Origin of the sequence: Pseudomonas sp. Fl5BN2, assembly GCF_009908205.1 — a bacterium.
Taxonomy (GTDB): domain Bacteria; phylum Pseudomonadota; class Gammaproteobacteria; order Pseudomonadales; family Pseudomonadaceae; genus Aquipseudomonas.
The window spans coordinates 1-54491 of sequence record NZ_JAAARL010000024.1 but is presented as its reverse complement, the minus strand read 5'-3'; the positions used below and the strand labels follow the sequence as shown (position 1 = coordinate 54491).

The following is a 54491-nucleotide window of genomic DNA, read 5'->3' as shown; positions in this document are numbered from 1 at the left end:
ACTTCACCCAGGGGAACACTGACATCAGTGGTGCCATTGACCGGATAACAGGTATCGGCCTTTACCGAGCCGGTGAAGTTGACCACCCCGCCACCGCCGGCAGTAGGTACAGCCATGGCCAGTTGAGAGAAAGCAACTACGGAGGACAAGCCCAATGCGACTGAAAGCCTTTTCATATTAGATACTCAATGTATTTTCAAGATAAACAAAAGCCTCGAAAGCGAAGCTTTATTACGCAGCCACCAGACAATGCGTCTTTCCAGATCCAAGGGGGGAACTTGAACCTTCACCCAACAACGGCAAAAGCCTTGAGCAAACACCCCAAGTTTTTAAACAGTATTCAACCTACAGAAACATCACAGCGATCCTGCTACAACTGATCAACCATCAAGCCTGAAAATCAAAAACCTAGACGCCAAACTAGAATAAAACAGAAAAACCAAAAAACACTTGAGAATATTCTGAATACCAAAAAACATCCTACACAGACCGAAAAAACCATCTAAGGATGGTCTGAAGTAGTCATGTATTTCTGGCTGACTTCAGCCCCACCGATTTTGATCCCGGCGAATCGATCAAAGACGATCAGGTCACCCGCTCATTTCTTTGTTTTTTGCCGCCGCGAGCACCTCGCGGCAACTATTCCCCACATTACAGGCGCACCTTTCCTGTACTCGTCAGTAAATGTCTACGCACCATCCACAGGTTCGACAGCGCGAACGGTGTCACCAATTGCGCCGTGTTCTTCGCCAGACCACGGAAACGCGTCTTCACATAACCGAACTGGCGCTTGATCACTCGGAATGGGTGTTCGACCTTGACCCGAACCTGCGCCTTGGCCTTCTCGATCTTGCGTTTGGCTTTGTACAAAGCGCTGCGCTTGCCCAGCTTCTTGTAAGTACTGCGGCGTGCCGTGATCTGCCAGATCACCTCGCGCCCATAATGCTCGGTACGTTTCTCAACACCGGTATAACCGGCATCGGCGCAGACCACGTTCTCCGCGCCGTGCAGCTGTTTGTCGACCTGAGTGACATCCGCCACGTTGGCCGCCGTGCCCATCACGCTGTGGGCCTTCATGCCGAAGTAATACTGGTTGACCTTCTTGGTCTGATGCATGTCCGGGTCGCGCCTACCGTCCTTGTTCTTGGTCGAGCTTGGCGCATTGATCAGCGTGGCATCCACGATAGTGCCTTGGCGCAGCGACAGACCTCGGTCGCCCAGATAGCCATTGATCACGGCCAGGATTCCGGCGGCTAGTTCGTGCTTCTCCAGCAACCGGCGGAAGTTGAAGATGGTGGTTTCATCGGAGATGCGCTCCAGGCTCAACCCAGCAAATTGTCGCAGGATAGTGGTCTCGTACAGCGCCTCCTCCATCGCTGTAGCCGAACCAGTTTTGCATCAGGTGGACACGCAGCATCGCCATCAGCGGATAGGCCGGACGACCACCATTCCCCTTCGGGTAATGCGGCTCGATCAGGGTAATCAAGCCCTTCCACGGCACCACCTGGTCCATCTCGATCAGGAACAACTCTTTGCGGGTCTGCTTGCGCTTGCCGGCGTACTCGGCATCGGCGAAGGTCATTTGCTTCATCGGAAAACTCGGCGGGTGGAGTCCCGGCATTTTGCCAAAATCAGGAAGTCTTCTTCAGGATTTCCCTAAGGATGCTCCGATCAACTTGCCGCAAGGTGGCAACAAGTCGAAAATACTCCGACGCACATCGCTATTTGCAGAAAACCGCTTTGTGCATAGCCGCCTGACGGGCTTTTCCGTCCGGTTCTCCGTGTTAACCGCACAACTCGCCCATACCCATCAGTTGTGTTCGAGCCAGCCAAAGGTTCGGCAGAGCAAATAGAATGCTCAGTTGAGCATCGGCATAGTCGGATCCGCTTTGTCACGCCAGCTGAGCGTCATGGAAAGCTGGATGATCAAATCCTGGCGCGATGACATGAGCTGTACGAACCTGCTCGAGAGAAGAGCCCGGAACGCTGGCCAGGCCAGACGCGAAACTGGCAGCCAATAGGAATGGTGCTGCTGAACCCGGACCGGGAACAGCAGATCGAGAAGAAAGCCGTATAGTAGAACGGTTGACGCGACCTTGAAAAACGTCGATTTATCAACGACGCATGCAAATCGAAGAAGGCTTCCTTGGGGTAGATTTGTGGGGTATGCCCGGGCATCGTTTTCACCGAAATCAGATTTTTTCGCCGTTTTTTTGTATTCGCCATTCAGAAACAACGAGCCCGCATCCTCATGATGAGGCGCGGGCTCTTGACTGGCCAAGTCTGTAATCAGAAACGCATGCCTTGGAACGGATTCCAGCTTTGTTCACCTTTCACTTCTTTCAGGTAGTACGAGTAGTTGGTCATGAGCGCATAAGTCATGGAGACAGCGATGTTCAGACCTGCGTTCAACGGTTTGGGAAAGTCCATGCCAATGATCGCAAAAATCACACTCAACACGACATTGATCGCAATGTATGATACCCAGTATGGCAAGGTTTTTCTTCCAGAGGCCCAGAACGAACAGGTAAATCGGGCCGAAGAAAAATGCAATCACGTTGGCGTTAATGCGCATTTTATTCTTGAAGCCAGGCAGCGTCTTAATTGCCGCTTTGTATCGTGGATCGCTCGGCGAACCATAAGTATCAAAGAAGTAAAAGCGCTCCTGCCACTTGGCGCTGTATTTACCGGTGCTTTGCACTTGTTCATTTGCGTTCACTCTTGCGACTCCTGATATTCCATAATGTAGTTCCTATTCTTCCGTTACTTCCTGTGCTTCTGTTTTTTCTTATTTTTAAACAAGCTGATTATACTGATTTGTTGAGGAGGGGGGGGGGGATTAAAGTTGATTTTCTGAAACGTTTGATCTGCCCGCTTTATTGCGGATCCCACGGCGCTTGGATACCCAGCCCACGATCATTTGGACATTCGTTCCACGTCCACTTGGAGCGCAGCGACGCAGGTTCACATCGTTAGTCTGAAGCACCCGCCATCGTCAATTTCGTCGAGCGCCTGCGCACCGATTCACCCTTGAGTTCGATGCGGTAAGTGTTGTGCACCAGCCGATCAAGGATCGCATCGCCCAAGGTCGGGTCGCCGATCAGCGCATGCCATTTAGCCACGGGCATCTGGCTGGTCACCAGCGTCGAGCGCTGTCCGTAGCGGTCGTCCAGAAGTTCAAGCATGTCTCGTCGTTGCGCAGTGGTAAACGGTGCCCAGCCCCAGGCGTCCTCGCGGTCGACCATCAGACCCAGACGTTCATCGACGCTGAGATCGTTGATATCGGGCATCGTGTGCTGCTCGCCAAGGGTCTTGATCATGCCCAAGATGCCGGCTGCCCGTTCATGTTTTCCCAGCAGACGACGGAAATTTCGGCACAACGCACGCCCATCAATCGACTCACGATTCGGGCCGCTGCCCCGATCCCGAGAGTCATGGCGGATCACTGCGCAATCAATTGTGTTTAAAATGCCGCCCCGAATATTGCCGGTCCCGCTGATGACGCCTTTAGCCCTCGCCACCCTCAACCAACATTTACTCGACGCCCTGGACGCCGCGCCCACTGAAACCCGGCGTCTGTTCCATGGCCGCGGTCGTTGCTGGCCGGGGCTGGAGCAACTGACCGCGGACTGGCTGCAGGGCGTGCTGCTGGTATCGCTGTTCAAGGAGCCCGAACCCGAGCAGCTCGCGGCCCTCAAGCAATTGCTGCTGGAGCTGGGAGACACCGCGCAGTGGACCGCCAGCGGCGCCAGCTGCCTGATGCTGCAGCACCGCTACCTGCCCGACAGTCACGGCGAGTGGCTGCTGGGAACGCCGGTGGAGTCTTGCACCATCACCGAGGAGGGCCTGCTCTACCAGGTAGACCTGGGCAGCAAGCAGAACAACGGGTTGTTTCTCGACATGCGCTATGGGCGCAACTGGGTGCGGGACAATGCCCAGGGCAAGAACGTGCTGAACCTGTTTGCCTACACCTGCGGTTTCTCGGTAGCGGCGCTTGCCGGCGGCGCCGAGCGGGTGGTCAACCTCGACATGTCCCGGGCGGCCTTGAGCCGTGGCCGCGACAACCACCGGCTCAACGGCCACGACACCGGTCGGGTGAGTTTCCTCGGTCACGACCTGTTCAAGTCCTGGAGCAAGGTCAAGCAAGGCGGTCCCTACGACTTGGTGATCATCGATCCGCCGTCGTTCCAGAAAGGCAGCTTTGTGCTGAGCAAGGACTATGCGCGGGTGCTGCGGCGCCTGCCGGAGTTGCTGACGCCCAATGGTTGCGTCCTGGCCTGTATGAACGATCCGGCGTTTGCGCTGGAGTTTCTGGTGGAAGGAGTGGCCGAGGTGGCGCCGGGTTTGCGCTTTGAGCAGCGGCTGGAGAATCCGCCGGAGTTTCCTGATGCAGATGTGCAGTGTGGCTTGAAGGCTTTGGTGTTTCGGCAGGGGGAGTAGATTGCTCGAGGGTGCATATCCGTTGCTGCAGCCATGACCACAGCAACGTATATGCACCCGGAACAAAACCATCAGGGGCCATCACCTCAGCAACGAATATCCCCCCTCCAAAAAAACACCGCCGCCAAGACCCTCTCCCCTACACCCCCATCCGATACTCAATAAACCCCGACTTCTGCGCCACCCAATCATAGAGTTTCTGCGCCCGCTCATTAGTCTCATGAGTATGCCAATACAACCGCCCACACCCCTGTTGCCGAGCAAACCCCTGCACCCACTCGATCAACAACTTACCCGCCCCACTGCCCCGGATCGCCGGGGCGACGTACAAATCCTCGAGGTAACAGAAGTCGCTGGAAGCCCAGGTCGAACGGTGCAATACCGCATTGACGAAGCCGATCAACTGATCGCCCTGCACCGCCACCGCCGAATACACCGGCTCCTGCGGATCGAAAAAGCGCTGGAAGGTCGAGAGACTGACCTGCTCATCCAGACTCACTTGATAGAAGTCCTGGTAAGCCAGCCACAGCTGCAACCACTGCTCATGGTCGCTGGGTTGAATCCTGCGGACCGTTACCGGTTGTTGACGATCATTCATTGCGCGCTCCTCCTGAAAGCCCGGGACAAGTGCTGTCCCCCTAGGCATTGAAGAGCGCCAGCTTAGGGCCTTAGCGGACTGCCTTATCAGTCCAATCCTATAAATATGGGCAGACCACTTACACTGCGCAAAGTCAGCGATTGCTTGCTTCACCCCAGGCAGCCTGAGCCTAAACACAAGGCCTGTGATCGATCACACAGCGGGTGCCGCCCCCCTGCCCATCCTTGACCGAGCGCGGCGTACAGCTCAGCCGCTGAAGCTGCAACCCGCCGGGCTCCATCACCATCAGGCAAGCGCTAGCCAAACCAATTGCGCTGTTTACCTTGGTCGGTGGCGTCAGGCCGCTTGGGCATCAAGCCGCCATTGGCCAGCCCATCCAGCAAGGCGTTGGTGACTTTTTTATAAATCTTGCCTTTGAACACAACGACAGCGGTTTTGCTCAATAGCCTGTAAGACCAGCTCAATTCCGAGTGGGCGATGCTGTAGCTGAAAATCCTGTTCATCCGCGCTTTCATTGCACTTTCAATGCTGGACATGCGGAACATGTCATAGGGCCAATCACCCAGCGCTTCGGTCCGCCCATCGGTCAAACCGCCACTGAGGTCCTTCGGCAAAAGACTGTCTACCAATGGAATGATCGGCAACTCCAGACCTCGGGCACCCTTGCGTACCCACTTCGTGCCAGCCACCTTCTGCGTCTCGTCCAAGGGGTCGAACATGCTATTGGCAACCGGCAGGGTAAAGACATCCGAGAGAAATTTCTGCGCATTGCGCCGGCCCAGCAAGTAGTCATGCTGGCGAAAATCCTGAGTCAAGAAACCCGAGAAACCTCCCAGGGCACCGCAGGCCAGAGAAGGCTTGGTCGGATCGAGATCACCACGGGACGGTGCAATCAGAAAACGGCTGAAGACATTCTCGTCTGCGGCCAGGGCCAGGTCCTCGGGCTTGAAGCGTGCCTGGTACTTCCATGCCTGCAGCAAGTCCCCGATCACCGAGGTCAACACCGGAGACTGTCCGGCAATCTTGTCACTGCCTTGCTCTTCAGTGTCCGGAAACGGATCAATCATCAGCAACGCCCTGCGTGCTAGCACCCCATCACGGGTGTTACGTCCGATCAGCCCCGCCAGTTCCTGATGCGCCAGATCAACCGGCTCATTGTTCATGGTGCCGCCGTCAACAATGAAGCTGTTGAACAGCGGCTCAGGCATGCGCTTGGTGTTGGGCTGAAGTCGCACCGCCCTGATCGGATCAGTATGGGTGGCTGGCAGGATGACAAAACGATAGTTGTAATCCGACGAAGGCCGGGTCATGGGCCGTGGGGCAAGGCCCACCGGGAAGGCTCCGCTGGACACCGCGGTCAGCCCCAGGAGACTCCACTGCGCAGCCGATTGAGGGCTCCAGTCCAGGGCCAGGTCATCCGCACGAAGGGTCTGCGCACCGGCCCCGAGGCTGTAGCTGACGGTGAAGCTGCGGTAGTCACGGTGCATGGACATGCCCAGCCCCGTACCCGGCTGGGAGCTGAATGGCAGGAAATAAGGCACCCCGCGCAAGTTGGCCAGAGCAAAGATGAACCGGGTCGGATTGCTCAGGTATTGCCGATGCACCACGCCATCGCCCTTGAACGCCAGGCAATCGTTGGTGATTTCCATCAGCGAAGTACTGTCCAGCAAAGACTGCAACACGCTGTCGGGCGCGTCCAGATCACGGGTGGTGAGCAATTTGTCCATGGAGATGTCTTGCACCCAGGCCCTGAAGAACGGATTTTCCCGACCGCTGTTGTAAGCCTGGGTGCGTTGCGCCAGATTCTGCTGCGAATGGCACTGGGTACCCAGTTCGGCGCTGCCCACATGCTTGAAGTCATAGCGCCCTGCCACCGCCATGATCGCCGCACTCATGCTGCCGGCCGAAGCGGCAGCCACTACCTTGATGATCACTTTGTGCTGGGGGATGTGCTGCTCCTCGGCCGTGCCTCGGGCCTTGAGCTTGGCCGCCTCCCAGGCGTCCAGGGCCTCGAACAGGTAATCCAGCACACCGGCTTCGTAGGCTCCGGCGGAAATTGCCCCGGCCATGACCAGGCCGATCTCGAAGGTATCGCCATCCGGCAGTTCGGTTTCCTCAACGTACTTCCCCTCCAACGTGGCCATGAGACCCTCCCTGAGTGGTGTCGCCCCTTGCGCTGCCAGGATGGCTCGCGTCACAGGGCCAGGCGACCGGCCTGGACTGCACGATGCCGGCCCTAGGGGCCGGCCTGGCGATGACCTGGCTGAGTGAATCCGCACGTGTGAATCAACCTGGCCAGCCCCTGGATCAGGGTAGCCAGCCGGCGTGCGTTTGCTCGATTTTTTGTTCGTGGCGAGCGCGCCGAGGTCATGCCCCCTGTGCTTAACTTGGACAAATTCGCTTGCATCGGAAGCTCGCCATGAAGCACTCCCTGGATCCCTTGCCCGGCAGCGGATTGCTGCATACCGCCGCCGGCATGCACAAGAACCCACTCGGGCTGATTGCCTTGTTCATCGTCATGGTCTACGCCATTGGCGGGATCGTGCTGTGGACAGCCAAGGACCCGTTCTACAACAACCCAAGCCACCCGGTGGTGCTGTTCCTGGCGCTGTTTCCGGTTGCGGTATTGCTGGTGTTCTTCGTCCTGGTCGCCAAATACCACACTCACCTCTATGGCCCCGGCGACTACAGCAACCAGGAGCACTTCGTCCTGACTGGCGCGCCCAAGGAATGGAAAGGCTCAACCACCGGTATCGCGGTCAACGGCAAGCCCGTGGCCCTGGACGATATGCCGCTGCTGGACCGCTTGAACGCCAGCTACGCGCAGATGCTCGAATGCGGCTTTGTCTTGCTGCACCAGAGCGAAGTCCTGCATCCCAGGACGGCGCCAGGCAACGGTCTGTATAAAGTCCGGGTGTGGATCGAGGCACTGGACAGCACCAGCCCTCTGGAGGAAATCGAATCAGTGACCTACCGCCTGTGGAACGACTTTCCACAGACGGTGATCGCCACCTCGAATCAACCGTCCTCCTTTGACCTGTGGCTGAAGATCTATGGCGAATTCCCGATCATGGCGCTGATCAAGAAGCGCAACGGCGACACCTTCGAGCTGACCCGCCACCTCGACTTGCCGGGGCGGCCAACGGATTGAAAGGCGCGCCCAACCCTTGATCGCTCACACCTGCGGCTGGTGATGGGTAACGCAGTGAATGCCTCCACCACCGGCGGCGATGGCGTCGATGTCCAACTGGATCACCTTGCGCTCGGGATACAGCTCACTGAGCAAGGCCAGGGCCTTGGCATCAGCGCTTGAATCGCCGAACTGCGGGGAAATCACCGCGCCATTGATCACGAAGTAGTTGATGTAGCCGGCAGCAAAATCGTCGTTGCCGCGGCTGAAACGGCTCTTGCGCGGGTTCAGCGGCGGCGACACCGTATGCACCTGCAATTTGCGGCCGTCGGCATCGGTGGCATTGCGCAATATCTCCAGGTGCTTGAGGGTCACCGCGTGGTCATAGGAGTCCGGGTCGTTGTCGAGGTTGGCCAACACCACCCCGGGCTTGACGAAGCGTGCATAGAAGTCGACGTGGGCATCGGTGATGTCCTTGCCCTTGATCCCCGGCAACCAGATGATCTTGCGCAGGCCCAGGCGGGCCTTGAGCTCCTCTTCGACCTCGGCCTTGCTCCAGTCGGGGTTGCGGTTGCGGTTGATCCAGGAGCTTTCGGTCATGATCCCGGTGCCGTGGCCATCCACCTCGATGCCGCCCCCCTCGCCCACCAGTTCGCTGCGCTGATACACCGCATCGGCGGCATCGGCGACTTGCCGCGCCAGCTGTGCGTCCTTGGCGTGACGCTGCTTGTTGCCCCAGCCGTTGAAGTTGAAATCCACCGCGCCCAGGCCACCTTGCTCATTGATGACGAAGTTGGCGCCGATGTCGCGCATCCAGATGTCGTCCAGCTCGGTGATCACGTAGGTGATATTGCGGCGGCCACAGAGCTCTTGCGCGAGGTCGTGCTCGTGTTCGCGGCAGAACACTATCAACGGTTCATAGGTGGCAATGGCTCGGGCAATGCGGCCAAGGGCCTCTTGCACATCGCCGGTGAAATCTTCCCAGATGGCTTCCTGGGCGCCAAAGGACATGTAGGCCTGGCGGTGGCGATCGCCTTCATCGGGCATGTACCAGCCCTCCTGTTCCTCGGCTTGGGCCTGGCGGGCGTTGAAACCCAGGCCCAGGGACGCCATGGCGCCGAAACCGGCCACCAGTGAGGCCTGCTTGATAAATTCACGTCGGGTCGACATCGATCGTTCTCTCATGGGGGCTGTACAGACGGTAGTACAGATTGATCACGCTCAACCCGCCAGCAGCATACGGTGGCTGAAGGGTTGGTGCGCACGGCTATTTGACCGGCGCGGTCTTGAATTTGGTCCAGGTGCGCATGCGTGCACGCATGTCGGCCTGGGGGATGTCCTTGCCGGGAATCAGCCGCTCGTAGGTCGCCGCGTCCAGGTAGATATCCGGGTTGTTGCGCATCTGCGGGTCGACACTCGGCCGCGCCTTGGCGTTGGCCGTGGGGTAACCGGTGAAGTTGCTGATGGCCGCCATGTTCTCCGGGCGCAGGACGAAATTGATGAAGGCATAGGCGTATTCCGGGTGCCGGGCATCCTTGGGGATCGCCATGTTGTCCATCCACACCGTGGTGCCCTCGCGAGGGATGCGGTATTGGAAATCGACCTTTTTCCCCGCGGCATCGGCGGCCCGCTGAGCCTGGGTCATGTCACCGCTGTAGCCCAGGGACAGGCACAGGTTGCCATTCACCAGGTCGGTCACCGGCTGCGACTGGAACTTGCGAATGTAGGGCCGCAGCTTGAGCAGCAATTCACTGGCCGCCGCCAGGTCCTCGGGCTTGGCGCTGCGCGGTTCGCGCCCGAGGTAGTTGAGCACCACCGCCAATACCTCGTCGGGGGAGTCGATGATCGAAATACCGCAGTCGGCGAACTTGGCCGCCAGCTCCGGCTTGAACAGCAGGTCCAGGCTATTGACCGGGGCGTTGGGCAGGCGCTGGGCGATCTGCTCGGCGTTGTAGGTCAGGCCGATGGTGCCCCAGGTGTAAGGCACGGTGGCCTTGCTGGCGTAGGGATAGTGGCTGCGCAGCTGTTGCAGGCCAGGCTCGATATCCGCCAGGGCGGCGATCTTCGTCGGGTCCAGGGCTTGCAGGCTGCCGGCGCGCATCAACCGCTCGGCCACGGTGTCACCAGGGAAGATCAGGTCATAACCACTGCCGCCGGTCATCAGCTTGGCTTCCAGCACCTCACTGCCGTCCATGACGTCGTAGATCACCTTGATCCCGGTTTGCGCGGTGAACCTGGCCAGGGTGTCCTCGGCGAAATAGTCCGCCCAGTTGTACAGGCGCAGGGTCTGCTCTTCGGCCTGGGCCGACGGCAGTGCGCCGCCGAGCAGCAGACCAAGGGAGGCGAGCAACAGCTTGTGGGTGGTGTGCATGTCAAACCCCTTGAGTGGTCCAGCGTGGGTCCAGGTGACGACCGTCCAGGCTCAGCAACGCGCCGTACATGTCCGGGCGCCGGTCGCGGTAGATGCCCCAGGTCAGGCGCTCTTCACGCATGCTCGGCAGATCCAGGGCCTGCAACAGCACGCCTGGGGTCTCGCGGTCGGCCTCGGCCAGCAAGCGGCCCTTGTGGTTGCAGATGAAGGACGAACCGTAAAAGCTCATCTGCAATGCCGGGTCGGTGGTTGCCACTTCGCGGCCGATACGGTTGGCGGCCACCACCGGCAGCAGGTTGGCCGCGGCGTGGCCGCGCATGGTCATCTGCCAGTGATCGCGGGAATCCAGGTCGGCAGCACCGGGCTCGGAACCGATGGCGGTGGGGAACAACAGCACCTCGGCGCCCTGCAGCGCCAGGCAACGGGCGGTCTCGGGAAACCACTGGTCCCAGCAGATACCGATGCCGAGGCGGCCAAAGGCCGTGTCCCAGACACGGAAACCGGTGTCGCCTGGGCTGAAATACTCCTTCTCCTGGTAGCCAATTGCATTGGGAATATGGGTCTTGCGGTACACCCCCAGCAGGCGGCCATCGGCGTCGGCCACGCTCAAAGAGTTGAAGTAGGCATTGCCGGCGCGCTCGTACCAGCTCAGCGGCAATACCACTCCCAGTTCCCCGGCCAGGGCGGCAAAGCGCTTGAGTACCCGGCTGTGGGCGTACTCCTCGGCCAGCGCCAAGTGTTTGTGGTGCTGCTCGATGCAGAAATACGGCGTGGCGAACAGCTCCTGCAAGAGGATCACCTGGGCACCCTGGGCCGCAGCCTCGCGCACCAGTTGCTCGGCTTGATCAAGGTTGTGTTCAAGGTTCCAGGTGCAAGGCATCTGGGTGGTGGCGACCGTCAGCATGCTCATGGTTCAGCCCCTCACCGGCCAGGCCGGCTGCTGCTGGGTGATGCAATGCACCCCGCCACCGCCATGCGCCAGGTGATTGATCTGCACCGGCACCACTTCGCGCCCCGGGAAGGCCTGGGCCAACACTTCGGCCGCTTGCTGGTCGGCGGCAATGCCATAGGCCGGCATGATGATCGCGCCATTGGCGATGTAGAAGTTGGTGTAGGAGGCGCAGAACACCTCGGCCTCGGTGTCCACCGCCTCGCTGGCCTCGAACAGTTCGAGCATCTCGAAACTGCGGCCCTGGGCATCCCGCGCCAGCTCCAGGGCGCGGCGATTTTCGCGCACCACTTCGGCATACACCGAGCTCTGGTCGCGGGTCGCGTCCACCAGCAGCACGCCAGGACGGGCGAAGGCGCAGACGCCATCCACATGGCCGTCGGTCATGTCGCCGGTGACGTAGTCCGGGTCGCCGGGCAGCCAGATGGTCTTTTTCACCCCCAGCAGGCGGCTGAAGATCTCTTCGATCTCGGCCTTGCCCAGGCCCGGGTTGCGGTTGGGATTGAGCAGCACCGACTCGGTGGTGATCAGGGTGCCCTCGCCGTCCACATGGATCGCTCCGCCCTCGTTGGCCAAGGAGGTGCCGAAGCATTCCAGGCCGAGCTGGTTGAGCAGGCGCCGGGCCAGGCTTTCATCCTGCTCATGGGCCGACTTGCCGCCCCAGGCATTGAAGCGCCAACTGACACCCGCCAGCCCTTGCTGCGGGTGGCAGACAAAACTCGGGCCGGAGTCGCGACACCAACTGTCGTTGACCGGCTGCACAACCAACTCGATGTTGGCTCCGCACAGGGCCCGGGCACCTTCCAGGGCAACAGGGTCGACCACCATTTTCACCGGTTCGAAGCGCGCAATGGCATTGGCGACCCGGGCGAAATCCTCTTGCACCTGGGCCAGGGTCACGCCCCAACCGGACTCCCACAGCGCCTGGTTGTGCGGCCAGACCATCCAGGTCGCCGCATGCACCGCCCATTCCGCAGGCATGTGCCAGCCGTTGTTTTGCTTGTCATTGCACAGCATGGAAATCGCACCTCTCAGTTAAGGTTTTGTTATCAGCCAACAAACACCAATGAAGAACAGTGCCCATGCTATGGCTTTGAAAAAGACTCAACAAACGATAGATTTAGCGCAATTCTGATTAGCCGAGCTTATCAATCATGTTAAAACACTGGCCTCCCCTGAACGCCCTGCGAGGCTTTGAAGCGGCCGCGCGCCTGGGCAGTTTCCACAAGGCGGCCGAAGAACTGCACCTGACCCAATCGGCCATCAGCCAGCAGATCCGCAGCCTGGAAACCTTCCTCGAACAGCCGCTGTTCTACCGCAGCGGCCGCAGCGTCAGCCTGACCGATGCCGGGCATGACCTGCGCAGCACCACCCAGTCGTTGCTGCAGCAACTGGCGGTGGGCATCCGTCGCCTGGAGCAGTACCGCAAGCCCAACCAACTGGTGGTCAACACCACCCCGGCGTTCGCCCGGCACTGGTTGCTACCGCGGCTGGGGGAGTTCCACCGCCTGCACCCGGAAGTCGACCTGTGGCTGTTCACCTCCTTCGACCCGCCGGACATGAGCACCCAGACCATCGACCTGACCCTGCGCGACGACCTCAGCGCCCAGGCCGAATGCAGTTACCTGGAGCTCTACAGCGACCGCCTGTACCCGGCCTGCCACCCCTCGCTGCTGGGCCAGCCCCGGGAGCTGCGGACCACCTTGCATGGCGAGCGGGAAATGGACTGGAGCCACTGGGTGGTGGAAGGCGGCGCGGACATCGGCCAGCACAGCAATGGCCTGAATTTCTCCGACCCCGGGCTGCTGCTGGACGCCGCCTGCGCTGGCCATGGGATAGCCCTGGTGAGCCAGTTGCTGGCGCAACAAGCCCGAACTCAAGGTTTGCTGGAACCCTTGTGCGAACAGCAGGTGCGCGGCCCGACCTGGGCCTGGCTGATTCACCGCGACAGCGAAAACAGCCCACTGACCCGCAGTTTCAGCCAGTGGTTGCAGCGGGTACTGCACGACTCGCAAGCGCATTGAGACACGCCCCCGGCCTGCGGCCTGCCCAGTGCAAAACCGCTTTCCATTCCTGGCGGTAACCCCGGCCACGGCGGCGCCTTAAGCTGGCGCCGGTGCAATTCGCACCGCCTTCAAGGAGCCCCGCCTGTGCTACCGGTCCACGACATCAACTGGCCCCTGTGGCTGTCCACCATGCTGCCCATGGCCCTCAGCGCCGGGCCCGGCAACCTGATGGTGGCCAGCTCCGGCGCCCAGAGCGGCGTGCGTCGTTCTCTGCGCTTTATCCTCGGGCTCGACCTGACCTATTTCCTGCTGGCCTTGCTGGTGGGGCTGGGGCTGTATCACAGCCTGGCGAACCAGCCGCAACTGCTGTGGGGGCTGCGAGTCGCCGGCAGCCTGTACATTTTCTGGCTGGGCCTGCGCCTGTTGCTGCGGCCCCTGCGCAAGCCTGGCGAGCGGGCCGTGACCCTGCAGTTTCGTGACGGCGTGGTGCTGCAACTGGGCAATGTGCAGGGCCTGGTCATGTTGCTGGTGATGTTCTCCACCTTCAGCCCGGGGACGGACGTGGGCAGCACCGCAGTGCTGACGCTCAGCGCCGCACTGATCGCGGTGAATCTGTTCGGTCATCTGCTCTGGGCCTGCCTGGGCTCAAGCCTGCAGGTCCTGCTGCGGGCCCGCCCCAGGCTGCTGGTGGCGCAGAATGCCCTGTTCGGGCTGATGCTGATGGCGGTGGCAATCTGGATCTTCCTGCGCAACGGCACTGCCTAGCCGCTGACGCCCTACCCTCACGCTTGGTGCAGCGCCTGGCGCTGCAGCAAGTCACAGAGAAATTCCACCACCCGATCGACCCGCTCCTGGCCCTGGGTCGCCAGGTTGCGCAGCAGCCAGATGTCGGCACGGTGCGCCGGGGTCTCTGGCAACACTCGGCACAGCCCCAGGGGCTCAGCGATATAGGCCGGCAACGCGGCAATCCCCAGGTCCGCCTGCACCGCCTTGAGTTGCGCCTCCAGGTTGCTGGTACGCATCCACAACGGCTGGCCAGCGCTGAGCCGATCCAGCCAGCGCGCCAGGGGCAGATGGGCCAGGGCCTCGTTCCAGCCGATCAGCGCATGCTCGCGCAACTGCGCAGGCTCGCTGGGGCAGCCATGGATGGCGGCATACCCTGGGGAACAGAACAGTGCCTGGGTCAGCTCGCCGACCCGGCGCAGGGTGAAGTTGCCGGCCTCGGGCCGGTGCAGGCGTAGCAGCAGGTCACTGTGGCTCTGGGTGAGCTTGACCGAACGCGCGCTATTGACGAAATCGAAGCTGATCTGCGGGTGCCGCGAACGAAACTGCGCCAGGGCCGGAATGATCAAGTGGCTGCCCATCAGCTCCGGGCAGTCGATGCGCACCACCCCCGCCATGCGTGCGCCGGGCTGGGACATTTGGCGCGCCATCAGGGTGAAGCGCTCCTCGGCTTCCAGGGCCATGGGCAGCAAGGCGTGGCCCGCCTCGGTGAGGAAATACCCCTGGGTGGTCTTCAAGAACAGCAAGGTGTTCAAGGCCTCTTCCAGCACCAGGATCTTGCGCGAGACCGTCGACGCGGAAACCTTCAGCGCCTGTCCTGCATCGGTGATGTTGTTGGCGTTGGCAACCGCAATGAAAAACCGCAGATCATCCCAGTTCACGTTTACCTGCCCTATCCCTGAAAACCCAAGCCTGGAATCTTATGCGAAATACGTACTGCGGCGGTCAGGGTTTTCTCTTGTAAAGTGAGCGCACTGAACCCAGCCAGGACAAGGAACGCCTCATGCTGCACCTGCACACCGATCGCTTGCACATGCAACCGTTGACCAGCAACGACTGGCAGCTGTTTCTAACGCTGCACAACGAACCCGAAGCCCTGCGCTACGTCTGCGACCCGTTGTCCCGGGCGCAGATCGAGGAGCGCTTCGCCTCGCGCCTGCCGCACTGGCACACCGGCGCCGAACACTGGCTGTGCCTGGTCATCCGTGCTCGGCACAGTGGCGAAGAACTGGGTTTCACCGGCCTGCGGATGATCGCGCCGCACGCCGCGCAAGCCGAGGTCGGCTACCTGTTGCGCTCCCGGCACCAGGGCAAGGGCGTCGCCACTGAGTCGCTCAAGGCATTGATCGAGCATGCACGGGAAGGCCTCGGCCTGAAGTCACTCCAGGCCACCGTGACCGACGGCAACCACGGGTCCCAACATGTGCTGGAGAAGTGCGGTTTTGTCCTGGAGCGCCGCGTTGAGCAGGCTTTCCGGCTCAACGGCGAGGACTTCGACGACCTGATTTTCCACCGCGACCTGACGGTTTGAAGCCTTGACCGTGGAGACCTCCAGCCGCCCTTCCCTTGTTGGTTTTTCTTGACAGCGGAAAATCCCAACGACTATTGTCTGACAACCTGATTACCTGAGTTTCCCCATGCTTGAGCTCCAACGTCCCGACTCTCTCGTGGTGCGCGTGGTCAATGCCATCCGCACCGAGATCGACTCTGGCCGCCTGGCTCCCGAGTCACGCCTGCCCACTGAACAGCAGCTCGCCGAGCAGTTGAATGTCAGCCGCTCGGTGATTCGCGAAGCCATTGCCCAGCTCAAGGCCGACGGCGTGCTGATCGCCCGCCGTGGCCTGGGATCGTACATTTCCAAGACCCCGGCCGGCACCGTCTTCCGCTTTCCGCAAACCCAAGGGCGTCTGGCGGACCTGGCGCAGATGTTCGAAATGCGCCTGTGGATCGAGACCCAGGCCGCGTCGATCGCCGCCCAGCGCCGCGACGCTGCTGACCTGCAGCGCATGCAACGAGCCCTGCAGGAAATGCACGACAAACGCAGCGACCTGGAAACCGCCGCCCTGGCCGATGTGGAGTTCCACCGGGCCATCGCCGAAGCCAGCAAGAATGACTATTTCGTGGCTTTCCATGATTTCCTCGGCAGCCAGCTGGCCAGTGCCCGCAAGACCGCCTGGGAAAACTCGGCGCTGCCCCAGGTAGGCGGCTCAGCGGATGCCATCCAGGAACACCAGGCGCTGTACCAGGCCATCGCCGATGGCAACCGGCAAGCGGCCGCAGCCTGCGCCGATGCCCACTTGCGCGCATCGGCCAAGCGCCTGGGCCTGGAACTGCCGACGACCGATTAACCACTGCTAGAAAATTCAAGCCCCACGCTGCACATTTGAGAGCCGGCGCAAGCCTGCAGAGTTTTGTCGGATTAGTTAGTCTGACAACCTGATAACCAGACCTTAAACATGTGATCCAAGGTACCCAGAACAATGATCTATGACTTTTGCATCATCGGCGGCGGCATCGTCGGACTGGCCACCGCGATGGAGATCCTCAAGCGCCAGCCCGGCGCGTCGCTGGTCATCCTGGAAAAGGAAACAGTGCTGGCCAAACACCAGACCGGGCACAACAGCGGGGTGATCCATGCCGGGATCTACTACGCGCCAGGCAGCCTCAAGGCCGACTTGTGCAAGCGCGGCGCCGAGGCCACCAAGCAGTTCTGCAGTGAGCACGGGATCAAGTTCGAGGTCTGCGGCAAGGTCCTGGTGGCCTCCAACGCCCTGGAAATCCAACGCATGGAAGCCCTGTACCAGCGTTCGCAACAGAACGGCCTGAAGGTCGAGCGCCTGGACGCCGAGCAACTGCGCCAGCGCGAACCGAACATCGTCGGCCTTGGCGGGCTGTTCCTCGACGCCACCGGCATCGTCGACTACCGCGAAGTCTGCGACACCATGGCTCGGGTGATCCGCCGCGACGGTGGCGAAATCTGCCTCAGCCAGACCGTGACCGCGATCCAGGAAAGCGCCGACAGCGTCACCGTCAGCACCCACGGCGGTAGCTGGCGGGCGAAGAAGCTGGTGGCCTGCGCCGGCCTGCAATCGGACCGCCTGGCGACCCTGGCCGGGATCAGCATCGACCACCAGATCATCCCCTTCCGTGGCGAGTACTTCCGTCTGCCAGCGTCGAAGAACGACATCGTCAATCACCTGATCTACCCGATTCCCGACCCCGAGCTGCCCTTTCTCGGGGTGCACCTGACCCGCATGATCGACGGCAGCGTCACCGTCGGCCCGAACGCGGTGCTGGGCCTGGGCCGCGAGAACTACCAGAAGTTCTCGATCAACTGGCGCGACGTGGCGCAGTACGCCAGCTTCCCCGGGTTCTGGAAAACCATCTGGCAGAACCTCGGCTCCGGCACCACCGAGATGAAGAACTCGCTGTTCAAGTCCGGCTACCTGGAGCAGTGCCGCAAGTACTGCCCGTCCCTGGAAGTCGACGACCTGCTGCCCTACGAAGCGGGGATCCGCGCCCAGGCGGTGATGCGCGACGGTAGCCTGGTGCACGACTTCCTGTTCGCCGAAACCCCACGCATGTTGCACGTTTGCAACGCGCCCTCACCCGCCGCCACCTCGGCCATTCCAATTGGTTCGATGATTGCCGACCGGATCTTCCAGGCGGATTGAAACACCCCGCGCCATGCCGCTCTTGCCCTGTGCCCAAGCACAGCCAGCAGGGCTGCGTGCCGCCGCAACACCCCCGGCAACGCCTTTTTTCGGCGCGCTGGACATGGCTCGCGTCAACTCGACAATAAATACAATGATCCAAGAGGATGTACAGAATGACCGCAGTTGAAACCGGCAGTACTGCAGCGGAAACCCCACAACAAACCAAGAAGCGCCTGCGCAAGGTCGCGGCGGCGACCATCTTCGGCTCGATGCTGGAGTGGTACGACTTCTACCTCTACGCCACCATGGCGGCCATCGTCTTCTCGAAGATCTTCTTCGATAACAGCGACCCGAAAACCGCCACCCTGATGGCCTTCTCCACCTTCGCCATCGGTTTTATCGCGCGCCCCTTCGGCGGCATCCTGTTCGGTTACCTGGGGGACAAGTTCGGCCGCAAGCAGGTCCTGGTGCTGACCTTCTGCCTGATGGGCGTGTGCACCGCGCTGATCGGCCTGATTCCCAGCTACGCCTCGATCGGCATCTGGGCGCCGATCCTGCTGGTGGTGATCCGCATCATCCAGGGCCTGGGGGCCGGCGCGGAACTGTCCGGCGCCGCAGTCACCTCGTACGAACACGCCAGCGAAGGCAAGCGCGGTAGCCAGGGTGCCTGGCCGGCACTGGGGTTGAACCTGGGCCTGCTGCTGTCGTCGCTGACCATCTACCTGCTGACCATCAACGGCAACGAGTTCCTGCTGGCCGGCGGCTGGCGCATTCCGTTCGTGTGCAGCATCGTCCTGGTGGCCGTCGGCCTGTGGGTGCGCAACAGCATTCCGGAAACCCCGGAGTTCAATGAGCTGAAAAAAGACGCGCCGAAAGCCCAGGTCTCACCGCTCAAGGCACTGCTGAAGAATGACCTCAAGGGCCTCGGCGTAGTGTTCTTCGTGGCCATCGGCTACAACGCCTTGAGCTACATCTTCAAGACCTTCTCCCTGGCGTACCTGACCCAGTACAAGGGCGTCGACGTGCATGTGACATCGCTGTCAGTGACCATCGCCAGTCTGATCGCCATCGTTGCCGTGCCGTTCTTCGGCTGGCTCTGCGACAAATGGAGCAGCAAGACCGTGCTGGTGCTGGGCGGCGTGTTCTCGCTGCTGTTCGCCTACCCGTTCCTGGCCCTGCTCAACACCGGCGAAAGCTTGATGATCTACATCGCCATCGGCGTCGGCACCGGCATCCTGGCGCCAATGATGTTCGCCCCTCAGGGTTCGTTCCTCAGCCGCCAGTTCCCCACCGCGACCCGCTCCTCGGGCTTCGGCACCGGGCGCGAGATCGGCACCGCCATCGCCGGCGGCCTGGCGCCGCTGGGCGCCCTGTCCCTGGTGACCGCCTCGGCCACCCACTCCACCGATGGCGTGGTGATCATCCTCGCCGTCGCCGCGGTGCTGGTGGTGGTGTTTGCCCTGTGCGACCAGGGTCTCAAGCACTCGGCGTTCAAGAACTGAGGTTGGCTGCTTCCTTCCCAGGCCGCTGCAGCGGCCTGGGGAGACTCTGCTAAGGTGGCCGCTGAACTCGTATTACGGGCCACCCCATGCCATCCAACAACCCATTCGGCGTCGATGCCGACGGCTTGATCACCCTTCCCGCCGAACCACCCTTGCAGCCCGAATACCGCGCCCTGCTCGACGAGCTGCGTGCCGCCCTCACCGCTCCCGCCAGCCCACCGCTGCACAGCCTCTACCTGTACGGCAGCGTCGCCCGTGGCACGGCCACACTCGGGGCCTCCGACCTCGACCTGTGCCTGGTCCTGCAAGATCCCGCCGATACCGCCCAGCTCCTGCATTTGGAAAATCTGCGCCAGACGCTGCAAGCGCGGCACCCTTTAGTGTCGAAGATCGATTTCGATATCGGCCACCTTGAACAGGTGCTGGCAACCCAGAATCTCGACAGCTGGGGCTACTGGCTCAAGCACCATTGCCGCTGCCTGTGGGGCGAAGACCTGCGCCTGCGCTTTGCGCCCTTCAGGCCCAGCCGGAGGATTGCCCTGGCAGTGAACGGCGATTTTTTCGCGGTGCTGAACGACTATGCCGCCGACATCGAGCGCGAACGGCAGCCCGCGCAAATCCTCCGTCTGCAACGGCAGGCCTCGCGCAAACTCATTCGCGCCAGCAACCTGCTGCGCGCAGAACATGAGCCGAGCTGGCCCCACAGCCTGGATGAGCATGTGCGGCTGTTGCTGCAGCGCAACCCCGAAATGACAGGTCCCATCGACGAGCTGCGCCAGACCGCTGAAGCGACGACTCCCGCCGATGCCGGTTTCAGCGACCGCTTGCGGCAAATGGCGCAATGGATGAACCAGGAACTGACCCCGCCGTCACCCAGGAATTGACCCATGCAATTGCACCGTCCCCGGCAACTGCGGCACCAGGGTTTGGCTCCAGATCAGCCCCGCGAGGCGCTGCCCCATGATCTGCAGGCCGCCCTGGAACTGGTGTCGCTGCCGGACAACGATTTCTGCTGGTGCCGCTGGGCCGACCAGGCCCAGACACTGCTCTGGTAAGGCCGCCGGATCAGACCTGCAGCACCTCGATTCCCAACTGTCGATAACCTTCGATATCTGCACCCGGCACCTCCTGCTCGGTCACCAGCCGGTGCAGGCGGTTGCACGGCACCACGACAAAGGGCTCCATGGCCCCCAGCTTGTCGGCAGTGGTCACGGCGATGACCTCGCTGGCGCTGTCGAACATCGCCTGCTTGATCGGCACCTCGTCGAAATGCAGGGAGCTGATGCCGATCTCCGGGTGGATCGCGCAGACCCCGGTGAACAGCAGGTCGGCCTTGATGCCCTGAATCATCCGCAGCGCTTCATGGCCGCTGGCGGACAGGGTTGCCGGGTTGAGTTGGCCACCGGCGAGTATCACCTTGACCTTGGGGTATTCGGCCAGGGCTACGGCAATCATCGGCGAGGCGGTGACCGCGGTCAGGCTGATGCCCGCCGGCAGGGACTGGGCGATATGCAGGGTGGTGGAGCCGGAATCGAACAACACCGTCTGACCATCCCGCACCCACTGCACGGCGAACTGCGCCAGGCGCACTTTCGCCTCGCTGGTTTCACCGACCCGGGTGAAGTAGTCCTTGCCGCTGTCCTTGGGCCGCGGCAGCGCGCCGCCATGGACCCGCTGCACCAGGCCAGCGGCGTCCAGCTCCGCCAGGTCGCGGCGGATGGTGTCTTCGGAGACCGCGAAATGCCGGCTCAGCTCGGTGGCCATGACCTTGCCGTCGCGTTCCAGCAGCAGCAGGATTTTCTGTCGGCGCAGGGATGGCAGCTCAGCTGCCGAGTGCAGGTCTTGCATGTTATTGCCCGCTTTTGCGTGTTTTCGCGAGATTAGCCAAGCCGCCAAGCAAAAACAACCGCTCCTGGCTAGGCGATCAGATGGGGCGCTGGCGAGCTGTACAGCGCCGCCTCACCCAAGCGTTCACGGACTAACGCCTGGGCCTGGCGGGTCATCTGGTCCAGGTGCCGGTCACGCTTTTTCTCTGCTTCGAGCATCGCCTTGCGACCATGTTGGGCCAGCAGGTAGGTATGGATTTGCCGCACTTCCACCGAGGCGTAGATCGGTGCCACATCCAGCACCGCCAACAGGCCATCGCTGCCATGGTCGCGGGTGTTCATCAGCACTTGCGGGCCACGCGCGCCCAGCAGCTGGAAACCCAGCGCTTCGAAGCAGCCGACCTTGGCCACGCTGCACGCCAGCTCGGCATGGGGATAACGCGCCAGCACCGCGTCCAGCATCTGCCGGGCAAGCCCCTGCCGGCGCTGGTTCTGCAGCACCGCCATATAGGCCACGGCGCACGCCTGGGGGTCGTCCTTGAGTGGCAGGTACAGCACAAAACCCAGCACCTGCTCCGGGTCCTGACTGTCGCTGGCGACCACCAGCTCCACCGGAATCCCCCGGGAACCGTCCATGGCCTGCAGGTACAGGTGCACCTCAAAACCAACGCCGTACTGGTACAGGTTGTACAGCGGGTTGCTCGGGGCAATGGCCACCGCGCTGACGTCGGTGATGTAATCCACCACCATCTGCTGGATCTGGCTCTGGATGGCTTCGGGCGGCGGGGCTTGGAACAGGGTGATGCTGGACATCGAGGCGGTGACTCCGAGAATTGAGGCGTGCCCGAAGGCTGCGGGCGCCGCCATGATAACCCGTCACGGGAGGCGCAGGCGCATGACAAGCGCGCCGAGCTGAACGCGGGCACTGTCGAAAAACGGGGGATGCATCTTCAGGGAAGCGCTGGCAAGGCCAGCCAGTAGCGACCGCAGCAAAGCTGCCGCCGCTACCCAAGCGAGGGGCGGATGCGCGAGGGCATCCGCGGCTGCCCCACCCGACGAACGCGGGTGGGGCCGAGGCTTACAGCGCCATGTCGGCCGCTGGATTGCTCTCTGACTTGGCCTTGCTGGCGGCCGGAGCCTGAGGCGCGTTGCCATTGACCGCCGGAGGCGTGGTCAGTTGCAGCACTTCGGCGGTGTACGCCCACTCTTTGGCTACGCGCTCAGGGCTGCCATTGAGCTGGGTGCCGTAGCTCGGCACGATTTGGTGCAGTTTTGCCTGCCAGGCCGGGGTTGCTACCTGGTCCTTGAAGACCTTCTCCAGCACGCTGAGCATGATCGGTGCAGCCGTCGAGGCACCTGGGGAGGCGCCCAGCAGGCCGGCGATGCTGCCGTCCTGGGAAGCGACGATCTCGGTGCCCAGTTTCAGCACGCCGCCCTTCTCTTCGTCACGCTTGATGATCTGCACGCGCTGACCGGCCTGCCACAGGCGCCAGTCTTCTTGCTTGGCGTTGGGGAAGTATTCCTTCAGGGCGTTGAAGCGGTCGTCATCCGACAGCATCAGTTGGCCAGCCAGGTATTCCACCAGCGGGTACTGCTCGATGCCGACTTTGGTCATCGGCCAGATGTTGTGGGTGGTGGTGCTGGTCAGCAGGTCCAGGTACGAACCTTCCTTGAGGAACTTGGTGGAGAAGGTGGCGAATGGGCCAAACAGGATGACCCGCTTGCCGTCCAGCACACGGGTGTCCAGGTGCGGTACGGACATCGGTGGCGCGCCTACCGAAGCCTTGCCATAGGCCTTGGCCAGGTGCTGCTCGGCAACGCTGGCGTTGTCGGTGACCAGGAACGAACCACCCACCGGGAAGCCGGCGTATTCGTTGGCTTCAGGAATGCCCGACTTCTGCAGCAGGTGCAGGGCACCGCCGCCAGCGCCGATGAACACGAACTTGGCGTCGGTCTCGGTTTTCGAACCGTCTTTGAGGTTCTTGTAGGTCACGTGCCACGAACCGTCTTTATTGCGCTCGATGTCCTGTACTTCGCTGGACAGCTTCAGGGCAAAGTTCGGCTGGGCCTGCAGGTGGGCGACGAACTGGCGGGTGATCTCGCCGAAGTTGACGTCGGTGCCGATCGGGCTCCAGGTCGCAGCAATCTTCTGCGCCGGATCACGACCTTCCATCATCAATGGAACCCACTTCTTGATCTGCTCGGCGTCTTCGGAGTACTGCATGCCGCTGAACAGCGGGCTGGCTTGCAGGGCTTCGTAGCGCGCCTTGAGGAACTTGATGTTGTCATCGCCCCAGACAAAGCTCATGTGCGGGGTGGAGTTGATGAACGAACGCGGGTTGTTCAGCACGCCGTTCTTGACCTGCCAGGACCAGAACTGCCGGGAGATCTGGAACGCTTCGTTGATCTCGATGGCCTTGGCGATCTCGATCTTGCCGTCCTTGCCTTCCGGGGTGTAGTTCAACTCGGCCAGGGCGGAGTGACCGGTACCGGCGTTGTTCCAGCCGTTGGAGCTTTCTTCTGCGACGCCATCCAGGCGCTCGACCATCTCCATCGACCAATCCGGTTGCAGCTCATTGAGCCAGACCGCCAGGGTCGAACTCATGATGCCGCCGCCAATCAGCAGTACATCCACTTTTTTCGGCTCAGCCGCGTGCGCGGTCGTAAGGCCTATGGACATCGCCAGCCCGATCAGGGCCGTGTTCATCTTCTTAAACATTGTTTAGTACCTACGATAGAACGCCATCCGCCGCCCCATCCTCGATCCTGCGCTGGCGCATTCAAAAGAACTGGAGGGTGGGCACACAAGGCCGACGAGACTGGCTCGACCTCAGTTTTATATCGCTCCGGCGCTGACTTCTTATCGTTTTTAGCTTCAGCTACTTGAGTGACAGTGTTGCTCAGGGCACGTCACGGGACGCAACCAACAGGCAGTTTCGCCCCACTCTTGCTCCTGCCCGCCAGTATCGAATCGACGAGCAACGCTGGCGCCCGCATTCGCGGGGCCAGCTGGAAAACAAGGGGTCGGGTTCAACCAAAGACGGTAAACGAACACTGCCTGACATTACACTCGGCGGGTTTGCCCAGACACTCCCGCACGCTTGCAAAGGACCCGATCAGGCCACTTGAAGCAAAGCATAAGGAGGGTATTTCTGCACAAACGATGAACCGATTCAGCGCAAGAATATCATTACGGCATCAGCCTGTCTTGGCCGGAGCCACTGGCCGGGCCGCCCGCAAAACCGCGAATCCCTACGACACTCGCCGCAGGCAATGCGTCACAACGACGCTGTCCAGGACCTGCCCCAGGCACTGCGCCTACCCTTGGCGTGCAGCGACGCGGCGGGCATCATGGCCGGCGGTGAGACCCGCCAGACCATCGTCAAGGACAAGAAGAACAACCATGCACGAGACTTCCCTGCAAGACACCACCGCCCCCGAAGGCGTCTGTTTCGGCTGCGGCAGCAGCAACCACCATGGCCTGCATATCAAGAGCCACTGGCACGCAGACGGCGTGCACGTGATCGCCGAGCACCTGCCGGAAGCCAAGTACTGCGGCTGGCCGGACTTGGTGTACGGCGGCCTGATCGCGATGCTGGTGGACTGCCACTCCAACTGGACCGCCATGGCCTACCACTACCGCAACGAGCAGCGTGAGCCAGGCAGCCTGCCGCGCATCGACTGCGTGACCGGCAACCTGGGAATCAAGTTCATCAAGCCGACGCCCATGGGCGTACCCCTGACCCTGCGGGCCAAGGTCGAGGGCGAAGTGGGGCGCAAGAGCCGGGTGATCTGCGAGGTGTATGCCGGCGAGGTGCTGACCGCTGTCGGCGACTCGGTGTTTGTCCGAGTCGATACCGGGCAGTTGGCCGCCGCGGCTCACGGCCGCGACGCCTGAACCTGGAACCAGCGCCGCGCTCTACAGGGCATCTGCCTGGGACAGATGTCCATAACCCGCGGCCCGGGTAAAGTCTGCCAAGTGCCAGAGGGCGCCGTTGGCTCCCCATGTGCCATCGGGCACCTCCTCCAGCAAGATCGAGGTCATCAACGGCCGTGAGTCCGCCCCTGCACGGCAACGCTCCAGAGCCTGGTGCAGGGCTTGGACATAGTCCCGACGCCGGGCAGCATCGAGCACCCCGACCGGCACCTTGACCTGGACCATGCATGGCGCAAGCCGAGCGCTGGCATCGACGCCACCGCAGGTCCAGTAACCCGGTGCCAACTCCTCCAGCAACACCCAGCACAATGCGCGCTGGCGCGGGTCGGCGCCTATCTGTTCGACTGCCAGCGCGACCTGGGTTACCTCGTGCATCACCTGCTCACGCTGTCGGGCATCGAAGATACCTTGGGGAACCTTGATCAGGATGTTGGGCATGGATCTCACCACTCAAGCAGAAAATGAACCGCTATTGAGCCTGTTGCCGATCCCGGCCAACAGCGACCGATTTGACATCTTTCAGGCATAATCAGCCAATGAACGATTTCACTGTCCTGCTGCTTCCCGGCGCCTTTGCCTCCAGCGTCGCCCTGACCCTGGACATACTCTCCACCGCTGCCCTGCTGGCACCACGCCTGGGGCTGGGCGCGCCGCGGTGGCGGGTATGCGCCCTGCAGGGGGGCCAGGTATCCCTGGGCCAAGGCCTGCTGCTGGAGGTCGAGGCCCTGGGCGACGGCGCCGCCGACCGCTCCTGCTGGATCCTGCCTGGGCTGGGCATCGATGTTCCCGAGGCCATCGAGCAGCGCCTGCAGCAAGCGGATATAGCGCCACTGCTCAGTGTTTTGCGCAGACATGTGCAAGAAGGAGGAGAAGTCGCGGCCTCCTGTTCGGCGGTGTTCCTGCTGCACGCCGCCGACTTGATCCGAGGACGCCGGGTCACCACTTCCTGGTGGTTGGCGCCACTGCTGCAAGAGCGCGCCCGCGACAGCCACGTGGATCCGGATCAGATGCTGATCGTCGATACCCCCCTGACCACCGCGGGTGCCGCCCTGGGCCAGTCCGACCTGTTGCTGCACCTGCTGCGCAGCCGCTTCTCGCCAGCCCTGGCGGATGCGGTCGGACAGGTGCTGCTGATCGATCGGCGGCAACTGCAAGCACCTTATGCGGTGCCGGCGATGATGGCCCAGGGCAACGTCCTGATCGGCCGCATCATCGCCCATATCGAAACCTGCCTGCCCAGGCTGCCCAGTGTCGGCGAACTGGCAGCCCAGTTCGGCATGTCCGAACGCACCTTGGCCCGCCAGGTGCGCAAGGCCACCGGCCACAGCAGCCTGCGCTTGATCCACAGCGTGCAACTGAACCGAGCCCGGGGCCTGCTGCAAAACAGCAAGTACTCGGTGGAAAACATAGCCGAACAGGTGGGTTACCAGGACGCCACCGCGCTGCGCCGGCTGATGCGCAAAATGCTCAATGCCACCCCGCGCCAATTGCGTTGACTCCTGACGAACCGCAGATGCCTGCGACTTTTGCTACATTGCCCGCTTTGTCTTTCCCCACATAGGAAACCGTCCCTGACCATGGATATTCAGGAGCTCCAGCAACGCCTGGCCAAACCTGCGGTAAAGTTCAACGCCGGCGGCTTTCGCCCCAGCCACAGCGATGAAGAAAGCTGGCTGGGCCGGGTTTTTCTGTTTCGCGAAGATGAGGAGCTGCCACGCAACGCCGCCGGTGAAACCCTGCTGCCCTTCGCCCAGTTCCATCTGCCCAGCCTGCCGTTTCACAGCCCGCTGCTGCATGGGGTGCGCATCCTCACAGTGTTCGTCGCCAACCCCTTCCCCAACCCACTGGAACCCATGGGCGAGCGCTGGCTGATCCGCGAATACCGCAACGACGAGGTGCTGGTGCGCAAGGAGCTGACAGCCCCGGGAGCGTTCCTCAAGCCCTTCCCCTTGAAGGCCGAAATCGTGGCCGCGGACTACCCGTTATGGGATCGCGGTGGCGTGCCCGAGGACCTGGAACAGGCAATCGTCGAGCTGGAACGCGCCGGCACCATCGAGTGCTACTACGACCTGGTGGAGCACTGCTACGAACACAAGCTGGGGGGCTACCCGTCCTTCTGCCAGTCGGGGATCGATCCGGGGGAAGGCTTCGAATTCGTCATGCAGATTTCTTCCGACGCCAAGATCAACCTGAATGTGGTTCATAGCGGCAGCCTGATGTTCTGGAAGCACCCGGCCAGCGGCGAATGGGCACTGTATTTCGACTTTTATTGAAGCCTGCGCGCTTAACGTCAATTTCATCCCGCAGCGGATGAAAAGCCCTGGCGCTGGGTGCATCATGGCGCAGTCAATTTCTGGGAGAGCTTCATGCGCTTGCGCTTATTGCTATTGCCTGCTGTTACGTTGTCACTGGGCCTGTCGGGTTCGGCCAGCGCGGCGGCGGATGATCAGTCGCAGCTGATCGAGTCGATCAACGCCTATCGCAGCCAACCACAACGCTGCGCCAACCAGGCCTCGCCGGAACTGCCGCCACTGAACCGCGAGCCACGCCTGGTGCTGCCGGTGGACAACGTCGGTGACCTGCAGCAAGCCCTGGTGCGGGCTGCCTACCCGATGGTCAATGTGCAAGCCATCAGCCTCTCCGGCCCCCGGGATGCCCAGGCCGCCATGCAGGCGATACGCGAGAGTTTCTGCCAAGTGGTGCTGGACCCGCAGTTCGTCGATATCGGCATCAATCGTCAGGCCAACCAGTGGCGCATCGTCCTCGCCCGCCCACTGCTGTCCGCGCGCCTGGGGGACTGGCAAGCCGAAGGCCAGCAACTGCTGGTGCAGATCAACAGTGCCCGCAGCCAGCCGCGGCAATGCGGCGGCCAAAGCTTTACCGCCACTGCGCCACTGACCTGGAACGCCACCCTGGGCAGCGCCGCGCAAGAGCACAGCCGGGCCATGGCCAACCAGAACTACTTCGATCACAAGGACCATGACGGCCGCACTCCGGCTGACCGCGCCGAGCTTGCAGGTTATGCCGGCCAGCAAGTGGGCGAGAACATCGCCGCCGGCCAGGACACCGTGCGCAAGGTGGTGGACGGCTGGCTGGCCAGCCCCGGGCATTGCGCCAACCTGATGAACCCGACCTATAGCGAACTGGGCGCAGCCTATGCGGTGGACCCGAAAAGCGACGCGGGCATCTACTGGACGGCGATGTTCGGCGCGCCATGAACCCGTGTATTGAAGACTCAGGCCCGGGCCTTGTCTCGCCTCCTCTTTCCATGAACCGCCCAACTGCGCCGTGGCCCGGGTGAATATGTGTACGGCTATGCCAAGCAAGACCTGCAGGCCAAACCCTTTCTCCTGGGCTGGCACCTAGAGGTACTGGCCTCCACCTAGGGCCCGCAACAGCGCTTCAGCAAATTGCGCCAGGACAAAAAAGCCCCGAACATTCGGGGCTTTTTTGCGCAAGCGGTACCTGGGTCATTTATTGGTCGCAACCTGCCCCGCCTGCCCCTGGGTCACCAGGGCCTTGAGCGATACGTCGAACTGTTTCAGGGCGTCGACCTGCAGCTCGGTCTGCTGGTTGATCTGTGCGGCGATCTCCGGCGCGGCCTTGCCACGGACCCAGACCGAAGGCAATTCCTTGGCCTGGAGACCTTCGGCCTGACCGATATATTGCAGGTTGGCGTCGTAGAACTTGGCAATGAAGCGCGCCTCGACCTTGCTGTTGCTCTTGGTCACCAACTGGTTATAGGTATCGAGCATCACCACCACATCGGGATGGGCCTGGACCACCGCGTCGAGGCTGTCGTAGACGGTCACCGAAGTGAAATGTTGCTGCAACGAAGCCATCAGCCAGTTGATTGCCAGTTTCGGATCGGAACTGCTGATGAAGGCCTGGCTGATGCGTGGATCGAGGCCGGCATGCTTGGCGCCGTTGAGCGCCACGGAGTGATAACGCTCCAGGTACTCGAGGGTATTGACGGTGTTTTCGCTGTACAGCACTCCCACCGATTGGGCGTGCTGCAAATCGACAGTGCTGTCGGCCATGGGCAGGAAGTGGCAGGACGCATCATCCGCGGCGGACACCATTGCAGAGGCACCGGCTCCCGCGATCAAGACAACGACAAAGGTCAGTAACGTCGAGATTCTCATCGGGTGCATCCTTCTGCAGCAGGTACGGTGTAAGTGCCATCTTCCTCCTTTATCAGAAAAACGGAACCTGCACTTTTTGATGATAACTATCGATTGCAACAATGGTTGACAATGGATCTGAGTACGCCTGCGCGCCACCGGTGCAGCGACTGTTGCAAACGGCAAGCGGCAGACCAGAAGCGATCATTTTTTGGCTTACAGCGCGTCACGGCCGCTATAGAATCATCCCCCCTCTTTCTCCCAACGAGTCCGAAACATGGATGCTCACTCGATACTGACCTACACCCTGGTGGCCGCGATCGCCATCGCCAGCCCTGGCCCGGCGACCTTGATGGCGCTGCATAACAGCGTGGCCTACGGCGCCAAGTCCACCTTGTGGTCGTCCCTGGGCAATATCAGCGGCCTGTTCTGCATGTCCGCTGCGGCGATGCTCGGCCTGGGAGCATTGATCGCCAGTTCCGAATGGATCTTCAACGCGGTGAAAATTGCCGGTGCCGGCTACCTGTTCTACCTCGGGGCCAAGCAGTTGTTCAGCAAGAGCCAACTGCTCAGTGATGCCAGCCTGAACAACGGCCAGGTCAGCAACCCGCCGCGCCTCAAGTTGTTCAAGTCGGCGTTCCTGACCGCAGCCACCAATCCCAAGGCGACGATCTTCTTCACCGCGCTGTTTCCCCAGTTCATCGACCAGCACGCGGCGCTGTTGCCACAGTTCTTTATCCTGACCCTGATCTTCATGGCTCTGTCGCTGATCTCCCTCAGCGTCTACGCCCTGCTCGCTTCCCGGGCCAAAGGCGTGCTGACCCGCCCGGCGCTGTCCAAGTGGGTCAATCGTGTGGTGGGCTCCACCTTCATCTTCTTCGGCAGCACCATCCTGGCGATGCGCCGGCAAACGGCTTAGGCAAGCACGCGCTATGCACATCGATCTGCTGAACGAATCGCTACTGGGACACTGGCAAACCCGTGCCGGGGTGATGCAATGCGAACTGCAGTTCGGCAGCCGCCTGATCTACGTCCAGCACCCCTGCAACGAAGCGCCACAACCCAGGCTGGCGACCGCACAGAAACAGGTGCAGGCCGCCTGGGATGACATCCCCCAGGCTCTGGCTTTCGCCGAGCAGCAGTGTGAGCCGGGCATCCGCAAGTTGTGGCAGCTGTACCAGCAGCGGGTCTTGCAGTGCCCGCCGCTGGAGGTCTATTCGATTCATTTCGAGATCGACAGTGCGCATCCGTCCTACAGCATTTCGCAAAACCCTGACTTCGACTGGCACCAGGTCGTGATAGTCCAGGACCACCTGGGTCTGGAGCATCCCCTTGAACTGGCGCAGTTCGAGCCCAGGGATGACTTCTGGCTCAGTGTGCGACGCCTGGGTGCCGGGCAGTTTCAGAACGACGCCTGACCCGCCGGCGACAAGTCCGCAACGCGACCTCAGCCCTTCTTCTGCAAGCTCTTGAGCCGTGCGCTGGCGCGCTGCACCGCGGCCATCTTCTCCGGGCGCTTCATGCGTTTCCATTTGCGGATATCGTCCTTGGTGCGCCCACAACTCACGCACAGCTCACCACTGAGCTGGCACAGGGCGATACAGGGATTGTCGATTTCCTTGGCCATAGATCAACCCCGTCCCGGGCGCAGAGGCGCCAGACGCTGGGCCCAGTCGCCGCCATTGATTCGGCGGCACTGTTCTTCGCTGTCGAAGAACACATGGGCCGCCAGTGGATCAAGCTGGATATCGGCCTCGCCCAGTGCCTGGGCAGTCAGTTCGATCATTCGCGCACCCTCACCGGCCGCCAGGGCCCGGTTCTTGTCGGCCTGGCTGACGAAGACCCAGACCACCGCCAGGCTGGCAGGAAAAGCCGCGTAGTCAACGGCATGGCTCAACCAGGAAAAACCGACAATTTCGGCCTTGGCGGTTTCGCAGGCTTCGGTCAGGGTCTCGGCTAGCAGGCGCTCCATGGCCGCCTGCTGGCGTTTGTTCAGTTGCATGGACGGCCCCTTGGGTGATGGCGGACGAAAAAGCCGCCTAAGATACCGCAAAGGCCTCGCTTGCTCTGCAGGTTTGCGTCTAGGCTTGCTCCTCCAATCTGTTCAAGGAAGAAAGGTCATGAGACGACCCACGCTCGCACTGCTCCTGGCAGCGATGCAGATTGCCGGTGGCAGTGCCCTGGCGGCCAACTCCGTACCGGTGGCCGACGCCATCTGGTTCAACGGTCCGATCATCACCATCGATGAGCGCCAACCCGACGCTCAGGCGGTGGCGGTGAAGGATGGCAAGATCCTCGCCGTCGGCGACAAGCAGCAGGTGCTCAAGAACCAGGGCCCGGCCACGCGCATGCTCGACCTCAAGGGCTCCACCCTGCTGCCAGGTTTCATCGACCCCCATGGCCACGTGTCGATGGTCGGTTTCCAGGCCGCCAGCGCCAACCTGCTGCCACCGCCGGACGGTGCCAACAACAGTATTCCCAAGCTCCAGGAGACCCTGCGCAACTTTGAACAGCAGTCGCCTATCCCCGCACAGTTCGGCGTGCTGTTCGGCTTTGGCTATGACGATTCCCAGCTCCAGGAACAGCGCCACCCGACCAAGTTCGACCTCGATGCCGTGAGCCAGGACGTGCCCATCGCCATCGTCCACCAGTCTTCGCACCTGGGGGTACTCAACGGCAAGGCCCTGGAGCTGGCAGGCATCAACGCGTCGACCCCCAACCCGGAGGGCGGGGTGATCCGCCGGATCGAGGGCAGCCAGGAACCCAACGGGGTACTGGAGGAAAATGCGTTCTTCACTGCCCTGGTGAAGATCTTCCCCAAGCTGACCGCAGACCAGGCAGTGGACATGCTCAGCGCCGGGCAGAAGCTGTACATCAGTTACGGCTACACCACCCTGCAGGATGGTCGCTCCTCGCCGGATCAGGTACGGACCGCCATCAAGGCCGCCGGCGACGGCAAGCTCCTGGCGGACATTGTTTCCTACCCCGATATTCTCACCAAGGGCACCAAGGAGTTGCTGGTCGCGCCCTGGTATCACCCGACCAATCAACCCGTGGTCTATAACCAGCACTTGCGCATCGGTGGGGTCAAGCTGACCCTCGACGGCTCCCCGCAAGGCAAGACCGCCTGGCTCAGCCAGCCCTACTTCAAGCCGCCCCAGGGCCAGGACGCCAGCTATGCCGGCTACGGCGTGGTCAAGGATGAGGACGTGCTGGCCATCTACAAGGAAGCCCTGGCCAACCGCTGGCAGATCCTCACCCACACCAACGGCGACCGGGCGATCGACCAGTTGCTGACGTCCATGAAAGCGGCGGAAAAAGCCTACCCCGGGGTCGACGTGCGCCCGGTGATGATCCACGGCCAGACCCTGCGCAAGGATCAGGTGGCCCAGCTCAAGCAACTGAAAATCTTCCCCTCGCTGTTCCCCATGCACACCTATTACTGGGGCGACTGGCACCGGGAATCGGTGCTGGGCCCACAGCGCGCGGAGAACATTTCTCCCACCCAGTGGGTGCTCAAGGAAGGCCTGAAATTCACCACCCACCACGATGCACCAGTGGCCCTGCCAGACTCGATGCGCGTGCTGGCGGCCACGGTCAACCGCACCACCCGCAGCGGTTACGTACTGGGGCCGGAGCAGCGTGTGACACCACTGCAAGCGCTGAAAGCCATGACTTTGTGGTCGGCCTACCAGCACTTCGAGGAAGACCGCAAAGGCTCGATCACCCCGGGCAAGCTGGCGGACTTCGTGGTGCTGTCGGCCAACCCGCTGACCGTGGCGCCCGCGACCCTGAACGATATCCAGGTGCTCAAGACCGTCAAGGAAGGCCAGGTGATCTACGAGCGTCCGGCCAAGGTGGCACAGCTGCCGCCGTCGTTCGGCATGCATGGCGATCCGTCCTTGCCGACGCCCCCGGGCATCCAGGCGGTGGCTCAGGGCGACGGTGACCTGGGGCCGGCACTGGATGTGATCTACGACAAGCTGGCGCCCGCGCAGCCTTGACGCAGGAATGACCGGGACCAAAAAAGGCGACGCTAAGCGTCGCCTTTTTCATCCTCGGCCGCTCAGATCTTGCTGCCCAGTGCCGTCGACAACACCTCGTCATGCCCATAGATATCCGGGGCATACAGCAGTTGCCCATGGTTGTCGGCCTGCACCGTCCAGTAGCTGAGCAGGATCGGCACCGGCTTGACCAGGCGGAACTCGTGGGTCAGGCCGGTGGACAGCAACTCATTGGTTCGCAGGCGCTCCGCCGGGCTCAGCAGCCAGTCGCGCAGTTGCAACGCCTGTTCGACCCGCACGCAGCCGGAACTGAAGGCCCGCGGCCCTTTGCTGAATAGCGCCTGGCTCGGCGTGTCGTGCAGGTACACGGAGAACGGATTGGGAAAACGGATGGCAATCCGACCCAGCGGGTTGCGCGGGCCGGCGCCCTGGCGCAGGAGAATGTTGCCGGGGCGGTCCCAGTCGATGTCCTCGGGGGCCAGGGGCTGGCCGTTGGCGTCCAGCACCTGCAGGTTCTGGCGACTGAGGAAGTTTTGGTCACGGCGAATTTCCGGCAGCTTGTCCTCTTTCAAGATGGTCGGCGGCACGGTCCAGGTCGGGTTCAGGGTCAGCCGCGTGACCTGGGATTTCAACAGCGGCGTCTGGCGTTCTGCGCGTCCGACCTGGGTACGGGTCTGCCAGACCACCGCATCATGTTGATAGAAGGTCAACTGCGCCGCGGCAACGTTGACCAGTACCAGGTTCGGCTCAAAATCCTGGGCCAGCCAGCGCAGGCGTTCGAGGTTGATGCGCAATTGCTCGCGACGCTGGGCCGGGGTGATGTTCAGCTCCTTCAAGGTGCCCGCACCGACCACGCCATCGGCTTGCAGCGAATGGCTGAGCTGGAAGCTCTTCACCGCACTCACCAGGTCGTCGTGGTAGGCGTTGTCCGGGTTGGCCGAGGTGTTCTGCAAGTAGCCGCCGAGGTACAGGCGCTGGGCCAGTTCCGGAACGCGCTTGTCCTGCATCTCCGGGCGCAGCAGCTGTCCGCTGGCCACCGCCTGCCAATGGGGCAAGGGTTGCTGGCGCTGTTTGGCATAGGCCTGGCGCAGGTTGCGGTACTGCTCGAGGTGCGGACGCGCCTGCTCGAAAGCTGCGGCGAGGTTTTCAATACCCGGCACGGCAATCGCCAGCAGCGTGGCCTGACGATCATCCGGCAGCGGCTGGGCTCGCCACACAGGCTCGAAACGGGTCTGCGACAAACGCCCATAGTGCAGGTCCTGCAGGGCTCGCAGGTACTGGTGGGTGATATCGATATCGCTGCACAGACCATCGCCTGCCGCCACCGGCAGGCGGTACTGCCCCGGCTCCAGCCCGTCATCGAGCATTTGCGTCAACTGCGCCTGCAGGGCGGCCAGCCGCCCCTCGACGGACCATACCGGCTGCTCGCCATGGCGCTGGTAGAAGCCCTGCAACAACTGTTGCGTGGGTGAGTCCAGGCGCGGCGCCAACGCCGGACAAGTCGCCGCCAGTTGGGTCAACGCCAACTGCATCGGGCTCGCCGCCACCGCTGGCAGGTCCGCGGCCAGCGCGACCAATGGCGCTGCGAGCAAGCACAGGCTCAAGTAACATGCGGGTTTTTTGAACAACTGCTTTACTCCAATCCGTGGCCGTCAGCTTGAGGGCCAATCGTTACGGCAGATACGGAAGATAATCAGGCCTGGGTATTAAACATATAGACCAGGCTGCCGGGGGAACGACAGGACGTCAGGAGCAAATTTGACCATGGGGACGTTCTATACATGTTGACCTTCTTGTGCCGATTCTGCCTGGCGGCCATCGCCTTGGGCGCCATTTGCAGTCCTTCTTTCGCCGCCAGCAAAGCTCACCCCACAACCAGCCCCGCGCTGTACGCCAGCCTCGCTCACGCCGCTCCGGAACTCAATCCCCAAGCACTGAAAAGTGCCCTGAACGCCATGCAATGCGCGGTCAACAGCGGTGCCCGACAAGCCCGGCACCTGGCGGTGATCGACTACTCCCAGCCCTCCACCGCCCGGCGCCTGTGGATCTTCGACCTGCGCAGCAAAAAACTGGTTCTGCGCGACCTGGTAGCCCATGGACAAAAGTCCGGGGAAAACTTCGCCACCCAATTCTCCAATCGCCAGGGCAGCTACCAATCCAGCCTGGGCCTGTTCCGCACCCAGGAAAGCTACGAAGGCAGCCACGGCTATTCCCTGCGCATGGACGGCCTGGAGCCCGGGATCAATGACCGCGCCCGCGACCGCGACATCGTGATTCATGCCGCCGACTACGTGAACCCGCTCTGGAGCCAGCGCCAGGGTCGCATCGGCCGCAGCCAGGGCTGCCCGGCCGTGCGTCCGCAAGTGGCGCGCCAGGTGATAGACAAGCTCAAGGATGGCCAGTTCATGTTTTCCTGGTATCCGGATAAGCGCTGGCTCAAATCGTCTGCCTACCTCAACTGCCAGCCGCGGCAGGTGGCGAGCATTCTCGGTGCCAATGGCGGCTGACCGATAGCGGCCCACAGGTTTGTTTGACGTGGCGCAGCGAGCCCAAGCCCAACCGGGTTAAACTCGCGGCACGCCCCTTTCAACCTGAAGCAGCCTACTTCGAGCAACAGCCGAATGACCCCACCACAAATAGACCTGTTCCCTGATTTCATCCAGGACCCGCACCAGCTGTTCAGCCACCTCAAGGACTCGGTGCTCTGGGACGAGCGCATGCGTGCGCGCAAGACGGCAAGTTTTGGCGCACCCTACGACTACTCGCAAATCACCTACCCGGCCGTGCCAATGCCCGCGGCCCTGGAGCAACTGTGCTCGCCCATCGAGCAACGCCTGGGCTTTCGGCCCAATAACTGCCTGCTCAACTGCTATCCGGATGGCCACTCGTCCATGGGTTTCCACTCCGATGCCAACGAGCAACTGGAAGCCGGTACCGGGGTGGTGATCCTGTCCCTGGGTCATCCCCGGCTCATGGTCTTTCGCCACAAGCAAACCGGCGCGACGTTCGACTATCTCCTGGCCAGTGGCTCACTGCTGCATATGTCGGATGCCCTGCAAATGGAATGGCTGCACGCGATCCCCAAGGCGCCGGACGCCGGCGAGCGCATCAGCCTGTCGTTTCGCCTGCTCAAGGTGCAGTAATGCTCGACCCGGTCAGGATCGCCCCTTGACTCGGGTCCCGGCCTGTCGACAATGCCCACCTGTCATTACCGCTGCTCCCGAGGCCCCATGCAGTTGCTTCCCTGGTCCTACCCGTGCCCCGAAGGTTTCACCCTGCGCGGCCTGCGCTCGCCGCCCTCGGGCAAACCGCTGCTGCACTTTCTGCACGGCAACGGTTTCTGCTCGATGGCCTACCGCCCCATGCTGGCGCTGCTGGCCGAGTCGTTCGACCTGTGGCTCAGCGACGTCCAGGGCCACGGCGATACCGACCATGGCGGGCCCTTCCTGGGCTGGAACCGCACCGCAGAACTGGCGGCCGAAGCCTTCGAGGCCGGGCTCGGCGCCTATGGCGAAGTACCGCGCTACGCCGTCGGCCACAGCTTCGGCGCCGTGCTCACCTGCCTGATCGTGGCCGAGCGGCCGCAGCTGTTTGGCAAGGCCGTGATGCTCGACCCGGTGATCTTTACCCCGTCGATGATCGGTTCGCTGAAACTGCTCTCGGCCCTGGGGCTGAACCGTCGTCACGCCCTGGCACGCAAGGCCGCCCTGCGCCGCCAGCACTGGCCGGACCGCGCCTCGGCCAAGGCCGCGCTGGCCAACCGGGGGATCTTCAAGGGCTGGAGCGACGAGGCCCTGAATGCCTATGTCGAGCATGGGCTCAAGGACGACGGGCAAGGCGTGGCACTGAAATGTGCACCCGAGCGCGAAGTGGACATCTTCAGCACCTTCCCGCGGCGCCTGTGGCGCTCGCTGCGCCAGATAGAAACCCCAAGCCTGGTGATCCACGGACGCGACAGCTACCCCTACGTGGCCCGTTCGGCCCAGCGCTGGGCCGCGCTCAATCAGCACCTGCGCACGCAGGTGATCGAGGGCCAGCACTGTTTCATGCAGGTCAACCCGGCGCAAAGCGCAGGCTCCATCAAGGACTTCCTGCACGACGTGGCTTGCTGAAACCTGTCATCCAGACACCCGCAACGGATGTCATTGTGCTATCATTGTCGGGTTTTCAGTCAGGGGTCGTGCGCCCCTCCGACGCTGGACAACCCTCGATAAAGGCGCCGCCTAGATGCGCCTCCCGCCTGCCTTGTGTGCAAAAGACCGATGGCGCCATGGAGCCTGCTCCACAGCGCGCCGCACTGATGCAAACCGCGATCGCTATCGCCGGTTGGACTTTTTGCCGCCACAAGGAACACCGTCATGCTCTTGAGAACGATGAACATTTCCCGCCGCGCAGGGTTGAGCTTTGCCCTGATCGCCCTACTGGCACTGGGACTGGGGGGCTTCTCGTTGCTGGAAATGCAGCGCATGAACCAGCAGTCCCTTGAGGTCGACCAGAACTGGCAGCCGTCGATCGTGGCCGCCAACGCCGTGGCCCTGACCAGCACCCAGATCCGCACCATTACCCTGCGCATGCTGGTGGTACGCGATAGCAACGATGTCCAGGCGTTGCTATCGCGTGTCAGCCAGCTCGACGAACAGCTCAACCAGCAGCAAGCCACCTATGAAAAGCTCATCAGCGAGCCTGAAGAGCGCGCGGCCTACGAGCGTTATGTCAGTGCCAAGGCGCTGTACATCAAGGACCAGCATCAGGTAGTCGAGCAGGTACGCCAGGGCCACAAGGAAGCGGCGATCGACATCGTCGACGGCGGCCCGTTCCTGGCCAATGCCGATACCATGCTCAAGGAACTGCTGAGCATCATCGACATCAACACCCGCGGCGGGGTCGCTGCGGCGGCGCAAAGCAACCAGGTGTTCCAGGGCGCCATTGGCATGGTCCTGCTGATGATGCTGATCGTGGTGGCCTTGACCATCGCCCTGGCAGTCCTGCTGACCCGCAGCATCGTGCGCCCTCTGGGCCAAGCGGTGAGCGTGGCCGAAACCATCGCCAGCGGCGACCTGGGCCAGACCATCGCCGTCAGCGGCAAGGATGAACCGGCGCGCCTGTTGCAGGCCCTGCAAACCATGCAGGACAGCCTGCGCACCACCCTGCAGCGGATCGCCGACTCCTCCAATCAACTGGCCTCGGCCGCCGAGGAACTGCAAACGGTTACCGACCACTCCAGCCAGACCCTGCACCAGCAAAGCAATGAAGTGGAACAGGCAGCCACCGCCGTCAACGAGATGACCGCCGCCGTGGAAGAAGTGGCGCGCAACGCCGTCAGCACCTCGCAAGCCTCCCAGGAAACCGACCGTACCGCCCATCACGGCCGCGAGCAGGTACAACACACCGTCGACTCCATCGGCCAACTGGCCGCAGACGTGACCCAGACCTGCGAGCGGGTCGAGCACCTGGCGGTGGACGTGCGCAACATCGGCCAGGTCCTGGAAGTGATCCGCTCGATTGCCGAGCAGACCAACCTGCTGGCGTTGAATGCCGCCATCGAGGCGGCCCGGGCCGGGGATGCCGGACGTGGCTTTGCCGTGGTCGCCGACGAAGTGCGGGCCCTGGCCCATCGCACCCAGCAGTCGACCCAGGAAATCGAAAGCATGATCAACACCATCGAGGAAGGCACCGAAGGTGCGGTCAGCGCCATGCGCACCAGCAACGAACGGGCGCACCTGACCCTGGAAGCTGCCCGCGCCTCGGGGCTGGCCCTGGACCAGATCACTCAGGCCATCACCATGATCAATGAGCGCAACCTGGTGATTGCCAGCGCCAGTGAAGAACAGGCCCAAGTGGCCCGGGAAGTGGACCGCAACCTGATCAATATCCGCGACCTGTCGACCCAGACCTCGGCCGGGGCCAATCAGAGCAACGCCGCCAGCCAGGAACTGGCGCGGCTGGCAGTGGACCTGAACGGCCTGGTGACCCGCTTCAAGCTGTAGCCACAGCGGCTAGCTCTGCGCGGCCAGCGCTACCGCGTCAATAGGCGTAGCGGGCGATCACTTGCCGGACCTTGATCAAGGCCTCGCGCAAACCGTCCATGTCCACCGAGCCCAGCGCCAGGCGGATGGCGTGGGGCACCGGAGCGGCGCTGACAAAAGGCTCGGCGGTGGACACCGCGACGTTCTCGCGCAGCAGCGCCATGGCCACCTGATCGGCGCGCACTTCCTCGGGCAACGGCAGCCAGAGGAAGTACGAGCTGGGGTGGCTGATCTGCTCCAATCCCCCCAGTAACTCCCGGGCCAGTGCCTGGCGCTGGCTGGCGTCCTCGCGTTTCTGTTGTTCCAGGCGGGCCACGGTGCCGTCCTCGATCCAGGCGCAGGCCATGGCCGTCATCACCCCGGGAGTGTTCCAGGTGGTGCTGCGGATCGAGCGTTCGAGCAGCGGCACCCAGGCCAGCGGTGCGACCACATAACCGACCCGCAGGCCGGTGGCCACGCTCTTGGAGAAGCCGGACACATAGACCGTGGCCTCCGGCGCCAATGCCGCCAGGGGCACCGGCGGATCCTCTGCGAGAAATGCGTAGGCCCCATCCTCGATGATCAGCAGCCGATGCGCCCGGGCGATCGCCACCAGCCGCTCACGCCAGGCCAGGTCCAGCACCCAGCCCATGGGGTTGTGCAGGGTCGGCATGGCGTACACCGCCCTCACCCGCCGATGCCGGCACAGACGCTCGAAGGCATCCAGATCCGGGCCCTGGTGGGTCAGCGGAATGGCCAGCAGCTCCACGCCATGAGCGTCGGCCACTACTTTGAATCCGGGGTAGGTCAAGGCATCGGTGGCCACCACGTCACCGGGCTTGAGCAGCGCCATCACCGTGGTCGCCAGCCCGTGCTGGGCGCCGCTGACCATCAGCACTTGCGCGCCTTCCACCGTCAGCCCGCGACAGGCCAGATGCCGGGCCACCAAGGCCCGTTCATGGGGGCGGCCGGCGTGCGGCTGGTAGCGCAGCAAGGCTTCCAGGTCCCCGGAAGACGCCAGTTGGCGCAGTGCACCACGCAATAATTGCGCCTGCCCGGGCAAGGCCGGGTAGTTGAAGTTCAGGTCCAGGGTGCCGGCCGCCGTGACTTGCTGGTCCACCCCCTGTCCGGGCGGCAAGGCAGTCTCCCGGACAAAGGTGCCACGCCCGGCTTCGCCGCTGACCAGGCCCATGGCTTCCAACTCGGCATACACCCGCGAAGCCGTCACCAGCGCCAGGCCTTGGTTGGCCGCCAGCTCGCGATGCGTCGGCAGACGGGTGCCGGGGGCCAGGACACCGGCACGGATGTCGGCGGCAAACGTGTCGACCAACTGTTTGTAGCGGGCACGGGCCATAGGCGCTGCATCCATGACAATTTTTTGATTGTGCTGATTTTCAATCCTAGGATGCGCTCAACGCAAGGTCCGTCGCATTGGCCACGGACCTGCCCCGCCAACAGCAGTGAGCACCCCCTGAATGGAACAGACATCGAACCTGCAGTCCCCTGTGCTGGAAAACACCACCCGCGGCTGGCTCAACGGCTTTATCGGGGTGCTGATCTTCAGCGGCTCGCTACCGGCGACCCGGGTCGCGGTGCTGGAATTCGATCCACTGTTCCTCACCATGGCCCGGGCAACCAGTGCCGGGGTCCTGGCCCTGTGCATTCTGCTGCTGTTCAAGGAGCGGCGTCCGAGCAAGCAGCAGTTGCTGCCTCTAGCCATCGTCGCCCTCGGCGTGGTCCTGGGCTTTCCGCTGCTGACCGCCCTGGCCCTGCAGTACGTGACCTCGGCCCACTCCATCGTATTTGTCGGCCTGCTGCCCCTGGCCACGGCAGCGTTCGGCGTGTTGCGCGGCGGTGAGCGTCCACGCCCGGTGTTCTGGCTGTTCTCGATACTGGGCAGCCTGCTGGTGGTGGGTTATGCGCTGTCCCAAGGCCTCACGGCGTCGCCCAAGGGCGACCTGCTGATGCTCCTGGCCATACTGGCCTGCGGCCTGGGTTATGCCGAAGGCGCCAAGCTGTCGCGGACCCTGGGTGGCTGGCAAGTGATCTCCTGGGCCCTGGTATTGTCATTGCCGATCATCGCCGCACTGGCCCTGCTCAGTGCCCCGCCCACCTTCAGCGGCATCAGCCTGCCGGCCTGGATCAGCCTCGGCTACGTCTCGCTGTTCAGCATGCTGATCGGCTTTGTCTTCTGGTATCGCGGGCTGGCCCAGGGCGGGATTGCTGCGGTCGGGCAATTGCAACTGCTGCAGCCATTTTTCGGCCTGGCCCTGGCGGCGGGCCTGCTGCATGAACAGGTCAGCCTGGGCCTGCTCGGGGTCACTGTGGCAGTGATCCTGTGCGTGGCCGGGGCGCGAAAGTTTGCCAAGTGAAGGTCAAGGCAGTGGCAGCGGTCATCAGGCCTGCCACTGAATACGGTGGGGAGGTGCAGCAAGAACCGTGAACGGTCCCGGGAACTAGGTTGGAGAGATAGTAGCAAGCGCACCGATTGCGACGGTCAAGGCTAAAAATCCAAACAAGAAAAACGCCATCTTAGTCATCAGGCCTCCTGAACATTAGGTTTGCGGTGCAGCGGACCAGGTCTCCAGCCGGGAGACCAAGTGGGCGCGCCATTTTCGAACCTTGGCTGTTCTGATTACAGAGGCAGATAAGCAAGAAAAATACGGATCAGATGAAAAACCGGCGAGTGGTTCTCCCCTCTTCAGCGTAGTACTGGACCCCGATCCGGATGCTCTGCGCCCCTTGCGCCCGGCGCAGGGTGCTGAATGTCAGCCCGGGAATAACAGATAGGCCGAAAGATCCGGCCTGGCGCATGAAGTCCGCGTGAGAAGGCATGGGTTCTCCTGGATTACCGACGGGCCAACTTGTACCGAACGCAATCCTCGTAGAAGCTTTTGCGCAACACCTCGGGCTTGATCCGCGAGCCACTGTCGTAGGTCTGCTCAGTGATCCCCAAGGCCATCATGCGCATCCAGCCCTTGTTGAACTTGTAGGCCTGAATCTTCTGCCGCGCCGCATACAGCGACACCCCGGACAACTTCAGCTCCTGGGCCCGGGCAGCAGTCCCCGCCCCCCAACTGCAGACATAGCGGTCATTGGCCAGCAGCTCCCTGGCCTGGGCCGCTCCCACCCCACCCAGCAGGGCAAACGAAGTCAGCGTAATCAACACATGGCGCATTTATCGGTCACCTAACCACCTGAAAATAAAGTGATTTTGCCGATGATTCCGCCGGTGCGGGGCCAGCAAATTGCCTTATTGATCAAGGCAAAGTGCCTGCCACTGCTGGCCAGTCATCCGGTACAGGCGCACCGGCCGCTGATGAAACTGCATCACCTGGTACTCGCAGAACCCGGCTTTCTCCGCCACCCGCAGGGAAGCGCCATGGGCCGGTTCGATAATCACCACGACCGAGGCCAGTTGCCGCTGGCCGAACACCAAGCCCAGTACCCCTCGAACCGCTTGCGACGCCAGCCCCTGGTTCCAGAAACGCCTGGCCAGGCGATAGCCCAGGTTGGCCTCTTGCACCCCATCCACCTGCTCCGGCCCAACCCCACAGAATCCCACCAGCTCGCCACTGACCTTCTCCACCAGGGCCCAAGGGCCCATTCCATGCTCGGCGTAGCACGCCAGGCACCAGTCGATGAACTGGAGAGTGGCCTGTTCGTCACAGACTCCGCGCAAGGAGTGCTTCATCACTTGGGGGTCACTGAGGATTGCGCTCAATGCAGGCAGATCATCACGGCTCAGGGGACGACCGATGAGACGCGGCGTTTCGAATAATTGCACCTCTGGGGCTCCTTCCCTGGCTGGCTCCCCAGGATACTGCCACAAACAGCGCCTCCAGGGCCGTGGCCAGACACCCCAGGCAACGGCTGCGAAACCGCCGACCTTGAGGCCTGACAACCCGTACCGCAGGCAGGCCGCCTGCGGCTCGGGCCTGTATTCCAAGCAGGAATACAGGCATGAAAATCATGCATTTTATTTATCCCGCAGGATCTCTTAGCGTGTCCTTCCCCTACTGGAGATGATGCCGTGACCGCTTCCTGCCCGCGCCTGTATGTCGACGCTCAATTCACCAGCCCCTACGCCCTGTCGGTCTTCGTGGTACTGAGGGAAAAGGCCATCGACTTTAAACTGCTGCCCCTGGACCTTGAAGCGTGCGAGAACCAGGCGCCCGAGTACACCCGGCTGTCCCAGACCCAGCGCGTGCCGACCCTGGTGCTCGACGGTTTCGCCTTGTCCGAATCCTCGGCCATCAGTGAATACCTGGAAGACTTGTTCCCCGACATCCCGGTCTACCCGCGCACCCCACAACAACGGGCCAAGGCGCGCCAGGTCCAGGCCTGGTTGCGCAGCGACCTGCTGCCGATCCGCCAGGAACGCTCGACCCTGGTGGTGTTCTATGGCTGCCAGGGCCAGCCGCTGTCGCCGCAGGCCGAATCAGCGGCGCGCAAACTGATCGCGGCCGCCCAGGAGCTATTGGCGGATGGCCGCGAATACCTGTTCGGCCAGTGGTCGATCGCCGATGTCGACCTGGCGCTGATGCTCAACCGCCTGATCCTCAATGGCGATCCGCTGCCACCGGCCCTGGTGGAATATGCCGCGCGCCAATGGCAGCGACCGGCAGTCCAGGAGTGGCTGCAGTTGCCGCGACCGGCGCTGTAGTCAAATCAACCCTGCGGCTGGCGCAGGTAGGCAAACATATGCTGCGCGTACTCGGCCTTGCCCAGGGGCACGCCGTTATGCCGCAGGATGTTGTAGGCCGTCACCAGATGGAAATAGAACTGCGGCGTGGCCCAGTTCAGCGCGTACTCCTCACCGCTCATATCGAAGGTGATGGCATTCGGCAACGCGATGGCCACGGCCCGCTGCCCGCTGCTCTCGATCACCTGGCGATCCGCAGCAGCAAGAAACGCCAGGGTGTGTTCGATCAGCGCCTTGGCCTCGGCCATGCTGGCCGGTGCTTGCAGTGCTGTCACCGGTAGCCCGCTCAGACGCTGGACCGCTTCCCGGGCCTGGGTACAGGTGAAACGCACCTGTGCCGCCAGGTCATACATGTCCGGTGCCAACCGTGCATCCAACAGGTTCTGCGGATCAAAACCCAGCTCCCGGGCCCGCTCCTCGCCTTTGCACAGCAGGGTGTTCAAGGCACGCAACATCTGAGCAAAGCAGGGTACGGTCATCGCGTAGATCGACATGGCTGTTCCTCGTGGGGTCATTGCCTGAGAGAGCCCTGAGGCGCTATTGCTCAGTGTATCCGCGTCAAGACCGACTGAATCCTAGCAGCTGAACACCCAGGTCCAGCCCCAGTGAGCCTGCAGAAAAGTACCCTTGCCCCCCATCCGGCTGGTATGGTGCGGCCCTGTGAAAATACACCGCCTGACCCTGAGGAAAATGACCTTGAGTAGTGACGCAAAAATGACCGGGGACCTGTTCGAGGTCGACAAACGCCTGGCACTCAAGCCCATCGTCGACTTCAACAGCTACCTGCGCGCGGCCTTCGCCGACGGCCCCTGCGCCTGTGGCCGTTGCGTCGCCAGCCAGGGTGACGAGAGCGGCTACCAATACCAGCACACCTTCAACTTCGCCGGCCGGGTGGTCAACCGCCGCTTCGCCTCCACCGCCGGCAGCGATGTCCTGCTGGCGCTGAAGAAAGCCTGGCTGTCCTTCACCAAGGCCGAGTTGCAAGCGAGCGGCAACCTGGAGCTGGAAACGGTCAAGGATTTTGTCGAACCCGAGTTGCACAAACTGCTGGTGCCACTGTTCGTCGCCAGCGGCCTGACCAAGGAAGTGGATGGCCAGTTGCAGATTCAGGTGCAAGCGGCGGCGTAACTGACCCATCGCGCTTCGGTGATTGCCCCGCCATGCGGGCCCTGTGAATTCGCAAACCATGACCATGCACAACCAACATCAAGGCAGTTGCCTGTGCGGCGCGGTGACTTACCGGGTGTCCGGCGAGCTGAAAGCCGTCACCCATTGCCACTGCCGCAAGTGCCAGAAGAGCCATGGCGCAGCCTTCGCCAGCTACGCCAGCGCGCCCCGCGCAACCGTCAGCATCAGCGACGATAGCGCGGCGCTCAAGGACTATGAATCCTCCCCGGGGGTGCTGCGCCAGTTCTGCTGCCAGTGTGGTTCCTCGCTGTTCTGGTGGGATGCACAGGGGGAGTTTTCCACCTGGATGTCCATCGCTATCGCGACCCTGGACACACCGTTTGCAGCCCCCAGGCAGAAACACCACTGCGTGGCGATGAAGGCCAGCTGGCATGAGATCAGCGATCACTATCCACAGCTAGAATGATCGCCACAGGCAAACCCGACGGCGGCGCCAGGCTTGCCAGCCGCCCGGCCCCAATCGCAATGGATGCTCCTGAAGATGACTCAACCCTTCAGCTACGTATGGCTGCTGCCACTGCTGGAAAGGCCCCATGAGTCAGTGACAGCCGACCTCGACAACGCCATCGCTGCACTGAATATTGCCCCGCCACTGCCCGAGCCCATCGCCTTGCGCGAGGTACTGCTGACCGCCCTGGGGTCCGACTCCGAATACTGGTCGCGATGTGCCGCCCAATGGTTGGAACAAGGCTTTCCACTGGATGCCGACCTGTGCGAGAGCGTGCTGCTCTACGCCTCGCGTAAAATGTTCAGCCAACCCATCCGCCACACACTGGTCAGGCTCGTCAAACGCTGGCAACGGCTGAACGGTCTGGTGTAATACCCCTCCTCTTGCACCTGATCCTCCCCCCCACAAGCCGCCTTGCCCGCCACCCACCACGGCGCTGCCTCAGTCAGTCGAGCAAGCCTGCTTGCTTGAGCATCTCGCCCAGTCCTGCAGGCACCAAAGGCGTTTGCGCAGTGAAGCGGCTGCTGTCATGCCAACAGGCGATGAAGCGGGCGCCGTCGCTTTCCTGGGCATCCAGATGAGTGCGCTGATAGACACTCGGGTCTTCGAAGCGGGCGTCGTAGACCTGGACGATTTCATGACCGGGTTTACCGTCGTACACAAACAGGCTTTCCAAGGTACCGATCAAGCTCAGGTGGTTGATGGACAACCCCAACTCCTCCTGCACTTCCCGGACAATCGCCTGGGCACTGTGCTCCCCAAAGTCGATGCCTCCGCCAAGCGGACGGAACAGCATCTGTTGCTGATCCGGATCGTGGAATTGATTGACCAGGATCTTGCCGTTGTGGTGAAAGACGCAGAGCGCCAGGGCGCGGATACGTGATTCAGTCATGGGATGAAGTCCGTTTGCTCGATTGAGGCGCGGCATTAGAGCATGGTGCGAAGCCCATCAGCCAACGTAGAAATACTTCACCGCCAACGCCGGCACCGCCTCCATCGCCGTCCCGAGTTGCGGGGCCAGTTCGCCGCTGCTCAGCACTGGCCTCTTGCAGTGCAGAAAAGCGCGTCAGGGGTTGGCGCAGCAGCAGGCCATCGGCCCATTCCAGGCACAGCGTTGTCGCTAATAGGGTTGTCGCGCATCAGGCAAGTCCTTCCTGGCAATGTCTTGAACAAAGGTTCGCCATCTATGGCTTGACCGTCGGTGACGCCCTCCGTCGAGTCGGGGCCAGTTGTCTGAGGCCCGTGAGCAGTATCCCGGCCACCAGGCCTGGCAGCACGAAAGCCATGACGCCATGAGTCAGCAGTGGCACCCAGAAACCCAGGCCCGCTGACAGCCCCTGCGGATTGAGCGGCGCGCCCGGAGCCCCCGAGAACAGCCAGAGCACCAGGCCACTGAACGCGCCACCGATGACATAACGCCAGCGACTGGCAAGCAGAAACTCCACCAGCCATAGCAGCGGCCAGGACACCAGCATGCTGACCCAGCCCCCCACCGTCGCGCCGAACAAAAAGGCCGCCAGGGTTTCCGAGCCCTTGGGAAGAATCCAGGCAACGATGCTGCCCAGGGTCAAGCCACCGGCCAAAGGCACCGCCACCACCCGCCACCAGCCCTGGCGCGCAGCCCCATGGCGGGGCAGCGGAAGCCTCTCTACGGCATGGAGCATCAGGCTGGACAGCGCTCCCAAGGTCAGCCCTGCGGTCACCGACAACAGCAACAACTGGGTCGAGGACATGCGCAGCAACAGGCAGGCGACCAGGGCCTGGATCAGGCCGCTCAGAACATGCCGGCCCCTGAACCCCGGGCAACGCCGATCGCCCCACAACAACAAAGGAATGCCCAGCACCAGGGCGAACACCGTACCGAACAGAAAGCCCGAGAACAGCTGCGTGGCGTTCCAGCCATTGATCAGCCCCTTGGCCACCCCATAGACCAGGCCACCACACAACAGCACGGCGCATAAACGGAGTTCCGGGTTGGGTCTCATCGCGTCCCTCATGGATGGGTATCGTGCAGGGCGTTCAAGAGTAACGGTTTGCCTGCCGATAACAGGCTCCATATCGCGCCGAACATTCGGCCATGACAACGGCTGCAAAAGGTCAGGAATCGATGCTCTCCGAACAACAAGCGTGCGCCATCGTGCTGGCGCGGCACGCCGGCATTCTACGGGACGGGATCGAGGAGCGCTTCGTTATCCAGTCCTGTGAATTGTCGGCGAACGGCGACTATTGGGTGGTGCGTTGCAACACCGAAGACTGCGTGGTGCATGGCATCACCACGCTATGTTATGTCGGGGTCAACGCCCATCTGGTGAACCTCGGGACCGGCGAAGTCGAGACGGTCCCCAGCCCTGTCAGTATCGAAGACCATCTGCAGGACTGCTACGATCGGAACACCGCAGCAGGCAGGCCCTATGTGCTGGCGCCAACCTTCGGCCGTGACAACCAGCCGGCCATGATCAACCTGCGCCAAAAACTGGCATGCTCCTATCCCGAGGTCATTGCCCTGCTGTCCGAGGAGCAACGCCATTGGCTCACCGGCACCCGCAGACAGTTGCAGGAAGCCCAGCAACTGCTCGCCAGCCAGGGCATTGCAACCGCCATCGAGCTGACACCGCAAGCACCGGGAGCCGTGGCCATCGGCGTCGAAGTCTGGCATGTGGATGCGGCCATCAAGGCGTTGCGCAATAGACTGCAATGACTGCACTGTCGCGACTCAATCAGGAAACGTTGCCACGACCATGAAAATCTACCTCGACGATGAACGCCAAACCCCTCAAGGCTGGGTGCGCACCTATTGGCCGGACGAAGTCATCGAGCTGCTGCAAGCCGGCGGCGTCGAAGAGGTCAGCCTCGACCATGACCTGGGAGATGATCAACGCGGTACGGGCTACGACGTGATCCTGTGGATCGAAGAAGCCGTGGCCCTGCACGATTTCTGCCCGCCAGTGATTCACGTGCATTCGGCCAATGCCTCCGCTGTGGAAAAGATGCGTGCGGGTGTGCGATCGATACGCCAGCTCGCACAAAAGCACAGACAAGACCACGAACTGAAGCGTTAGAGGCGCCGGAATCAATGAGCGGCATCCTGTATGGATTCATCCATTGCTTCAAGGCCACCCAAGACGCCGAAGCCCACAATCAAGCGGTGTTGCAAAGCTTGCCGCTGACCGGCGCACTGATCATCAGGCCGCTTTTCAGTGTGTTGCCCAATAGCCGAGGACATTGCTACTACGGTCACCTGATGCACTTTTCCAGTTTCATGAAAGACAGTTACGGCTTCGATGAATGTTGGCTGGAACAGTACGAGGCGTTGCTCGAGCGTTTGTTCTGGGACAGCTCCGAGGTGCTGCATACCTATTGCGGTGAACGTCGGACCTGGGGTTCGAAAGGCACCACAGAGCTCTCGCGGCCAACAGCAATGAACATCTGCACGAGGAGCCGGTACCCCTCGTACCATGATCTGCAACCGATTGTGGACGTGGATGCCGCGATCATCCCGCGCAAAACCTGAATCGCGAATCAACTCAAGAGCTGCGCCGTTTCGCCACGTTTTCAGCTCCGGTGCCCTGGACACGGTGCATGCCAGAAGCACAGCTGTTTGGCCCAGTGAGCAAGCCCCCAGACATCACCGAGCGACAACGTCCGCCCTCAGAAGCGAGCACTGAACCAAATCATGATGGGCCCCCAGCCAATACCCCGCCTCTCGTGCAAGCCCTTCCCGGACAAACCCTGCTCGCTCCAGCAATCTGAGGGACGCCAGATTCTGCGGATGCACCTGGGCCTCGATCCGGTTCAACGCCATCTGTTCGAAGCCCCAGCGGACAATGGCCTGCAGCGCCTCCGCCATCAGCCCCTGGCCTTGCGCCGAACGTGCCAGCTCGAAACCGATGGCGCAACTGCGCCACTGGCGGTTCCATTTGAACAGGCCGCAGGTGCCTAGCAGGCCCTGCCCGGCTTTGCTCTCGATGCCCCAGCGAACGCCGGGATTGGCCAGGGTCCGCCAACTGGCGAACAGTGCCAGCAGCTGTTCTGCCTGGGCATATTCGGTCAGTGGCTCGGTGCCGAACCACTGCATGGTTTCGGCGTCGCGGTGAATCGCGAACAGCACGGGCACGTCAGCCTGGCTCAGTTCTCTGAGGATCAGGCGCGGGGTGTCGATAACGGGAAAATCACTCATGTGGATGGTTGCGGGTCCCTAGCCCGTGAGCTTGTTGCTGATGATGCGCGCATATTCGCTCTTGATCTGTTCATAGCCGTACTGCTCTTCCAACCGCTTCACGGTGAAGTGCCCCCGGGCCATGTCCTGGTAAAAATCGGTGAACAGCGCATTGATCGCGGCGCCGGTAAAGGCCCCGATCACCGGCACCGCCTGGGCGGCGAACTTGCTGGAAATGGTCACGCCATAACGCGCCGCGACTTTCTCGATCAATACCGCCAGCCACTTGCCCGCCATCCCCGGCGACAATTTACTGGCCACTTTGCTGCCCTGCTTGGCGGCGATCGCCGCCAGCTCCTTGGACAGCTGCTGCATGGCCTGGGTGGTGAAGCTGCGGGTGATGTAGTAGCCGGTCTCGGTGGCATCATCGGCCTGGCTGTTGCCGCCCATGGCAAATACTTCGATGCACGCCTGCTTGGTGGCGAAGTCGTTCAAGTCGAAACCTTCACTGCGCGCCACATCCGCCACCGAGCGCATCATGATGGTGGTGGAAATCGGCAGCTCGACAAACAGCGCGGCAAATCCGAAGGCACCACCGACCGCGCCCGAGGTGGCGGCATAGACTTTGTGCAACAGCGTCGAGGCCTGCTTTTTCGGGTGGTTTTCCAGGCTCCACAGCGCCGCATCGGCAGACGTATGCAGCGCTGCCGCCACCGCGCCGTTGATCTTCTTCGCCACTGAACCGGGCAAAGCCCTCACCGCGCTTTCAATCGGCGAGCCGAGCAAGCCGGACAGGCGCGCCGTCAGGGAGGGCGACTCCAGCAGAGCAACGGCGCGCTTGAGGTCTTTATAGTCCTGCGGGTTGTCTCTGATACTCACGACCTTCTCCTGACAATGAACCGTACACCCAGTGCAAGGTAATGAGTTTGCACAGCACGCTCAAGATATCCGCAACCCGCTACATGCGCCTATGGCGATGATCCACCGGGGCTTGTCGAAACCAGCACCGGCCCGATCCCCAGCCAGCGCCGGCCTCTGGCACCTGTCAAAAAGTTCATTGGGCGGGGAACAAGGTGAAATGTCGCTCGCTCTAGGATTAGCCCAAGCCAGCAACTACTGCGATGGCTGAACCTGAAGACTGGAGACTGAGCATGAAAACCCTTAAAGCCCTTTTGATCCTGACCTTGATGAGCGCCTCTGTAGCGGCGATGGCAGAAGGCGGTGGCGACACAGTGATGGCGCGGATGGAAGCGGCCAGAGACGCGGCCATGACCACCCACCAACAGTCCGAACAGGTGACCGCGGTTGCCAGCAATCAGAAAGCGGCCGCCAGCGATGCCGCGCGCTCGAACTGAGCGCAGGCGCGACCTGACAGATCGATTGGCAGCCAGCCACCGGCTCCTGCGCTTTGAGCGTCATGAACACGGTCTGGAGCACTGCCGCAAGGACGCCCCCACAGAGCCGCTTGCTCGCAGTATTGCAGTAGGGGTTCACAACTTTGGAAAGGTTGCAGAGCTTGGGCCTGGGTTGCGGGGTGCACCGACAATCCAGGTGCCGCCAGGCCTGGAATCAATAACGCGGCGGTTGCCAGCGGGCCGGCGGCGCATCCCTAGTCACTGGCTGCGGCGTCTTCCGGCAGGCCCTGGTCATCAAGGCAATAACCTGCGCCCGGTATGGTCACGATCAGCGGCGCACCAAAGCCTTCTTCCAATTTGCGCCGCAAGCGATAGATGTGCTTGTCGATAACGTTGTCATTGGGGTCGAACTCGTAGTCCCAGGCACTTTCAAGCAACATCGAGCGCGTCACCACCTCGCCGCCATGGCGCATGAGTTTTTCCAGGATCAAGGCTTCACGGGGGGCCAGGGTAATAGTCCGCCCCTTGCGCGAGAGCGCGCGCGCGGCGCAATCCAGCGTGAGCTCGCCCACGCACAAGCTGCCCTGCGCGCCCGGTCGCGGATCACGGCTGCGCACCAGGGCATCCAGCCGCGCCAGCACCTCGATGAAGGCGTAGGGCTTGCCCAGGTAATCGTCGCAGCCGGCCTGCAGCCCCTCGACACGCTGCTGGGTCGAAGCCAGGGCGCTGAGCATCAGGATCGGCGTGGCCCGGTCCTGCCTGCGCAACTCGCGAACCAACGACAGGCCATCCATGCCGGACAGTGACCGGTCGACAATCAACACGTCATAGATACCCTCCAGCGCCATGGCCAGCCCATCGCGGCCATCCTCGGCGGTATCCACCACATGCCCGCTCTCACTCAAGCCCCTTAGCAGGTAAGAGGCGGTACGCACATCATCCTCAACGACCAAAATACGCACATTGACCTCACAGGCACTCAACTAAACTTTTTTTCATCTTGCCGCCAGCCCGGTGTACAAATTGACTCGGCACACTATGCCACCAACCAGGCGGCTTGACCTGCGCCAGCCACGCTTCTCCTATCCGGAACCCTGAACCACGCCTATGACTCACGTACTGGTTATCGAAGATGATCCTGTCACCTCCCGGGAGATCGAGGCAGCGCTGCACGACCATGGCTTCGATGTGACCCTGGTGGACAACGGCCGTGAGGGCTTGCTCAGCGCCATCAGCGAGACCTTCGACCTGATTGTCCTCGACCGGATGCTGCCCGGCGCCCTCGATGGCCTGGGTATGCTCACCGCCTTGCGCGCCGCCGGCAATACCACCCCGGTGCTGATTCTAAGTGCGCTGAGCGCCCTGGACGAGCGGGTGCGGGGCCTGCGCGCCGGCGGTGACGACTACCTGACCAAGCCGTTCGAGTTCATCGAGTTGACCGCTCGCCTGGATGCCTTGAATCGTCGACGGACACCCGCAACAACCCACCAGCGCGACAGCCGCCTGCGAATCGGCAACCTGGAAATCGACCTGCTGCGACGCTCCGTGCGCCGGGGCGAGCGGCAAGTGGAGCTGCTGCCCCGGGAATATGCGCTGCTGGAATACCTGGCGCAGCATGCCGGGCAAGTGGTCACCCGCACCATGCTGTTTGAAGCCGTGTGGAACTACAGCTATGACGAGCGCACCAACGTGATCGACGTCCATATCGGTCGCCTGCGGCACAAGATCGATGCCGAGAACGACAGCCCAATACTCCACACCATTCGGGGGTCGGGCTATGTCCTACGTGCGGCTGAGTGAGATCCCACGCACCATCAGCTTTCGAACGGCGCTGTTGTTCCTGGCGTTGTTTGGCTGCTCGTTCTTTGCCCTGTTCGGCTACATCTACTGGCAGACCACCGGCTACCTGCTGGCCGAAGTGGATACGGCGCTGCATCTCGAAGTCGACCGCCAGAACACTCAACCACCTGAACTGCGACGCCAGGAGATCCTCAAACATAACGAGCAGGACCCCCAAGGGCGACTCCCCTACAGCCTGTTCGATGCCGACGGCAAGCTCATCGTCGGCGCCATCGCGCAATTGCCGGCCTTGCGTCACTACGACCGGCCGGCAGAGTTCATGTGGGACAAGGCCAGCGGCCATGATCGGCCGATCCGCTTCCTCGCTCATCGGCTGGAAGACGGCAGCACCCTGCTGATCGGCCAGGACATTCATGATATTCGCGAGTTCGATGAACTGCTGGTCAACGCGCTGGTTTCCGGGGGGGCCTTGCTGTTGGTGGTCGGGCTACTGGGTGCCATCGTCCTGGGCATCTCCGCTCGCAGGCGCCTGGACATCCTGACCCGCTCGATCAAGAACATCGTCGAGGGCGATCTCAGCGAACGCCTGCCAACCCGAGGCAACCACGACGATATCGACCGCATCGCCGGTGTGGTGAACGGCATGCTGGATGCCCTGGAACGGTTGATGAGCGAAGTCAAAGGCGTCTGCGACGATATCGCTCATGACCTGCGAACCCCGTTGACTCGCTTGATCGCCGGGCTGGAGCGAGCGCAACGGCGCAACCTGACGGCGCCGGAGTATGACGCGGCGATTGCTAGCGCACTGGAGGATGCCAAGGGCTTGATGCAAACCTTCCGCGCGCTGCTGCGCATCTCGGAGATAGAAGGCAGCGCCCGGCGCAGTCACTTCACCCCCGTGGACCTCAACAAGATCTGCGCGGACGCCGTCGAGCTTTTCGAACCGCTGGCAGAAGAGCGCGGCATGACCCTGGCGTTCACCCCCAGCAACCGCGCCAGCCTCGTCATGGGCGACGCTCAATTGCTCTTCGATGCCACCTGCAACCTGCTCGATAACGCCATCAAGTTCTCACCCGATCAGAGCCAGGTCGAGGTCATGGTCCTGGCGGACGCGACTCACCGCACCATCAGTATCCGCGACCGGGGCCCCGGCATACCGGAGGCGGAACGTGAAGCGGTTTTCCGCCGACTCTATCGCTCCGAATCCAGCCGCCATACGCCCGGCAATGGCCTGGGGCTGAGCATGGTTTCCGCCGTGGCACGCCTGCATGACATGACCCTCCAGGTGCGCGATGCACAGCCCGGGTGCCGGCTGGACTTGATCGGCCACGCCTACAACGCCTGAAGCCGCGTATTCACCCAGGACATCGCCAGGCGCCATGCAGCACCGTGGAGCCTGGCTCACCCACGGGGTACTTGCACCGATATAACCGCCAGGCATCTGGCGGCCCGCGCGACCTGCGCCGACCTCCCTTGCAACTGACCACTGCCCTGCCCTACCCCAACCC

General features: G+C 62.2%; 60 protein-coding genes and 4 pseudogenes (1 of these 64 running past the window's edge). 34 read left to right on the top strand and 30 right to left on the bottom strand.

Annotated elements, in window-relative coordinates:
* The 3 genes and pseudogenes from GV819_RS27135 to GV819_RS33340 all read right to left on the bottom strand — a co-directional run.
* A protein-coding gene (locus GV819_RS27135) for a fimbrial protein (RefSeq protein ID WP_161759121.1) crosses the window boundary here: on the bottom strand, positions 1-176 show its 5' end (the start). The gene continues 397 nt to the left of window position 1, outside the view; 176 of the gene's 573 nt are visible here — the first part of the coding sequence; its start codon is at positions 174-176; its stop codon lies beyond the left edge, outside the window.
* A gap of 475 nt (positions 177-651) precedes the next feature.
* Positions 652-1384 (bottom strand): annotated as a pseudogene (locus GV819_RS27130) (IS5 family transposase); the annotation flags it as partial.
* The gene (locus tag GV819_RS33340) at positions 1301-1591 is read right to left on the bottom strand and encodes a transposase (protein ID WP_256667610.1); all 291 of its coding nucleotides are present in this window, start codon (positions 1589-1591) and stop codon (positions 1301-1303) included. The pseudogene GV819_RS27130 and the gene GV819_RS33340, both read right to left, overlap by 84 nt.
* Positions 1592-1864: 273 nt before the next feature.
* On the opposite strand from GV819_RS33340, the pseudogene GV819_RS27125 reads away from it, so the two are divergent.
* A pseudogene (locus GV819_RS27125) lies at positions 1865-2077 on the top strand (IS3 family transposase); the annotation flags it as partial.
* Positions 2078-2289: 212 nt separating this feature from the next.
* Here the strand turns inward: GV819_RS27125 and GV819_RS27120 are convergent.
* Together GV819_RS27120 and GV819_RS27115 are read right to left on the bottom strand one after the other, a co-directional pair.
* A pseudogene (locus GV819_RS27120) lies at positions 2290-2719 on the bottom strand (DUF2628 domain-containing protein).
* Between the two features lie 253 nt (positions 2720-2972).
* Positions 2973-3320 carry an ATP-binding protein gene (locus tag GV819_RS27115; RefSeq protein WP_161759120.1) on the bottom strand — a complete coding sequence of 116 codons (348 nt, stop codon included), beginning with the start codon at positions 3318-3320 and terminating at the stop codon, positions 2973-2975.
* Between the two features lie 178 nt (positions 3321-3498).
* Between GV819_RS27115 and GV819_RS27110 the strand changes: the two genes are divergently transcribed.
* On the top strand, positions 3499-4440 hold the full coding sequence (locus GV819_RS27110) for a class I SAM-dependent methyltransferase (RefSeq protein ID WP_161759119.1): 942 nt from the start codon (positions 3499-3501) through the stop codon (positions 4438-4440).
* Between the two features lie 139 nt (positions 4441-4579).
* Here GV819_RS27110 and GV819_RS27105 read toward each other — a convergent pair whose 3' ends face one another.
* Both GV819_RS27105 and GV819_RS27100 read right to left on the bottom strand, forming a co-directional pair.
* Positions 4580-5038 carry a GNAT family N-acetyltransferase gene (locus GV819_RS27105; RefSeq protein WP_161759118.1) on the bottom strand — a complete coding sequence of 153 codons (459 nt, stop codon included), beginning with the start codon at positions 5036-5038 and terminating at the stop codon, positions 4580-4582.
* A gap of 296 nt (positions 5039-5334) precedes the next feature.
* Positions 5335-7182: a patatin gene (locus GV819_RS27100; RefSeq protein WP_161759117.1), complete on the bottom strand. Its 1848-nt coding sequence runs from the start codon at positions 7180-7182 to the stop codon at positions 5335-5337.
* 275 nt (positions 7183-7457) lie between these two features.
* Between GV819_RS27100 and GV819_RS27095 the strand changes: the two genes are divergently transcribed.
* A complete protein-coding gene (locus GV819_RS27095) occupies positions 7458-8189 on the top strand; it encodes a pYEATS domain-containing protein (protein WP_161759116.1) in 732 nt (243 codons plus the stop codon).
* 24 nt (positions 8190-8213) lie between these two features.
* Here GV819_RS27095 and GV819_RS27090 read toward each other — a convergent pair whose 3' ends face one another.
* From GV819_RS27090 to GV819_RS27075, 4 genes are all read right to left on the bottom strand, one after another.
* Complete coding sequence (locus GV819_RS27090) at positions 8214-9338, bottom strand: agmatine deiminase family protein (protein WP_161759115.1); 1125 nt, start codon at positions 9336-9338, stop codon at positions 8214-8216.
* A 97-nt stretch (positions 9339-9435) separates the two neighbouring features.
* Complete coding sequence (locus tag GV819_RS27085; RefSeq protein ID WP_161759114.1) at positions 9436-10539, bottom strand: extracellular solute-binding protein; 1104 nt, start codon at positions 10537-10539, stop codon at positions 9436-9438.
* A 1-nt stretch (position 10540) separates the two neighbouring features.
* Complete coding sequence (aguB, locus tag GV819_RS27080; protein ID WP_161759113.1) at positions 10541-11449, bottom strand: N-carbamoylputrescine amidase; 909 nt, start codon at positions 11447-11449, stop codon at positions 10541-10543.
* Between the two features lie 3 nt (positions 11450-11452).
* Entirely contained in the window at positions 11453-12505 is a 1053-nt protein-coding gene (locus tag GV819_RS27075; protein ID WP_161759112.1) for an agmatine deiminase family protein, read from the bottom strand.
* A 137-nt stretch (positions 12506-12642) separates the two neighbouring features.
* Here GV819_RS27075 and GV819_RS27070 point away from each other — a divergent pair, with 137 nt between their 5' ends.
* On the top strand, positions 12643-13512 hold the full coding sequence (locus GV819_RS27070) for a LysR family transcriptional regulator (RefSeq protein WP_161759111.1): 870 nt from the start codon (positions 12643-12645) through the stop codon (positions 13510-13512).
* 126 nt (positions 13513-13638) lie between these two features.
* Positions 13639-14259 carry a LysE family translocator gene (locus GV819_RS27065; protein ID WP_161759110.1) on the top strand — a complete coding sequence of 207 codons (621 nt, stop codon included), beginning with the start codon at positions 13639-13641 and terminating at the stop codon, positions 14257-14259.
* A gap of 17 nt (positions 14260-14276) precedes the next feature.
* Here GV819_RS27065 and GV819_RS27060 read toward each other — a convergent pair whose 3' ends face one another.
* Positions 14277-15158 carry a LysR family transcriptional regulator gene (locus tag GV819_RS27060; protein WP_161759109.1) on the bottom strand — a complete coding sequence of 294 codons (882 nt, stop codon included), beginning with the start codon at positions 15156-15158 and terminating at the stop codon, positions 14277-14279.
* A 122-nt stretch (positions 15159-15280) separates the two neighbouring features.
* Here GV819_RS27060 and GV819_RS27055 point away from each other — a divergent pair, with 122 nt between their 5' ends.
* The 6 genes from GV819_RS27055 to GV819_RS27030 all read left to right on the top strand — a co-directional run bounded on the left by GV819_RS27055 (position 15281) and on the right by GV819_RS27030 (position 20490).
* Positions 15281-15808, top strand: coding sequence for a GNAT family N-acetyltransferase (locus tag GV819_RS27055; protein WP_161759108.1), 528 nt, complete (start codon positions 15281-15283; stop codon positions 15806-15808).
* A 106-nt stretch (positions 15809-15914) separates the two neighbouring features.
* Positions 15915-16625: a FadR/GntR family transcriptional regulator gene (locus GV819_RS27050; protein ID WP_161759107.1), complete on the top strand. Its 711-nt coding sequence runs from the start codon at positions 15915-15917 to the stop codon at positions 16623-16625.
* A 132-nt stretch (positions 16626-16757) separates the two neighbouring features.
* Complete coding sequence (gene lhgO, locus GV819_RS27045; RefSeq protein ID WP_161759106.1) at positions 16758-17951, top strand: L-2-hydroxyglutarate oxidase; 1194 nt, start codon at positions 16758-16760, stop codon at positions 17949-17951.
* 155 nt (positions 17952-18106) lie between these two features.
* Positions 18107-19435 (top strand): MFS transporter, encoded by a 1329-nt coding sequence (locus GV819_RS27040; protein ID WP_161759105.1) that lies wholly within the window; start codon positions 18107-18109, stop codon positions 19433-19435.
* Between the two features lie 86 nt (positions 19436-19521).
* Positions 19522-20319: a nucleotidyltransferase domain-containing protein gene (locus tag GV819_RS27035; RefSeq protein ID WP_161759104.1), complete on the top strand. Its 798-nt coding sequence runs from the start codon at positions 19522-19524 to the stop codon at positions 20317-20319.
* Between the two features lie 3 nt (positions 20320-20322).
* Positions 20323-20490: a hypothetical protein gene (locus GV819_RS27030; protein ID WP_161759103.1), complete on the top strand. Its 168-nt coding sequence runs from the start codon at positions 20323-20325 to the stop codon at positions 20488-20490.
* Positions 20491-20500: 10 nt separating this feature from the next.
* On the opposite strand, the gene GV819_RS27025 is transcribed toward GV819_RS27030, so the two are convergent.
* The 3 genes from GV819_RS27025 to mqo form a co-directional block, all read right to left on the bottom strand.
* On the bottom strand, positions 20501-21283 hold the full coding sequence (locus tag GV819_RS27025) for a DeoR/GlpR family DNA-binding transcription regulator (protein WP_161759102.1): 783 nt from the start codon (positions 21281-21283) through the stop codon (positions 20501-20503).
* A 68-nt stretch (positions 21284-21351) separates the two neighbouring features.
* A complete protein-coding gene (locus GV819_RS27020; RefSeq protein ID WP_161759101.1) occupies positions 21352-22074 on the bottom strand; it encodes a GNAT family N-acetyltransferase in 723 nt (240 codons plus the stop codon).
* A 265-nt stretch (positions 22075-22339) separates the two neighbouring features.
* The gene (gene mqo / locus GV819_RS27015; protein ID WP_161759100.1) at positions 22340-23980 is read right to left on the bottom strand and encodes a malate dehydrogenase (quinone); all 1641 of its coding nucleotides are present in this window, start codon (positions 23978-23980) and stop codon (positions 22340-22342) included.
* A 684-nt stretch (positions 23981-24664) separates the two neighbouring features.
* Here mqo and GV819_RS27010 point away from each other — a divergent pair.
* Positions 24665-25159, top strand: coding sequence for a PaaI family thioesterase (locus tag GV819_RS27010; RefSeq protein WP_161759099.1), 495 nt, complete (start codon positions 24665-24667; stop codon positions 25157-25159).
* Positions 25160-25180: 21 nt separating this feature from the next.
* On the opposite strand, the gene GV819_RS27005 is transcribed toward GV819_RS27010, so the two are convergent.
* Positions 25181-25636, bottom strand: coding sequence for a tautomerase family protein (locus GV819_RS27005; RefSeq protein WP_178126102.1), 456 nt, complete (start codon positions 25634-25636; stop codon positions 25181-25183).
* Between the two features lie 98 nt (positions 25637-25734).
* Between GV819_RS27005 and GV819_RS27000 the strand changes: the two genes are divergently transcribed.
* The 3 genes from GV819_RS27000 (at position 25735) to GV819_RS26990 (ending at position 28416) form a co-directional block, all read left to right on the top strand.
* Positions 25735-26694, top strand: coding sequence for a GlxA family transcriptional regulator (locus tag GV819_RS27000; RefSeq protein ID WP_161759097.1), 960 nt, complete (start codon positions 25735-25737; stop codon positions 26692-26694).
* A gap of 81 nt (positions 26695-26775) precedes the next feature.
* Complete coding sequence (locus GV819_RS26995) at positions 26776-27471, top strand: DUF1963 domain-containing protein (protein ID WP_161759096.1); 696 nt, start codon at positions 26776-26778, stop codon at positions 27469-27471.
* A 93-nt stretch (positions 27472-27564) separates the two neighbouring features.
* On the top strand, positions 27565-28416 hold the full coding sequence (locus GV819_RS26990; RefSeq protein ID WP_161759095.1) for a CAP domain-containing protein: 852 nt from the start codon (positions 27565-27567) through the stop codon (positions 28414-28416).
* A 252-nt stretch (positions 28417-28668) separates the two neighbouring features.
* On the opposite strand, the gene GV819_RS26985 is transcribed toward GV819_RS26990, so the two are convergent.
* Complete coding sequence (locus GV819_RS26985; RefSeq protein WP_161759094.1) at positions 28669-29343, bottom strand: ATPase; 675 nt, start codon at positions 29341-29343, stop codon at positions 28669-28671.
* A 256-nt stretch (positions 29344-29599) separates the two neighbouring features.
* Between GV819_RS26985 and GV819_RS26980 the strand changes: the two genes are divergently transcribed.
* Complete coding sequence (locus tag GV819_RS26980; protein WP_161759093.1) at positions 29600-30241, top strand: LysE family translocator; 642 nt, start codon at positions 29600-29602, stop codon at positions 30239-30241.
* 13 nt (positions 30242-30254) lie between these two features.
* Positions 30255-30740 (top strand): hypothetical protein, encoded by a 486-nt coding sequence (locus GV819_RS26975; protein WP_161759092.1) that lies wholly within the window; start codon positions 30255-30257, stop codon positions 30738-30740.
* A gap of 29 nt (positions 30741-30769) precedes the next feature.
* On the opposite strand, the gene GV819_RS26970 is transcribed toward GV819_RS26975, so the two are convergent.
* Both GV819_RS26970 and GV819_RS26965 read right to left on the bottom strand, forming a co-directional pair.
* Positions 30770-30949, bottom strand: a complete 180-nt coding sequence (locus GV819_RS26970) for a DUF1289 domain-containing protein (RefSeq protein WP_161759091.1) — start codon at positions 30947-30949, stop codon at positions 30770-30772.
* Positions 30950-30952: 3 nt separating this feature from the next.
* The gene (locus GV819_RS26965) at positions 30953-31324 is read right to left on the bottom strand and encodes a hypothetical protein (RefSeq protein ID WP_161759090.1); all 372 of its coding nucleotides are present in this window, start codon (positions 31322-31324) and stop codon (positions 30953-30955) included.
* A gap of 118 nt (positions 31325-31442) precedes the next feature.
* On the opposite strand from GV819_RS26965, the gene GV819_RS26960 reads away from it, so the two are divergent.
* Complete coding sequence (locus GV819_RS26960; protein ID WP_161759089.1) at positions 31443-33326, top strand: amidohydrolase; 1884 nt, start codon at positions 31443-31445, stop codon at positions 33324-33326.
* Between the two features lie 62 nt (positions 33327-33388).
* Here the strand turns inward: GV819_RS26960 and GV819_RS26955 are convergent, their stop codons facing one another.
* Positions 33389-34954, bottom strand: a complete 1566-nt coding sequence (locus GV819_RS26955; RefSeq protein WP_161759088.1) for a L,D-transpeptidase family protein — start codon at positions 34952-34954, stop codon at positions 33389-33391.
* Positions 34955-35107: 153 nt separating this feature from the next.
* On the opposite strand from GV819_RS26955, the gene GV819_RS26950 reads away from it, so the two are divergent.
* The 5 genes and pseudogenes from GV819_RS26950 to GV819_RS33870 all read left to right on the top strand — a co-directional run bounded on the left by GV819_RS26950 (position 35108) and on the right by GV819_RS33870 (position 39313).
* Complete coding sequence (locus tag GV819_RS26950) at positions 35108-35833, top strand: murein L,D-transpeptidase catalytic domain family protein (RefSeq protein WP_161759087.1); 726 nt, start codon at positions 35108-35110, stop codon at positions 35831-35833.
* A gap of 114 nt (positions 35834-35947) precedes the next feature.
* Positions 35948-36469, top strand: a complete 522-nt coding sequence (locus GV819_RS26945) for an alpha-ketoglutarate-dependent dioxygenase AlkB family protein (RefSeq protein WP_161759086.1) — start codon at positions 35948-35950, stop codon at positions 36467-36469.
* Between the two features lie 87 nt (positions 36470-36556).
* Positions 36557-37438: an alpha/beta fold hydrolase gene (locus tag GV819_RS26940; RefSeq protein WP_161759085.1), complete on the top strand. Its 882-nt coding sequence runs from the start codon at positions 36557-36559 to the stop codon at positions 37436-37438.
* Positions 37439-37684: 246 nt separating this feature from the next.
* A pseudogene (locus GV819_RS33875) lies at positions 37685-38458 on the top strand (MCP four helix bundle domain-containing protein); the annotation flags it as partial.
* On the top strand, positions 38450-39313 hold the full coding sequence (locus tag GV819_RS33870; protein ID WP_372242106.1) for a methyl-accepting chemotaxis protein: 864 nt from the start codon (positions 38450-38452) through the stop codon (positions 39311-39313). The pseudogene GV819_RS33875 and the gene GV819_RS33870, both read left to right, overlap by 9 nt.
* Positions 39314-39350: 37 nt before the next feature.
* On the opposite strand, the gene GV819_RS26930 is transcribed toward GV819_RS33870, so the two are convergent.
* Positions 39351-40685: a PLP-dependent aminotransferase family protein gene (locus tag GV819_RS26930; RefSeq protein ID WP_161759083.1), complete on the bottom strand. Its 1335-nt coding sequence runs from the start codon at positions 40683-40685 to the stop codon at positions 39351-39353.
* Positions 40686-40806: 121 nt separating this feature from the next.
* On the opposite strand from GV819_RS26930, the gene GV819_RS26925 reads away from it, so the two are divergent.
* Complete coding sequence (locus GV819_RS26925) at positions 40807-41703, top strand: DMT family transporter (protein WP_161759082.1); 897 nt, start codon at positions 40807-40809, stop codon at positions 41701-41703.
* Between the two features lie 295 nt (positions 41704-41998).
* On the opposite strand, the gene GV819_RS26920 is transcribed toward GV819_RS26925, so the two are convergent.
* The 3 genes from GV819_RS26920 to GV819_RS26910 form a co-directional block, all read right to left on the bottom strand.
* Positions 41999-42166 carry a hypothetical protein gene (locus GV819_RS26920; RefSeq protein WP_161759081.1) on the bottom strand — a complete coding sequence of 56 codons (168 nt, stop codon included), beginning with the start codon at positions 42164-42166 and terminating at the stop codon, positions 41999-42001.
* A 13-nt stretch (positions 42167-42179) separates the two neighbouring features.
* Positions 42180-42509, bottom strand: a complete 330-nt coding sequence (locus GV819_RS26915; RefSeq protein WP_161759080.1) for a hypothetical protein — start codon at positions 42507-42509, stop codon at positions 42180-42182.
* Between the two features lie 75 nt (positions 42510-42584).
* The gene (locus GV819_RS26910) at positions 42585-43118 is read right to left on the bottom strand and encodes a GNAT family N-acetyltransferase (protein ID WP_161759079.1); all 534 of its coding nucleotides are present in this window, start codon (positions 43116-43118) and stop codon (positions 42585-42587) included.
* 246 nt (positions 43119-43364) lie between these two features.
* Here GV819_RS26910 and yfcF point away from each other — a divergent pair, with 246 nt between their 5' ends.
* On the top strand, positions 43365-43997 hold the full coding sequence (gene yfcF, locus GV819_RS26905; protein WP_161759078.1) for a glutathione transferase: 633 nt from the start codon (positions 43365-43367) through the stop codon (positions 43995-43997).
* Between the two features lie 5 nt (positions 43998-44002).
* Here the strand turns inward: yfcF and GV819_RS26900 are convergent, their stop codons facing one another.
* On the bottom strand, positions 44003-44530 hold the full coding sequence (locus tag GV819_RS26900) for a DUF1993 domain-containing protein (protein WP_161759077.1): 528 nt from the start codon (positions 44528-44530) through the stop codon (positions 44003-44005).
* Between the two features lie 196 nt (positions 44531-44726).
* Here GV819_RS26900 and GV819_RS26895 point away from each other — a divergent pair, with 196 nt between their 5' ends.
* From GV819_RS26895 to GV819_RS26885, 3 genes are all read left to right on the top strand, one after another.
* Entirely contained in the window at positions 44727-45164 is a 438-nt protein-coding gene (locus tag GV819_RS26895; RefSeq protein ID WP_161759174.1) for a hypothetical protein, read from the top strand.
* Between the two features lie 64 nt (positions 45165-45228).
* Entirely contained in the window at positions 45229-45630 is a 402-nt protein-coding gene (locus GV819_RS26890) for a GFA family protein (RefSeq protein ID WP_161759173.1), read from the top strand.
* 75 nt (positions 45631-45705) lie between these two features.
* Positions 45706-46044 carry a hypothetical protein gene (locus tag GV819_RS26885; RefSeq protein WP_161759076.1) on the top strand — a complete coding sequence of 113 codons (339 nt, stop codon included), beginning with the start codon at positions 45706-45708 and terminating at the stop codon, positions 46042-46044.
* 73 nt (positions 46045-46117) lie between these two features.
* Here GV819_RS26885 and GV819_RS26880 read toward each other — a convergent pair whose 3' ends face one another.
* A complete protein-coding gene (locus GV819_RS26880; RefSeq protein WP_256667608.1) occupies positions 46118-46564 on the bottom strand; it encodes an NUDIX hydrolase in 447 nt (148 codons plus the stop codon).
* A 292-nt stretch (positions 46565-46856) separates the two neighbouring features.
* Complete coding sequence (locus tag GV819_RS26875) at positions 46857-47657, bottom strand: hypothetical protein (protein ID WP_161759074.1); 801 nt, start codon at positions 47655-47657, stop codon at positions 46857-46859.
* Between the two features lie 122 nt (positions 47658-47779).
* On the opposite strand from GV819_RS26875, the gene GV819_RS26870 reads away from it, so the two are divergent.
* Genes GV819_RS26870 through GV819_RS26860 form a run of 3 tightly spaced genes read left to right on the top strand, consistent with a single transcriptional unit; the run spans position 47780 to position 49183 of the window.
* Positions 47780-48370, top strand: a complete 591-nt coding sequence (locus tag GV819_RS26870; RefSeq protein ID WP_256667607.1) for a hypothetical protein — start codon at positions 47780-47782, stop codon at positions 48368-48370.
* A gap of 40 nt (positions 48371-48410) precedes the next feature.
* Positions 48411-48731: a cyclic-phosphate processing receiver domain-containing protein gene (locus tag GV819_RS26865; protein WP_161759072.1), complete on the top strand. Its 321-nt coding sequence runs from the start codon at positions 48411-48413 to the stop codon at positions 48729-48731.
* A 14-nt stretch (positions 48732-48745) separates the two neighbouring features.
* Positions 48746-49183, top strand: coding sequence for a hypothetical protein (locus GV819_RS26860; protein WP_161759071.1), 438 nt, complete (start codon positions 48746-48748; stop codon positions 49181-49183).
* A 114-nt stretch (positions 49184-49297) separates the two neighbouring features.
* On the opposite strand, the gene GV819_RS26855 is transcribed toward GV819_RS26860, so the two are convergent.
* Together GV819_RS26855 and GV819_RS26850 are read right to left on the bottom strand one after the other, a co-directional pair.
* On the bottom strand, positions 49298-49849 hold the full coding sequence (locus GV819_RS26855; protein WP_161759070.1) for a GNAT family N-acetyltransferase: 552 nt from the start codon (positions 49847-49849) through the stop codon (positions 49298-49300).
* A gap of 18 nt (positions 49850-49867) precedes the next feature.
* A complete protein-coding gene (locus tag GV819_RS26850) occupies positions 49868-50707 on the bottom strand; it encodes an EcsC family protein (RefSeq protein ID WP_161759069.1) in 840 nt (279 codons plus the stop codon).
* Positions 50708-50979: 272 nt separating this feature from the next.
* Between GV819_RS26850 and GV819_RS26845 the strand changes: the two genes are divergently transcribed.
* Positions 50980-51183, top strand: a complete 204-nt coding sequence (locus GV819_RS26845) for a co-regulatory protein PtrA N-terminal domain-containing protein (protein WP_161759068.1) — start codon at positions 50980-50982, stop codon at positions 51181-51183.
* Between the two features lie 254 nt (positions 51184-51437).
* On the opposite strand, the gene GV819_RS26840 is transcribed toward GV819_RS26845, so the two are convergent.
* A complete protein-coding gene (locus GV819_RS26840) occupies positions 51438-52145 on the bottom strand; it encodes a response regulator transcription factor (RefSeq protein WP_161759067.1) in 708 nt (235 codons plus the stop codon).
* A 145-nt stretch (positions 52146-52290) separates the two neighbouring features.
* On the opposite strand from GV819_RS26840, the gene GV819_RS26835 reads away from it, so the two are divergent.
* Complete coding sequence (locus tag GV819_RS26835; protein ID WP_161759066.1) at positions 52291-52983, top strand: response regulator transcription factor; 693 nt, start codon at positions 52291-52293, stop codon at positions 52981-52983.
* Positions 52961-54328, top strand: coding sequence for a sensor histidine kinase (locus GV819_RS26830; protein ID WP_178125000.1), 1368 nt, complete (start codon positions 52961-52963; stop codon positions 54326-54328). Before GV819_RS26835 ends, GV819_RS26830 begins: the two co-directional genes overlap by 23 nt.
* Positions 54329-54491 lie beyond the last annotated feature (163 nt).

Bases quoted from the DNA above. Each gene is read 5' to 3' on its own strand.
- GV819_RS33340 (WP_256667610.1), bottom strand. From the start codon at position 1,591: ATGAAGCAAATGACCTTCGCCGATGCCGAGTACGCCGGCAAGCGCAAG.
- GV819_RS27115 (WP_161759120.1), bottom strand. From the start codon at position 3,320: ATGATCAAGACCCTTGGCGAGCAGCACACGATGCCCGATATCAACGAT.
- GV819_RS27110 (WP_161759119.1), top strand. From the start codon at position 3,499: ATGACGCCTTTAGCCCTCGCCACCCTCAACCAACATTTACTCGACGCC.
- GV819_RS27105 (WP_161759118.1), bottom strand. From the start codon at position 5,038: ATGAATGATCGTCAACAACCGGTAACGGTCCGCAGGATTCAACCCAGC.
- GV819_RS27100 (WP_161759117.1), bottom strand. From the start codon at position 7,182: ATGGCCACGTTGGAGGGGAAGTACGTTGAGGAAACCGAACTGCCGGAT.
- GV819_RS27095 (WP_161759116.1), top strand. From the start codon at position 7,458: ATGAAGCACTCCCTGGATCCCTTGCCCGGCAGCGGATTGCTGCATACC.
- GV819_RS27090 (WP_161759115.1), bottom strand. From the start codon at position 9,338: ATGTCGACCCGACGTGAATTTATCAAGCAGGCCTCACTGGTGGCCGGT.
- GV819_RS27085 (WP_161759114.1), bottom strand. From the start codon at position 10,539: ATGCACACCACCCACAAGCTGTTGCTCGCCTCCCTTGGTCTGCTGCTC.
- aguB (WP_161759113.1), bottom strand. From the start codon at position 11,449: ATGAGCATGCTGACGGTCGCCACCACCCAGATGCCTTGCACCTGGAAC.
- GV819_RS27075 (WP_161759112.1), bottom strand. From the start codon at position 12,505: ATGCTGTGCAATGACAAGCAAAACAACGGCTGGCACATGCCTGCGGAA.
- GV819_RS27070 (WP_161759111.1), top strand. From the start codon at position 12,643: ATGTTAAAACACTGGCCTCCCCTGAACGCCCTGCGAGGCTTTGAAGCG.
- GV819_RS27055 (WP_161759108.1), top strand. From the start codon at position 15,281: ATGCTGCACCTGCACACCGATCGCTTGCACATGCAACCGTTGACCAGC.
- GV819_RS27050 (WP_161759107.1), top strand. From the start codon at position 15,915: ATGCTTGAGCTCCAACGTCCCGACTCTCTCGTGGTGCGCGTGGTCAAT.
- lhgO (WP_161759106.1), top strand. From the start codon at position 16,758: ATGATCTATGACTTTTGCATCATCGGCGGCGGCATCGTCGGACTGGCC.
- GV819_RS27040 (WP_161759105.1), top strand. From the start codon at position 18,107: ATGACCGCAGTTGAAACCGGCAGTACTGCAGCGGAAACCCCACAACAA.
- GV819_RS27035 (WP_161759104.1), top strand. From the start codon at position 19,522: ATGCCATCCAACAACCCATTCGGCGTCGATGCCGACGGCTTGATCACC.
- GV819_RS27030 (WP_161759103.1), top strand. From the start codon at position 20,323: ATGCAATTGCACCGTCCCCGGCAACTGCGGCACCAGGGTTTGGCTCCA.
- GV819_RS27025 (WP_161759102.1), bottom strand. From the start codon at position 21,283: ATGCAAGACCTGCACTCGGCAGCTGAGCTGCCATCCCTGCGCCGACAG.
- GV819_RS27020 (WP_161759101.1), bottom strand. From the start codon at position 22,074: ATGTCCAGCATCACCCTGTTCCAAGCCCCGCCGCCCGAAGCCATCCAG.
- mqo (WP_161759100.1), bottom strand. From the start codon at position 23,980: ATGTTTAAGAAGATGAACACGGCCCTGATCGGGCTGGCGATGTCCATA.
- GV819_RS27010 (WP_161759099.1), top strand. From the start codon at position 24,665: ATGCACGAGACTTCCCTGCAAGACACCACCGCCCCCGAAGGCGTCTGT.
- GV819_RS27005 (WP_178126102.1), bottom strand. From the start codon at position 25,636: ATGCCCAACATCCTGATCAAGGTTCCCCAAGGTATCTTCGATGCCCGA.
- GV819_RS27000 (WP_161759097.1), top strand. From the start codon at position 25,735: ATGAACGATTTCACTGTCCTGCTGCTTCCCGGCGCCTTTGCCTCCAGC.
- GV819_RS26995 (WP_161759096.1), top strand. From the start codon at position 26,776: ATGGATATTCAGGAGCTCCAGCAACGCCTGGCCAAACCTGCGGTAAAG.
- GV819_RS26990 (WP_161759095.1), top strand. From the start codon at position 27,565: ATGCGCTTGCGCTTATTGCTATTGCCTGCTGTTACGTTGTCACTGGGC.
- GV819_RS26985 (WP_161759094.1), bottom strand. From the start codon at position 29,343: ATGAGAATCTCGACGTTACTGACCTTTGTCGTTGTCTTGATCGCGGGA.
- GV819_RS26980 (WP_161759093.1), top strand. From the start codon at position 29,600: ATGGATGCTCACTCGATACTGACCTACACCCTGGTGGCCGCGATCGCC.
- GV819_RS26975 (WP_161759092.1), top strand. From the start codon at position 30,255: ATGCACATCGATCTGCTGAACGAATCGCTACTGGGACACTGGCAAACC.
- GV819_RS26970 (WP_161759091.1), bottom strand. From the start codon at position 30,949: ATGGCCAAGGAAATCGACAATCCCTGTATCGCCCTGTGCCAGCTCAGT.
- GV819_RS26965 (WP_161759090.1), bottom strand. From the start codon at position 31,324: ATGCAACTGAACAAACGCCAGCAGGCGGCCATGGAGCGCCTGCTAGCC.
- GV819_RS26960 (WP_161759089.1), top strand. From the start codon at position 31,443: ATGAGACGACCCACGCTCGCACTGCTCCTGGCAGCGATGCAGATTGCC.
- GV819_RS26950 (WP_161759087.1), top strand. From the start codon at position 35,108: ATGTTGACCTTCTTGTGCCGATTCTGCCTGGCGGCCATCGCCTTGGGC.
- GV819_RS26945 (WP_161759086.1), top strand. From the start codon at position 35,948: ATGACCCCACCACAAATAGACCTGTTCCCTGATTTCATCCAGGACCCG.
- GV819_RS26940 (WP_161759085.1), top strand. From the start codon at position 36,557: ATGCAGTTGCTTCCCTGGTCCTACCCGTGCCCCGAAGGTTTCACCCTG.
- GV819_RS33870 (WP_372242106.1), top strand. From the start codon at position 38,450: ATGCAGGACAGCCTGCGCACCACCCTGCAGCGGATCGCCGACTCCTCC.
- GV819_RS26930 (WP_161759083.1), bottom strand. From the start codon at position 40,685: ATGGCCCGTGCCCGCTACAAACAGTTGGTCGACACGTTTGCCGCCGAC.
- GV819_RS26925 (WP_161759082.1), top strand. From the start codon at position 40,807: ATGGAACAGACATCGAACCTGCAGTCCCCTGTGCTGGAAAACACCACC.
- GV819_RS26920 (WP_161759081.1), bottom strand. From the start codon at position 42,166: ATGCCTTCTCACGCGGACTTCATGCGCCAGGCCGGATCTTTCGGCCTA.
- GV819_RS26915 (WP_161759080.1), bottom strand. From the start codon at position 42,509: ATGCGCCATGTGTTGATTACGCTGACTTCGTTTGCCCTGCTGGGTGGG.
- GV819_RS26900 (WP_161759077.1), bottom strand. From the start codon at position 44,530: ATGTCGATCTACGCGATGACCGTACCCTGCTTTGCTCAGATGTTGCGT.
- GV819_RS26895 (WP_161759174.1), top strand. From the start codon at position 44,727: ATGACCTTGAGTAGTGACGCAAAAATGACCGGGGACCTGTTCGAGGTC.
- GV819_RS26890 (WP_161759173.1), top strand. From the start codon at position 45,229: ATGCACAACCAACATCAAGGCAGTTGCCTGTGCGGCGCGGTGACTTAC.
- GV819_RS26885 (WP_161759076.1), top strand. From the start codon at position 45,706: ATGACTCAACCCTTCAGCTACGTATGGCTGCTGCCACTGCTGGAAAGG.
- GV819_RS26880 (WP_256667608.1), bottom strand. From the start codon at position 46,564: ATGACTGAATCACGTATCCGCGCCCTGGCGCTCTGCGTCTTTCACCAC.
- GV819_RS26875 (WP_161759074.1), bottom strand. From the start codon at position 47,657: ATGAGACCCAACCCGGAACTCCGTTTATGCGCCGTGCTGTTGTGTGGT.
- GV819_RS26870 (WP_256667607.1), top strand. From the start codon at position 47,780: ATGCTCTCCGAACAACAAGCGTGCGCCATCGTGCTGGCGCGGCACGCC.
- GV819_RS26865 (WP_161759072.1), top strand. From the start codon at position 48,411: ATGAAAATCTACCTCGACGATGAACGCCAAACCCCTCAAGGCTGGGTG.
- GV819_RS26860 (WP_161759071.1), top strand. From the start codon at position 48,746: ATGAGCGGCATCCTGTATGGATTCATCCATTGCTTCAAGGCCACCCAA.
- GV819_RS26855 (WP_161759070.1), bottom strand. From the start codon at position 49,849: ATGAGTGATTTTCCCGTTATCGACACCCCGCGCCTGATCCTCAGAGAA.
- GV819_RS26845 (WP_161759068.1), top strand. From the start codon at position 50,980: ATGAAAACCCTTAAAGCCCTTTTGATCCTGACCTTGATGAGCGCCTCT.
- GV819_RS26835 (WP_161759066.1), top strand. From the start codon at position 52,291: ATGACTCACGTACTGGTTATCGAAGATGATCCTGTCACCTCCCGGGAG.
- GV819_RS26830 (WP_178125000.1), top strand. From the start codon at position 52,961: ATGTCCTACGTGCGGCTGAGTGAGATCCCACGCACCATCAGCTTTCGA.